This window comes from Nocardia sp. NPDC050710 (assembly GCF_040654375.1).
Classification (GTDB): domain Bacteria; phylum Actinomycetota; class Actinomycetes; order Mycobacteriales; family Mycobacteriaceae; genus Nocardia.
Genome location: NZ_JBFAHV010000006.1, coordinates 269,200 through 311,435, shown reverse-complemented (window position 1 = coordinate 311,435; position 42,236 = coordinate 269,200). Strand labels below are relative to the sequence as shown.

Sequence of the window (42,236 nt, the reverse complement as noted above, 5' to 3'; positions counted from 1 at the left end):
CACATCCGTCGAAGATGATTTCGATCAGGGGCTGCGCATGCTGCTCGACGGGATCGCCGCGCGCGGTGTCAGGCGGCGCCGTCGTTAGCTCACGGAGTGACCGGGACCGCTCCACTCACAGGGTACGGCTCCCTGCCGTCCCCGTCGTCGACCAAATCGTATTCATCGACATCGAGCTCAGTTCGAGTCGCCAACAGGAAGTCCAGCACAGGTAGCGATAAGTGCCATCCCAGCGGCCGAGGCCAGTCCTGCGCCCGATCCCATGCAGTGCCTTCGGGCACGGCCTCGACGCCATTGGGATCACCGAAATGGCGCACGACCTGCATCACCGAGCTGACATCGTCGGCGGACAACGAGACCAGCTCGGCACGAATCGGTTCCAGCCGATCCACCAGATGCCGAATCTGGTCGTCGACGCTCTCGTCGCTACGGCAAACAATCTTCCACGCATGGAACCGCGGAAGTACACGTTCCGGCGACCGGCTGCCCATGACAAGCACCTCGTCCGGCTGCATCCCCAGCCGGGCGGTCATCTCCGCAGCCGACAGCGAGGTACTCCTCACCGAGAAGTAGCAGTACTGGCTGATTTTCACGCCGTAGATCCCACCACACACGCGACCAGCCCAACGAGCCAATTACCCGCCCACAGGTTGGTGAAAGCCCTGCTCGGTAGTTCGTGCCCCTGCGGCCGATGCGTCATCGTGGGAAGATCGTTCACACGATGACGTATCTGAAGGCCGAAGTGGTTCGATGGGCCGATGACTCTTTCCCCGGGTTCGTCGAGATCGAGTTCCGACAAGCCGACGACAGCACCGTCCGTCTGGTCGAAAAGGCCCCGGTACTCGACTGCGAGGACCGGCTGACGTATGACGCTGCCTACCCCGTCACGCTGGAGCTCGGCTGCGACATCGCGCACATCGACACCGACCGGCGGGTGGCCGCGATCGAACTCCATTGGGATATGGGCGTATTCGACGTACCGATCGACCTGCTCGGCGACCTACCGGACGCCTGACGATCAAGCGTATGGCAGGCCTCCGCTGGCTGGGTTAGCCGCCGCGGTCAGCGGCAGGAGAGTCCACATCGTCCTGCCACTTCGGCGGTAGCGGTTGTCTCGGCACGCACCGGACCGCCGAACAACGCGCCGGTCGATGCCAAGCGAACGCTCGGCAAGCCGATGCGGGTGTGGTTCACGTGTGCGGCGGTTCGATGAATTCGACTGGACCGAACTCGAATTCAGCCTGTTCGTACGCTCCGCCGAGCTCTTCGTGGTAGCTGTCGGTGATCGCGTTCCACTCGGCATCACAGTAGAACAGGTATACGCCAGGGTCAGCGTCGTACCGCGCGATCGCCAGTCCCGCGAAGTCATCGACGATGCGCCGGCCGACGTAGTGCCGCGTCTTCCCGGTCGGTTCGATACGGAGAATGTTCGCAGCCGCCAGGACGTGTGCGCCATCGATGAACTGCGGAGTATCTGCCATGGGGACATTGTCCAGCAGCATGGATGCCCGCAGCCTCGACCCTGACACCAGGCAGAAGCATGGAATCGGCTGCGAGGACCTGTTCGACCGGCCGGATTGGCCGGTTCTCACAGCGCGGTATGTGGCTAGGACCGGGTGTTTTCGGTCGGCGCGGCAAAGTGTTGATGGCGCGGCGACGGGGAGGCCTAATGGAGCCCGCATTCGCGCACGGACTCCCAGGGCGGGCTCATCCCCGCTCGCGCGGGGAGCACCTCGTTAACGGGGTCGCCGTCAAGAACTACCGGGGCTCATCCCCGCTCGCGCGGGGAGCACCTGGTCCCAGCCGCCCATGATGCTGATGTCAGGGGCTCATCCCCGCTCGCGCGGGGAGCACTAATTGACCTGGACGTTTACTGAGCGAGTACCCGATCTTCATTCACTTTCAACCAATCTCCCGCTCATCGATCGATCCCACGTCGCCCTTGACCGCCTGGCACTTTGACATCGGGTGGCACCCCGACCGACAAGGTCCAGGCTCATTCCCGTGCGAGTGCTGAAACCACGATTGGGCTTGCCTCCCTCCGCGCACCGCGAGTTCGCCCGTAAGCAAGGAAGACGAACCGGCGGCGCTTCTCCCACATCACAGCCCATCCGCGCTGGACGCAAGTAGCCATTGCCATCGCGCGTGTAGTCATTTCCTCATGAGGACACCACCCTCGCCATCATGCCAGCACCATGCTGCCTCAAGTCGACCAAATCCCGGAGAGCGGCCCGACACCTTTGCGGGGCGACGACCGTGCAACGACGTTGAGGCATGCATGGGCCCATCCCCGCCCGCGCGGGGAACCAAACATGCAGGCAGTCCCGGCTAATGCCACAGCAGGAATTGAAAGAGTAGGCCACAAGAGAGAGCCCGCAATCCGCAGACGCGCAAACATGTTGCAGCACAATCGATCTAAAGGAACTGGACGTCCTGTTCGGACTCCGTCGTGGCGGCAAGCTCGTAAACGTAGGTCGGCAGGCCCGCCCACCACGTCATGTGCAACACGGCTCGGAGATGGACCCGCACCCAGCTTGCCCCGACGAGGTCAATCGGCTGCGCCCGGTTGTGACCGTCTGCTCTGGTGTGCGCGCCGGTATCGGCTGGCTTTGCTCCAACCCGGTCGCGCTCCACCGGTTTTGGCGTCGCTGGTGTGCGGTCGGAGCATGAGGTGGATTCCGTCGATGTCGATCGGTTCCCAGTCATGGCGATGGGTTTGGAACGCGAGGCGTTGTTCGCCGCGGGTGGTGTGGATCATGATGGCGCGGCCGTCTTTGCAGAGCTCGATTACCCTCTGCCAGGCGAGGTCTCGCACGCGGGCGCTGACGACCCCGACGAACACGCCGGGGCTGATTTCGAGGAACCAACGGGTGAGGTGCCCGCGGAGCCCAGCCGGGCAGGCGGTGAGAACGAGCACTACCACGGCGGGTCCTCGTCGGTGTAGGAGATGCCGGCCGCGAGGTTGCCTTTGCGGTCCCACAGTTCCACGACGTCGCCGTCCCATTCCTCGGCATCGCCGTGGCTGTCGGGCAGGAGCAGGGTGTAGATGTCGGAGCAGCAGCGTGCCAACAGGTTTCCGGCGTGCACCGCGTCGCGGACAGCGCGACGGGTGACTCCCCCGATGTCGTCACCGCCTTCGGCTTCGACGGTGGCTGCGGCGTCGAACGCGGCCGGGATCGCATACTCGGCCTTGTACAAGTCAGCCAGATCGAAGACGAATGACCGCTCGTGACCTGTGTGGACGAATCCCAGTCCCGGTGAGCAGCCCAGAGCAACGATGACCGCGTGTGCGACTCCGTACAGGCAGGTGGTCGCTGCCGAGAGGGCTTGGTTGACCAGATCGGAGGCGGCGAAGTCGTTCGGGTTGTAGTCGCGGCGTTGCCACTCGATTCCGGTGCGCTCGGCGTGCTCGCGGTAGACGCGGCGGACGCGGGCGCCCTCACGTCCACGCAGCTGCTGCATGGTCAGTCCGGTGACGTCCTCACCGGGAAACCTCATCTCATACATCTGCCGGGCGACCCGCAGCCGGGTGGTCTGGTTCGACACGGCTGCTGCTTGCGCTTCGAGCAGGCGTGAGCTCCGCGCCAGGGACCGGCCGTGCGCGTAGTAGCGCACTCCGCGCTCCCCCACCCAGACGACGGTGGATCCGCTTTCGGCGAGCAGCATCATCGCCTGGTGGGTGACGCGGGTGCCGGGGCCGAGCAGCAGGGCGCCGATGGCGGCGGCCGGGATGTGGACGACTCCGCGTTCGTCGGTCGAGGTGATCGCGTTGGCATCGCGGTGCACTGTGGCGCGTTCGATGTAGATGAACGACAGGCGATCCCGTGCCCGGACGAGTTCACCGATCCGCGGCGGCCGCGCGCCGGGGATGTCTTTCACGTCGGCGCCAGGGTGAGCAGCCCGCAGCCGTATCCTTTTGCGCGGCCGATCCCACCGACGAGAGCGCCACGCAGCCGCTGCGGGTCGGTGACCCGCAGGGTGCCTTCGAACGTGGCTGTCGACAACGACACCGTGTGGGAGTGGCGTTGGAAGCTGACCGATCTGCGGTCGGTGATGATGACGTCGGGTTCTTTGCTGTCACCGCTGACGCACTGTCCGAGCTCGAATCCGTGATCGGCGGCTTTGCGCTGCAACCATTGCAGTTGGCCGTTGGAGTCGAGGCCGGTGGTACGGCCGCGTTCGGTCGGGTCGTTGCGTGCACGATCCATGGCGCGGCGCACCGGATTGGCGGTGAGCCGGAAGTGCCACTGCTGTCCGGTGGCGAGGCCGTCGAGCAGGTCCCGGTAGTCGCGGGTTGCCCACGTAGTGGTGGTCGGCCAGCCGGCTTGCTCGACGACGTGGGTGAAGTCCGGCCGCGTCGGTGAGACGACGTAGAGGTGAATGGTGTTCTCGGCGCGATCGATTCGCCACAGGACTCGACCGTTCCCGGTCGAATCGGCGTCGTCGATGTGGTCGGTGGGAGGGAAGGAAGTCATCACCGCGGCGTGGGTGATCTGGGCTGAGGTGACGAACAGGCGGGTGCCTTTGCGCGCGGGATTGAGCGGAATTCGCGACAGGTACATCAGGCGCCTCCCAGCGGGGCGAACGGGTCGTGGCGTTTGGTGCCGTCGGGGTTGGTGATCTCGACCGCGCCGGTGACCACGCAACGCCACCCGTATTCGCGGCGTTCGGGATCGAAGGCCACGGGCACGTCGCGGACGCGTTCTTGCAGGGCTTCGTCGGGGTCTCCGGGCAGCAGGTCGCGGTAGATCGGCAGGTGCACCCTGGCGGGTTGCCGTTTGCGATACCAGGATGAGGCCTGCCACGGGGTGCCGGACAACGCGTCGGGCAAGGTCTGGTCGGTGATGTCGCCGATGGCCAGTGGTTCGGTGACCGGGCAGGATCGGCGGCCGAGGTAGAGCGGGAAGGTGGGGGCCCGCAACGCGTCCCGGATCCCTTCCAGGAGCTGACGGTCGCCGTGGATCGCGGCCACGAATACCGCGTCGGCGAGGTAGTAGCGGTAGGACAGAGGGTAGCTTTCGCGGCCGTCGAGGCTGAGCGCGACCTGGAAGTCGCGCACGAGTGTGCCCTGCTGGTCGATGCGGACCCCGAATCCGAGTCGAATCAGTTCGTCTTCGATCGGGTCGCTGCGGCGTCGGCCCTTGGCGGCGCAAATCAGGCCCAGCACCCCGCTTTTGGACGGGTACTGCTGGGTTTCGCGGCGGGTGAACCTGCTCGCCACACCCCAGGACTGCAGGGGCGCAGCGAGTTTGAGCAGCAGAACGCTCACGATGCCACGCCGAGTGCGTCACGCACCTGAGCAGCGACCCGGTCGACCACGGAACTCAACGATGCAGGAGCGGCCAGTTCGGAGAGGACCTCGAGTCCGTTAGCGGCGACGACGACATAGTTGGTTGCTTCGCTGGTGCCGTATGCGGATTCGAGGGCGCGGTAGCGTTCCAGCAGCTGCTTGGCCGCGCCTGCTGATCTGGCGGTGCCCAAGGCGTCGACCGGTGACTCGAACGCGGTAACCAGGTTCACCGGCTGATCGGTGCGCACACTGATCACGACCGCGTCGGGCAGGGTGCGGTTGGCGAAGGTGTTCTGTTTACCGGTGGGCATGCTTCGCACGAACGCGGTCAGGAAGTTCGCGACCGCGACCGCGGTCGCTTCGGCGTCGCCGAGATTCTTTGCGAGCAGTCCGACATTGACGGTGGCGTACCGGTACAGGGTGGAGGAGTTGAACTCGACCACGCCGATCATCCCGGCGCCGGCGTTGTCTTCGGGTGCGCGATCGTCGACAGCGGTGAAGTAGTCGAACTCGTTGTTGACCGAGTGCACACTCAATGCGTGGGCGACCTGGGCGGCGGCGTCGACGTTGAGGTCCGCGGAGTCGGCCACCATGCGACCGAACAGGGCGAAGTCGATGCTGTCGGCGCCGTTGGCGGCAGCTTTGGCCTTCGCCTTGTCCGACACCCCGGTCGTGGCGGTCTCGATCGCCAACTGCGCGAGCCGATCGATCTGCGCCGCACTCAAAAACAGCAGATACTTGGACTGTTCGAGCAGATCGACGGGGTCGGCAGCGCCCTCTTCCTTGCCCTTCTTCTTCGCGGTCGGTTTCTCGAGTTTGATGCCAGCGTCCGCGATCACCTTTGCTGCAGCGGCGGCCGGGTCCTCCACGGCCGTGCCGATGCGTTCGGCGACCAGCTCCACAACCCTTTTGGTGCGCACGCCCAGGGTCGCCGGATCGACCAGTTCACCAAACATCTTGCGGGTGGCGCGTTTCCAGGCCTGGCTCGACACCCTCGCGCGACGCACGCCACCGTAGACCGCGGTCTTGGGGCTGCCGGTGTCGTCGCGGTTGATGTTGGACGGGGGGACGGTCTGCAGGATGTGGACGTCGACGAACATGCGGGTCACTGGTTGTCTCCGGTTTCAGGGGTAGCGGAATCGGTGGTCGATGCGGGATTGCGGTGGTAGTCGCGACCCCACGAGAGCAGAACCTGATCGGCGTATCGACCCGTGTCGAGCTTGTGCAGATCGACCGCGAGGCGGGCATAGTCGAGCGGGATTTCAAATGCACGCAGCTGACCGATCAACCCACGCAGGTGTGTCAATCGTGCGTCGTGGTCCTGGGCGGTGCCGATGACATGGAATCGGGACCGCACCGCGTCTTCGGCACCGGCGGAGGCGCCGAGTCGCCGCACCGCACGTCCCAGGCTGCTGCGGTCACGTCGATGCATCGGCTGGGTACGCGACTGCTGGTGCAGAGCATGCAGTGTCAGGGCGTCATGGATAGCGCGCTCCCATGCCGTCGACGCCCCGGCGCGCTCGTCGACACTCGACGAAGACGGGTCGCGCAGCACATCAGGCATGTCTCCGAGCGTGAGCGCCCACAGCTCGGGCAGCCGACCGGGAGGGGTGCCGATGCCGCGGCGGAGTTTCGCCATGGCTGCCAGTGCGTCGCTCTCCCGGCGGCCGTAGGCAGCTTGGCGTGCCGAAATACTGCGGTGCACATAGTCTTCGAGGGCGTCGACCTTGTCGGTGTAGGTCGGTTGTGTCGAGGTCATGCGGGGTCTCCGTCGTCATGGGTGTGATCGAAGGCGTTTGGCACGGCCTTGCGAAGCTGGGCCCGGTAGATCTGCGAGGCACGTCCGGAGTCGAGCCACCCGGTATCGGTCTGTCGTCCGACCCAGGCGGGCTTGCCAGCCGCGTTCAGGGCGTCGGCAGCGAGTTGGTCGATGATCGGGCGCACGATCCGATGCCAGGCGCGGGTCTCGTCGTCGAAAGTATCGTTGCGTGGATCCAGGCCGGCCAGCCACCGCCGGAACGGTGCTTCCAGCGCGAAGTAGCCTTCTTCGCGGGTCCGAGCCCGCGGCCCGTCCGGGTCGCCCCCGGCTGCGCGTGCCAGATTCGCTGCCAAGCCGCTCAACGCCGAGACTGCTTCGTCGGCGGTGTCGACTGCTCGAACAGCGCACGAGCGCAGTGTGCGGTTGGACAGCAATCCGACACGGAAACCGATGGTGTCGTCGACGACCTCTCCGACGACGGATTGCTGGTTGATGTAGTGCATGCCCACCGCGTGCAAGCGAATCGGATGGGTGGGTTCCAGGACGTCGTCGACCACCAGTCGCTGTGCCCAGTGCACGACACCGGCGGTGATGTCGTAGCCCGCAGTTGGCTCGGGTTTGGCGAGGTCGCCGAGCATCGAGCTCATTCCTCGCCACAGTGACCGTTCCGGATCGTGGGTGCGGGGGTAGTGCCGTGTCTTGCCGCCGGCCTTTTTGGTTTGGATGTCGCTGTAGCGCCAGCTGCTCATCGGTTCGAGCAGGTGCTGGTTGAACGGTTCGATAGGGTCGCCGTTGCACAGCACGACACCGGTGACCTGGTTGTCGTTGGCTACCAACCGGATTCGGCGGCTCTGCCAGGTGGCCAGGTCCGCAGGTCCCGTCGGCAACGGGTCGGCCCGCACGCCGGGGCCGACGGGTTCGCGTTCCCACACCGGGACATCGTCGGGGCGGTAGCGCTGGCCGTTGATGTCGAGCAGTACGAGGTTCAACAGCAGTGTTTCGCGCAGGGTCGCGCCCTCGAGGAATACACCCCCCAACGCTCCGGCGAAGCCGACGCCGATGGGGTAGCCCTTGTTGTTCTTCACCCGCGCGTCACCGACCGCGCCGGTCTTGATGCCGGACGGGTCGAACCCGTGCGCGTGGACCAGCCATCGGGCGGCCTCGGCGAAGTCGATCTGCTGCAGGTGGCGGCCGGCGCGGGTGGTGAAGTATTTGACTCCGTTGGGCACGTCAGCGATGAGCTTGTCCAGCGGCCCGACCCCATCCCCGGCAGCTTTCAACTCTGCGACCTGGAAGAACGGTGCCTGTGGGTCGAGCAGCTCGAAACGTGCCCGGTGTGTGTCGAGATAGGTGTCGATCTCTTCGACCGGCAGGTCCTCGCGCTCCCACAGCGAGGACCACACATCCACGGCCGACCCGGTCCGGGCGGCAATGCTGCGCCGCAGGATCGCCAGCAACACACGCAGGATCGCGAACGATTGGGTGGGTACCTCTCCCACGATGCCGGACAGGTCCGGTGCGCGATGGATGACCTCACGCATGGAGAGCAGTTCGACTGTCGAGGACCGGTCGACGACCTGGATCCAGGGGTCCTCGACAAGGTTCAGTCCTGCTGTTGCCGTCGTCATCGCTGGGTGTCCGTTTCCTTAATCGGTGCCACGTCCAGTCCCCGAGTGGGGTCATAGGTCAGGAGGTGTCCGGCCAACTCGGTGCCGAGGTCCTCGTCCAGTTCCAGAACGAGTTCGCCTGTGAGCCAATGTGATTGCTGCCAGCCCGGATAGAACGTGTCCTCGAGTGTCCGCAGTACTGTGTTCATCCGGTCGTACCGGGTCAGAAAAGCGGGCAGCCGGATGGTGCACTGCGCCAGCGTTTTCGCCAGCCGCGGCTCGGGGCAGTCATCGGTGGGAACGACCCGGCCGCCCACGTCCGGGATGCTCGGCAGCACGCGGACCTCGTCACCGACGCGTTGGACGACGATCGCTTCGATGCTGTCCTCGGCATCGCGAACTTGTGCTTGACCACCGACACCGTCGGCATCGTCTCGAACCCCGGCCACCAGCCAGTCACGGATGGTCGGATTCTCGGTGTGCGGTGAGCCGAGCAGATAGTCACCGGCGCGTTTACGCTGATCGGCCACATGTAGCGCCCACGCGGCCTCGGCTTCTGCGAACACCTCCTCCCAGCCGGCGGGAACAGCGAAACGCTCGGCGTAGGCATCGGCCACCAGGCCAGGAATGTCCGCCGGAACAGTGATCCCCGACGACCGCCTGCCGGTCAGTACCGCAGCCGCACGCAGTAAACGCGCCCGGCCGTAGACCTTTTCACACCCTTTGTCCAGCTTCGGAGGGACGGGCGCCCAGTCCGCGCCGCGGACCCAGCAACGTGGATGGCTCACTCGTGCAGGGCGGCCCGAACGCAGGTGGCGGTGCAGCCGGCCGATCCGCTGCAGAATCAGGTCCACCGGTGCCAGGTCGGTCACCAGCAAATCGACATCGATGTCGAGGGATTGCTCGATCACCTGGGTACCGATGACAACCAACCGCTGGGGCCGATCACCGCTACCCGGAGGACCGAGCAACCTGCGCAACCGGTTCTCATACCGTGCACGATCCACCGACACGAATCGCGAATGCAGCAGCAACACCTCAGCGGCGCCGAACCCGCCCTCCGCGGTCATCACGTCGAACAGGTGCTGGGCACGGGCAACCGTATTACACACCACCCCCGCGGTCCCACCGTCGGTGAGAACCTCCGCCAGCCGACCGGTCAACGCCTCGGCATCGTCATCGATGAAATCGACGTCGATACCGTCGATCGAACGGCCCGACGGCGGCACTGCGCATGACAAACCAGCATGAGGCCAAACCGAGACCGCGGGATAACCCACCGAGCCGGCATCGGCCGACTCTGGCACAGCCGGACGGCCACGCCGATACGCGTCCAGCAGGGCTGCACGCTGCGTCGGCGGTAGCGTCGCGGACAACAACAGCACCGGAACCCGGTAGGCGCCCAGCCATTCCAGGACACGACACAGGTAGGTCGACATGTAGCTGTCAGCGGCGTGAACCTCGTCGATCACCACGACCTTGTTCGCCAAACCCAGATGCCGCAGCATCACATGACGGGTCTTGAGTGCACCTCGCAGGACCTGATCGATCGTGCCGACAACGAAATTGGCCAGCGGCCCCTTCTTACCGACGAACCAGCTATGGGCAAGCACAGCGCTGTCATCGCAGTCCGACCCGATATCGACAAAGCTCTGGCGCTTCAGCTGCGCATACTCCTCGTTCAACGCCGCTTTGCCGTGCGCAAGCACCATGCTGCCGGGCCTTCCCGACACCTCGTCAACCCACTGACGCACCCTCGCGAACATCGCATCCGAGGTCGCCATCGTCGGCAGCGCGATGAAGACCCCACCGGCGCCGAACCTTTCGGCAAGAACTTCGGCGGCGAGCAGCGCGGCTTCGGTCTTTCCCTCCCCCATCGGAGCCTCGACGATCAGCAATCCCGGCTCGGGCAACTCACAGGCGATGCGCAGGCATTCCTCCTGCAGGGGCCGCATCGGATCCTCACGCGCGAACCGCGACCGGAACAACTCCTGCCGGGCAGCGGTCGAATCCGTTGCAGCCCCGGCAGGGGACCAGGCCGCGGGCAAACCCAGCAGTTTCCACGCCTTCGCGGCTTCGAGACTCGACGCCCGCTCACTATCCAGCGGAAACAGATCTTGGTTGCTGGCGATCCAATCGGTCACGATCACCGCCGCCGTCAACAGCACCTGCTGCATGGTCGACAACCGGACCGTGGACCAATCAGCTACCCGATCCGCAGCACCGGTCCGTTCGGTCACGAACTCGATCAGCTCGCTGCGAGCATCAGCCCATTCCTGTCCACCCCACAACGAACGCCCGCCAGTATTGGCGGCCTGGATCTGCCCCACCGTCGGTGGGACACCGTGGTGGCTACCGATCACCACCGCATAGGTCGCTGCCACCCGCTTCGACCAACCCAGTCCGACGAGGAACTTCTCCAGAGCAATCTGCCCGGCCAGCCCGTGCGGCAACACCTTCCGATCCACCGGCACACCCGCTGCCGGCAGACCGTGGTCATGCATCACATCGAACAACTCCGGGACCTGACAGGCGAAACACGGGGTCAGCTTGCCTACGTCGTGCAAGCCCGCGAGCCAGCAGAACAACACCCGCGCATCCACCAGTCCCCCAGGCAGACCATCAGCCAGCAACGACCGAACATGCTGCGGCAACCAGTGATCCCACACCAAACCCGCCACCGCCGCCGAATCAGCCGAATGCCGAAACAGCGACAGACTGCCACCGGCACGATCGCTCTTAGCCCACGCAGACAGCACCGCCGATGAGACCATCGCTCCCCCTTCCGCGAACCCGCCCGACCAACGCGAGAGCCGACCATACCCAAACCCACCGACAACTACTCTCCCCCAGGGGAATTCGTCGGAAATCCGCTACTCGCGCAGCCTGCAACCCCGCGTGCCTACCTATCGGCGCACTGAGCGCCCCAGCAGGCCCCAGACCATAACCGGCCGGCACTCGATCAGCACACCACGCGGGTTGCGTCCTGCAGAGTGGTGTACCAGCGCCGCCTGCGCGGGGAGCACGCTGTACTGCCCCGGACGGTCTAACGCCGGAGGACTCATTCCCGCATGCGCGGGGAGCACGTCGAGCTCCCGTTCAACGACAAGGACATCGCGGGCTCATCCCCGCATGCGCGGGGAGCACTCGGCATCAAGGCTCGGTTCGCGGTCGATGGTGGGCTCATCCCCGCATGCGCGGGGAGCACTCATTCGCTGCCCTTCAGCGACACGCTTGGGCGGGCTCATCCCCGCATGCGCGGGGAGCACCATCGGCATATCTACCTTCGTATGTAGATGACGGGCTCATCCCCGCATGCGCGGGGAGCACGTGCGCGAGGATGTGTGCGCCCGCTGGATTCTGGGCTCATCCCCGCATGCGCGGGGAGCACATCGCCCGCAAGACCACGGTCGGCGCGACCCTGGGCTCATCCCCGCATGCGCGGGGAGCACACTTCCTGACCTGCACCTCTTCGGCGAGATCAGTCGATTTTCATTCACTTTCGGTCGACAATCCGACACGGCGAAGTGATGCGTTGGGTCGCCGTCCAGGACATCACCATGCACTAATGGAGCGACACCACCCTCTCCTGGGTGGAGAGGGCCTCTGGTGGCACGATCGCCCGCATTCGCCGGACACACCAGCGAAACCGGTGGCACAACAGCGACCTACGTGAAGTCCCACCTCCTCGAGGCCCGCCTTCCTTACTGTCGAACACCACCCGCTGCTCTGAGCATCGGGGCTCTGATCTGCTTGCGTGAAGCAGGATCGGCTCGGTAAAGCATTGTGCAACAGCATCTCCCCTCCGCCCGCCGATTCTGAGGAAGACGGTCCGATAAGGACTGAGGGCTCATCCCCGCTTGCGCGGGGGAGCAGCGTAATTCGCCAGCGCAGCGCACTTTTGCGACGGGGACCCGCCTGGACGCCGGAGCTCAGCTAGCTGGTCGGAAGGTGCCATGTCTAGAGCCTCCTGACCAGTCGGCCGCGCAGACGAGCGCGTCTGCGCGGCCGTGGCCTCGTCGAGCCGAGCTGCTACCGCATGGCGTGCTCGCGTCGCGCGGTGTCGGCGTGCCGGGACAGCGGGATATCGAAATGCACCGTTTGGAATCCCTCGCCGGGAGTGCGTGCGTCGTGCACCAGTCGGGCGCAGCTGCACCAGAATTCGAGAGCCCCGGGTGTGCGTGCGTCGGTGTGCAGGTACAGGTCGTCGAATTCCGGTGTGGCGTCGACGTATTCGACCGCCATCGCCACCAGTCGGCGGGCCAGGCCGCGCCGCTGGTGCTCGGGCCGGACGTAGACCCGGAACAGCTGGGCGGTGTGTGGGTCGGGATAGCGCTCGGTCAGCCAGCGCGGGTGTGGTGGGTGGCGCGGTCCCTGGGCGCGAACCGCCGTGGTGGCCACGATGTGTCCGGCGTGTTCGGCTACCCAGAGCCGGTTGAGCGGGTGACGCAGGTAGGCCGACTCGGGATCGATCACGTCGTCGTGGTATTCGGGCAGGTAGCCGATGCCGAAGATGTGGTAGAAGGTGTCGAGCATGACGCTGCGGGCGCCGGCCACGTCGGCGGGCCCGGCCACGCGCACCACGTAGTCCGTGCTCACCGCTGACCGCCCAGGGCGCGGTCGAGAATCTCGAGACCTTCCACGGCGACCGGTCCCGGCCCCGTGTAACCGAAGGGCACCGCGATGATGCGGTTGTCCCGGATCGCGCGCAGTCCGGCGAATTCCGGGCGCGCCTTCAGAGCCGCGGTGGCCGACTCGGGGGTCTGAGTGCCCTGGGTGAGCAGGATGATCACTTCGGGATCGCGTTGGATCAGCGTCTCTGTGTTGGCGTCGAACTGGCGCTTGGCCACATCACCGAAGATGTTGTCCAAGCCGAGCATTCGCATCTGGGTGGCCACCGTGCTGGTGCTGCCGTAGGCGCTGACCTTGGCCCCGTCGCGGGAGATGATGAGGGCGGCAGCGGGTTTCGCCGACGTTCCGGCCGGTTGGTGCTTGGCGGCGACGGCGGCCACTCGGCCACGCAGCTCGGCGGTGGACGCGGTGGCGGCGTCGGCGGTGCCGAACAGCTTGCCGTAGAGCTCGATGTCGGCGAACACGTCGTCGAAAGTGCCCGCGGCGTCGCGGCAGTAGCCGCGGGTGACCAGCAGTGGGATGTTCACCTTCGCCAGGTCGTCGGGGGTGACGGCCGCGCCCTCGTAGCTCACCACCAGGTCAGGCGCCCGGTTGATGATCTCCTCGCGCGCGAGTTCGCCGGTGGGGGCGACGATTTCGATGTTCTTCAGCGCGTCGGCGTACTGCCCGGGGAGGGGGGCGGTCTCGAAGGTGCGGGTGACGATGCGGTCCGCGGCGCCCGCGGCGGCGATAAGCGGGGCGGCGACCGAGCCGACGGTGACGACCCGGCGCGGTGGCGCGGTGAAGGTGACGTCGCGGCCGCAGCTCGAGATGGTCAGCGGGAAGCCGTCGGCGGCCGGGGTGGTAGCGGGCGCGGGGCCCCCGCAGCCGGTGAGGGCGGCGGCGGCGAGCAGGGCGACCGGAAGCGCGGCGCGGCGGTGGCGCAGGAGAAGGGTGGGCACGGGTGTTCCTTTCGAAGGGGAAATCAGGTGGGGGACTGCCGGAATCGCCGGATGAGCACAAGTAGCAGCGGGGCGCCGACCACGGCGGTGACGATGCCCAAGGGCAGCTCGCGCGGCGCGAACGCGGTGCGGGCCACCACATCGGCGGTCACCAGGAACAGCGCGCCGAGCAGCGCCGAGACCGGTAGGAGCTGCCGGTGCGCGGAGCCGACGCACAGCCGCGCCACATGCGGCACGATCAGGCCGACGAACCCGATCGCCCCGGCGACCGCGACCACGGCCCCGACGGCGAGGGCAACGATGCCGAGCACGAGCATCCGGAACCGGACCGGCGACATGCCAAGTGCGCGTGCGGTGTCGTCGCCGGCGGCAAGCACATCGAGGCGGGGTGCCAGCAGCACCAGCGTGGCGACGGTGGCGAGGGTGGCGATGGTCGTCGTCGCCACGCTCGGCCAGGCCGCCGAGCCGAGCGAGCCGAGCAGCCAGAACAGCACCGTGCGTGCACCCTCCTGGTTGTCGGAGGCGAAGATCAGGAAGCTGGTGGCGGCGGAGAACAGGTATCCGATGGTGACGCCGCCGAGCAGCAACCGCAGCGAGGTCATCGCGCCGTTGATGCGCGCGACCGCGAACAGCAGTGCCGTGGCTCCCAGCGCACCGGCGAACGCGCTCGCGGCCAGGGCGCCGGCCGCGACGGAGACCCCGAACAGCAGCGACACCGCGGCACCCGTGGAGGCGCCGGAGGTGACGCCGAGGATATGCGGGTCGGCCAGCACATTGCGCACCAGCGTCTGCAGCACCGCGCCGCTGACGGCCAGCGCGGCGCCGACCAGTGCGCCGAGCAGGACTCGTGGCATACGGACCAACCACACGATGGCGTCCTGCGCCGTTGTCCACTCCGCGGTCGCCGGGAACCCGACAGTGTGGTGCCCGACAATGCGCGCGACCGTCACAGGAGGAACCGACACCGGTCCCAGGCCGGTGGCCAGGACCAGCACGAGCAGCAGCAGGCCGGTGAGACCACCGACCCAGAGCAGGGTGTGCGCGCGGTGTCGGTCGTGGCCGAGATCATCGACGCTCATGCCTGCGCCTCGCTGGCGCTCGGCTCCGGCATGCGCGAGGCGCGCCGGCACATGATTCGCTCACTCCGTTCGCTCATCGCAGCGCCACCTTCTCCTCGGTGCCTGCGCGCGGACCGAACAGCAGCTGCGGCGCACCGAACGCGTCGGCCCGCTGCACGGCGACGCCGTACACGGGTTCGAGGATGTCTGGTGTGAGCACCTCGTCCACCGTGCCCGCCGCGCGGACCCGTCCGTGGTTCAGCAGGACAAGGCGGTCGCAGTAGCGGGCGGCCAGGTTCAGATCGTGCAGGACCACGATCGTTGTCGTGCCGGGCAGGTCACCGACCAGGCCGAGTAGCTCGTGCTGGTAGCCGATATCGAGATGGTTGGTGGGCTCGTCGAGCAGCAGGTGGTCGGCTTGCTGGGCGAGGGCGCGGGCGATCAGCACCCGCTGGCGTTCCCCGCCGGACAGGTGCGCGAACGGCCGCTCGGCCAGATGCCGGGCGCCGACTCGTTCCAGCGCGGCCGCCGCGGTGATCCGGTCCGCCCGCGAAATGCCCTGCACCGCACTGGCCCACGGAGCGCGGCCGAGCAGGACCGATTCCGTGACAGTCATGGGGGTGTCCGCGGAGGATTCCTGAGTGACCACCGCGAGCCGCTCGGCCAGCGCCCGGCCCCGCAGGCCGGCGACGGGGATGTCGTCGACGGTGACCATGCCGGAGGTCGGACGCAGCGCCCGGTAGATCAGCCGCAGCAGCGTGGACTTGCCCGACCCGTTGGGACCGATGAGCCCGACGATGTCACCGGGTTCGGCGACGAGGCCGACGCCGTCGAGTACGACCGCGCCGCCGTAGGCGAATCCGATGTCGCGCACTGTGATCATCGGCCCGCCGCCTCGGCGAATGCCTCGGGGATGCCCTCGGGTGGACCGGGACGCCACGAGCGGTGTACGTCCACCGAAACCGCGAACTGCCTACAGATCCGCTGTGCCGCGACCGTTTTCGCCGCCACCTGGGGGTCGCGCTCGTCGAGCAGGATGCCGGTGGTTGTTCCGCTGTGCGCGACGACCACGCCGAGGGCGCCGATGCGTTCGGCGGCGGCGATGGTGGCTTCCAGGTGCGGACGCTCACGCAGCGGTGCGCTGAGGCGGGCGCTGCGCGTGGACACCGCGCCGATGGTGGCGGCATCACCCCGGGCAACGGCCTCGATGAGTGTGGCGAGCAGCGAGCTGTATTCGCGTGCGACGGCGGGCGGCACGGCAGGCCGGTTCCGGTCGAAGGCGACCGTGTCGACACAGCCGCCCTCGTCACCGGTGACGACGGTCAGCGGCGGCAGTGCGCCGAGGGCGGCCAGCAGGCGGACCTCGCGATGGTAGTAGGCCACCGCCCCCGGATACATGACGCCGTCGGAGGGTTCGATGCCGCGCAAAACGGCCTCGATCTCGGTGGCGGCCAGTGTCCTGCCCTCCGCGTCGGCGACGGCGCGTGCGGTCGCGACCAAGTCGGCGGTGGAGCTGGCCAGGCCCTTGCCCTCGGGCAGGTCGCCGAGCACGGTGAGCACGCCGCCGCGCAGCGCCGCGGATCCGGCGAGCACGGCGGCCGCGACAGCACGCGACTTGGTCTTGTGGGCGGGCACGACGGTCACGTCGTCGCGGCTGGGGTCGGGTTCGAACACGGCCACCGAACCGCGGGTGATCGGCAGGGTGACCAGGAAATCACGCCCGTTCTCGGCGGTGACGCCCTGGAGAAGTTCACCACAACTGCCGAAGGCGGCGCCGACGCCGACGCGGATCGGGACGCTCATCGAGCCTCCCCGCCGCGGGGACGAGCGACCACGTGCAATCGGTCGCCGTCGAGACGGTCGCCGAGTGTTCCGTCACCGGGCCACGCCGGTGTGGTCAGCGGGCCCGGCTGGTCGAACAGGGCCAGCACCTCGAATCCGGCACTGTCGAGCAGGTGACGCAGTTCCTGCGGGAAGAGCAGCCGCCAGGCGGTGTGCTGGGCGACAGGCTCCTCGCAGCCCGGCCAGGTCCACACTCGTTCCCGGCGCAGCAGCTGGGCGGGCAGGTCGACGGTGAGGCGGGTGCGCGAGGTGTAGGTCAGGCCCTCCCATTCGATGTGCCGCTGCGGCTGGTCGTCGAGAAGTTCGCGACGGCCTCGATCGGTCAGCAGAAAGGCGCCGTTGCGCATCTCCAGGACGAGCAGGCCGCCCGGCCGCAGGCAGGCGGCGAAACGGTGCAGTGCGGTGAGCACGTCGGCGGTGTCGTGCAGGTGCAGCAGGGTGCTGCCAAGGCAGGTGAGCACGTCCACCGGGGCCGGGGTGTCGAGGGTGCGCAGGTCGCCGACCACGAATTCGACGGCGGGGCAACGGGTCCGGGCGTAGCGGACCATCTGTTCGGACAGGTCGACGCCGCGCACCCGGTAGCCGAGTTCGGCCAAGCGGGCAGCGTCGCGGCCGGTACCCGAGCCCGCGTCTAGCAGGCTGAGCCGCGGGCCGGTGCCGAAGCGGTCCACCAGGTCGGCGACGAAACGCGCGTTGTCCGCACCCGTGCCGGGGAAGGTGCGCTCGTAGAGGGCGGGGTTGTCGGTGAGCAGGTTCTCGCTGAAGCGGACCGGGCCTGCGGGGGTCATCGGTTGCCTTTCGCGGGGCGCAGCGGCTGCGCCGGGGAAGTCGATACTTCGGGGCCGGGCAGGAGCCGCGCGCGGTGCAGGGTCAGCACCGCGGCGGCCGAGCCGAATCCGAGCGCGGCGCACACCAGGGCGGGCGGCCATCCCAGCGGCCCGCCGCCGTGGTCGACGACCGCGCCGACCAGCGCACCGGCGGCCAATGTGAGCAAGCCTGAAGCCAGATAGAAAGCGCCGTAATAGGTTCCGGTGAGGGTGGGGCCGGAGAAGCGTGGGATGGCCTCGTTCACGAACGGCTGCGCCACCGTCACCCCCAGTGCCAGCACCACCGCGCCGAGCAGGACGGGAGCGATGCGCACGGCGACCTCGGTGACGCCGGTCCCGGCGGGAAGATCTCCTGCCGCCGCCAGAGGTACCGGCAGGAACGCCGCGCCGAGCAAAGCCATTCCGGCGGCCATCATCGGGCCGCGCTCGCCGCGGCGGCCAAGCACCCGGGTCACCGGAACCTGCATGACCACCACCGCGACGGTCTCCACGACGAAGAGGGCGGCGACGGCGGCCGGACCTGCGGCGGCCCCGGCCAGGTCGCGTGCCTGCAGGGTGAACAGCAGGTACAGCTGGCTCTGCAGCGCGAACAATCCGGCCAGCGCCAGCGAGAACGCCCAGAACCGGCGGTCGGTGAACACGGTGGCGAAGTCCGCGCGCAAGGTGGTGCCACTCGGTGGTACGGGCCGGTTCGGCAAGAGCAGCAGCTGCGCCACGGTCAATCCGGCGAACACCGCTGCCGCCGTCAGCGCGGTGATCCGGAAACCCGCTCCCACCAGCACGGTCCCGATCACCGGACCGAGCGCGCATCCGGCGTTGCCGAATACGTTGAACCAGGCGAAGGCTTGCGCCGCGCGGTCCTCGCTGTCACGGGCGATGTAGGCGCGCACGGCCGGGTTGAACAGGGCGCCCGCGAATCCGGTGAGCACCGACCCGGCCAGCACCACCAGCAGCGACCCGCCGATCGCGAACAGCGCGAAACCGACCGCGCGGATGCCCGCGCCCACGATGATCACCCCGCGCGCGCCGAGCCGGTCCGCCGCCGACCCACCGACCAGGAACAAGCCCTGCTGGCTGAGATTGCGCACGCCGAGAACAATGCCGACGACTGTCACCGACAGTGCCAAATCCGTGCGCAGGTAGTCGGCCAGAAACGGCACCAGCATGAAGAACCCGATATTGCCCAGGCACTGATTTGCCAGTAGCAGCCGCACCGACCGCGGGAGACTCCGCAGCTCCGTGAAGGCGCTCACCGGGCCGTTACCACGGTGGTGACGCCCAGACCAGGCCCGGCCGGGGTGCTCAGGACGCCGTCGGCGGCCCCGAGACCGGTCCACGGGTCCTCGGCCAGCAGCAGGTGCCCGTCGAGGTCGACCCAGCGCGCGGCGCCGAGCAGATGCACCGCTGGGGCGATGCCGAGCGAGCTGGCGGCCTGACAGCCGAGCATCACGTCCAGGCCGCGGTCGCGGGCGTGGCCGACCATGGCGAGCGCGGCATCGAGCCCGCCGCATTCGGCGAGTTTGATGTTGATGCCGCCGATCCCGTCCGGCAGCTGGTCCAGGTCGGCGACGGTGCCCGCGTCCTCGTCGGCGATCACCGGCATCGGCGCGGCGGCGGCGACCTCGGCCAGCCACGCCGGCCGACCGGCGGGCACCGGCTGTTCGACGGCGGCGATATCGAGCTCGGCCAGTGTCCGCAGCACCATCACCGCGGTAGCGGCGTCCCAGGCGCCGTTGGGGTCGAGCAGCAGGGTCGCCGACGGGGCGACGGCACGCACCGCGCGGACGCGGGCGATGTCGTCGGCCGGGTCGGGCCCGCCGAGTTTCATCTTCACCACGGAGAACCCGGCGGCGGTCAGTTCGGCGGTGCGGTCACCGGTCTCGGCGACGCTCGTCAGGCCGATCGTGCAGGCGGTCGGTACCCGAACACGATGAGGCAGGTCGAGATATGTGGCAACGGAGACGCCTGCGCGGCGGGCCAGCAGGTCGTGCACCGCGCTGTCGACGGCGCAGACCACCGGCAGCGGGAAGGCGGCGCGCAGGCCGGGCAGGTTCGCGCGAAGTTGTTCGGGCACACCGCAGGCCTCGACCTGGGCGGCCAGTGCGGTGAGCGCGGTGGTGATGCGCGCGGTGTCGAGTCCCAGCCGAGGGCTGGTGACCACTTCGCCCCAGCCTTGGTCTTCCCCGTCGGTCAGACGCACCCACACCGCGTCGCGTCCGGACATGATCGCGCGGGAGATGTGCAGGGGGCGAGCCAGTTCCAAGCGGGTGCTCTGCCAGGTGATCCTCATGCGCCGACCTGCTCGCGACGGGGGTCACGCACCACCGCGCACCGAGCCCAGCCGTGGACCTCCGCAGCATCCGGGGCGGCGAGCTCGTCCGGTTCGGTGGCCGGTATCGCGGTGAGGCCGTGCCGGTGGCACCAGTCGTCGTCGTAGATCGAGCGCAGGTAGCGGTGCGGTCCGTCCGGAAATACCGTGAGGACGCGGGACTCGGGTTCGCGCCGTGCCAGCCAATCCGCGACCAGGGCGGCCGCCCCGGTGCTCCAGCCGCCGGCGACGCCGATCCGTGCGGCCAGCCCGCGGCAGGAGGCCACCGCCTCGGCCGCCCCGACCCAGTGCACCTCGTCGAAGTCGTCGTAGGCCACATTGCGCGGCAGGATGCTGCTGCCGAGGCCGCGCATCAGGCGCGGCCGGTCGGGTTGGCCGAAGATCCGCGACCCGGCCGCGTCCACGCCGACGACCCGCAGATCCGGCCAGCGGGTGCGCAGTACTCGGACAAGTCCCGCGCAGTGCCCGCCCGACCCGATCGCGGCGACCAGGACGTCGACTCGGTCGACTTGGTCGAGTATTTCCTGGCCCATCGCCGTGTAACCGGCCGCGTTGTCGGGGTTGTCGTACTGGTCGGGCCAGTAGGCGTCCGGTGTCGCGGCTACGAGGGCGGCGAGCCGGTCGAGCCGGGCCTGCTGCCATCCACCGTCGGGGTGTGATTCGGTGACGATGTCGAGTCCGACGCCGAAAGCGGTGAACAGGGAGCGCATCTCCGGTTCGAGACCGGCGTCGACCACGAGGGTCACCGGATGGCCGAGCGCTTTGCCCGCCAGAGCGAGGCCCAGCCCCAGTGTGCCGCTGGTGGATTCGATCACCGGCGCACCGGGTGCGAGCTCGCCGCGGGCGCGGGCGGCGGTCAGCATGGAGACCGCGGCGCGTGCTTTCATTCCCGCGACGCTCGCCGCCTCCAGTTTGGCCAGATAGTGGGTGGCGCCGGCGGGGACCGGGATCACGGGAGTACCCCCGACCAAAGCCAGCAGATCCGGTTGGGGTTTCACGCGTCCACCTCGCCGCGGTAGTGGAACAGGGTGCTCGGTCCGCCGTCGAGGGAGAAGAACGGATACGGTTCGGCCGACAGGGCGTATACACCGGCGCCGAGGAACCACGGCAGCACCGCACTGCCGCTCTGGGCGTAGGCGACGAGCGGGAGCGAGCGGTCTCGAGCCTCGGCCGCCAAAGCGTCGAAGGAACCGTTGCCCAGGGTCATCCCGGTCACCAGCATGGCGTCGTAGTCACGGGCGACTCGGTCGAGGTCGCGATGCACCGGTTCGCCCCACTCGGTGGTGCCGCCAGCGAAATCGCAAGGCAGATACGTTATTCCGCGCTCACGCAGCGCGGCGAGCAGCGATCCGACCACGCCGACGACCAGCACGCGGCGGGTGCGCGCAGGCAGCAGCGCCACCACCGCCCGCGCCCGCTGCCGGGATTTCGTCAGACTGTCGCCGGGCTCGATCGCCACCGCACGAGCCATCGCGCCGGCTGCCGCTGGATGCGGGTGCAGGTGCATCAGATAGGCGTCCAGGGCGGCGATGCGCACCGGCAGCAGCGGGTGCCGCAGGAGATCGGCCACGCGGACACCGACACAGTCGTTGAGCAGTTCGTCGTTGTCGGCGGCGGGCTCGACACTGCACGAGCCGACCGCGGCTCCGGTGCGCAGGCCGAGCACGGCATTGTGGTAGCCGCTGCGGCTGCCCCGGTGCCGGGTGTCGTATCGGGTGAGGAAGGCGTTGGAGATCGTGAGGGTCGCCGGGTCGGGGCCGAGACGTCCGTCCGCGGCCCGGGTCAGGAGTTCGGCGACCGATTGCGGGGCGGTGGTCTGCACGGGACTCATCGAGCGACCTCGACCGACAGTTTTTCGATCAACGATTGAGCGAGATCTCCTGCGGCGCCGGAGGATTCGACGGCAACCATGACGTGGCCGAGGTAGTTGTTGTTGTTCGTCGCGGCCTGCACGGTCGCGCCGGGTTCGGCCAGGGTGTGCTCGACGATCCGCGGGTCGTGCGGCCAGTTCTGCGCACCCGACAGCGCGATCAAGGCGCCCGCCTCCTGTGGCACCACGAAAGCGATGGCGGCACTGCCGATTCCGGTGGGCCGCACCGTCAGATCGGGTGTCTGCCCCGCGGCGACCTGTGCGTGGACGGCGGCCAGATCAATGCCGGTGACCCGGCGGACGAGTTCGGTGATGCGGTTGCCCGCCGGGCGCGGGTTCACCTCGATCAAACGTGGACCTTCCGCGGTGAGCATGATCTCGATGTGGGCGACGGTGTCGTCGAGGCCGAGCGCGGAGATCGCGGCGCGGGCCGTGCCGGTGAGGGCTTCGTGTTCAGCCGGGGAGAGCGCGGCGGGGAACATGTGGCCCGCCTCGATGAACGCCGGGGCGCCGGTGAGACGTTTGTCGGTGACGCCGACCACGGTGGTGATGCCGCGGGCGGTCACGGTCTCGACGCTGAATTCCGGTCCGTGAAGGAGCTTTTCGACGAGGACCTGGGGTGAGCGCTCCTGGCCACGGGCATTGCGTGGGAATCCGCCGAGCCTGTCGAGCGCCTCGCGCAGTTGGGCGTCGTCCTCGGCGCGGGTCACGAACATGCCGCCACACAAGTCGACCGGTTTGACCACCACCGGGTAGCCGATGCCCCGCGCCGCCTCGACGGCCTCCTCGGCGCACGTCACCACCGCGAACGCCGGACCAGGAACACCGGCAGCCCCGCACAGTTCCCTGGTGCGGTGCTTCTGGCAGGCCGCGGCGACCGCGTCGCGGCCCGGGCCGGGCAGACCCAAGTCGGCGGCGATCGCCGCCACGGTGGGCAGGTAGTAGTCGCAGGATGACAGCACCCCGTCGAAGCCGAGCACCTCGTGCAGGCGCCGCACGTAGGGCAGCAGCGTGTCCTCGTCATTGGTCTCGGCGGTGAGCACATTGGCCGCGGCGAGCAGCGGATGCGTACCCGGTTTCCCGCGCAGGTAGTGCCCCAGATCGCGGGTCAGGAAGCTGAACGTGTGCCCGCTGTCCCCGATTCCGGCCGGCAGCAGTGTGCTCATCGACCCGACCCAGCTCTCCACCATCAGCAGGTGTCCCAACAGAAGCCTCCAAACGTTGCGCAGATGCTAATGATAACCATTATCCTTAGCTGCACGACAACCCTCGGTTGCGACGCCCTTTGCGGCGTAGCGCGTTTCGTCGTCCGACTTGCGCTAATGATAATCGTTATCAATAGTAAGGTAGCCGACACATCGCTCGGCACCGTCCGACAACGAGGAACATCTCCATGCTGATGAGGACCCTGGCTCTGCCCGCGCTGGCTCTGGCCGCGCTGACCACCGCCACTGCCACCGCGCACGCCACACCGGAATCGCCGGTGTCCTTCACCGCGCACGCCACCGACACCGCCTCGATCGTCGAGATCGATTCCGGTGCACTGACGGTCGAGGATGGGGCGCTGAAGGTGAAGTCGCCGAGCGGGACCGTGATCGCCGCGACGCCGCTGACTTTCAGCATCGACGACTTCCAGTTCCCGATCCGCGCTGACATCGACGGCCGCACCGCCACTCTCACCCCGGAACTGTCCATGGACAAGGCCGTTTACAAGCCGGTCGCACTGCCCTTCGAGGACAAGGCGCCGTGGAAGAACGAATACGATCGGGAGCAGGCAGCCTGGTCCCGGATGACCAGCACCATCAGCATGGGCGCCACCATCGGCACCCTCGTCGGCGGCCTCGCCGGCGGCGCCGCGGGGTGTGTCCTGGGCGGCATCGCCGGCGCCACCGTCGCCTCGGCCACCATCGTCGGCCTCTTCGGCCCGTTCATCCCCGCCGCCGCCATCGGCTGCCTCGGCGGTATCCTCGCCGTCGGCGCCCTCGGCACGCTCGCCGGCCAGATCCTGGTCACCGCCCCGGTCGCCATTGGCGCGGCGATCCAGTACTTCACCACGATCAACTCGGCGTATCCCGCGAAGTGACGATCCTCCGGGTGGCTGGTCACACGACCGGCCACCCGGTCGGCCTTGTGCCGCAGCAACATTCGCGAGCCCGAACCGGGCGAAAACCATCGGTCGCCTCGGCCGCAACGGTTCGGGCCGAATACATCGCACCGGCCGATTGCGTGCTCTTGGTCACCCGGCCGTAATTCGGGAACCATGGCTCATCCGCCACCGACTACCTGTCCGTGATCGAGGGTTGCGGAGGTGTCTGCCGGTGACGGCTACAGGAGCGCAGCTGCGATCGGTACGGGGTGCGGCCATCGTGGTCGCCGCAGGAGCGGTCGTCGTGGCGGTGGGCACGGCGGGGCAGATGCCGTATCTGGCGGCCGGGACGGCATATCCGGGCCTGACGCAAGCCCTGCTGTACGGCGGGCTGCGCACGATCGCGATGGTCGCCGGCGCGGTGGCGCTCGGGGGGCTGGGGTACGTGCTGTGCTGCACGGGGCCCGAGGACACGGGACGAGTGGACGTCGCGGGGTTCGCCGGGTTACGGGTGGTGGAGCGCGCGGCACTGGTGTGGGCGGTGACCGCGGTAGCGCTGATCCCGGTGTCGGCGGCGGATATCGCCGGACTGCCGACCGGCGACGTGCTCAGCGGGGGCGCACTGCCGACCCTGATCGACGCCGGAGAGAAGCCCAAGGCCTGGATCGTGGCCGCGGTGTGCGCGGCGGCGGTGGCGGCGCTGGCGCGGTGGACATTGTCGTGGACCGGTGCGGTCGCGCCGGTGGTGCTCGCCGGGATCGCGGTCCTTGCGCCGGTCGTCGTCGGCAATGCCGGTGAGGGGCCGGGACACGACTACGCGACGGGGGCGGTGGTGCTGTTCCAGCTGGCGATATCGGCGCCGGTGGGTCTGCTGTGGTGTGCGCACTCGCACGCGGGCCGATGGGGTGGGGACCCGTCGGTGGTGCTCGGCCGGGTGCGTGTCCTGACCGGAGTCTGCGGGGTCGTCGCGGTGCTCTCGGGGCTGCTGCTGGTATCGCTGCTCGCACCCCCGGAGACGCTGCCGACGACCGGGTACGGGCGGATTGCGCTGGCGGGGGCCGTATTTCTCGCCGTGGCGGTGGTGGCGGCGTGGCGTGCGCCGGGGAGTATCGCCGCGGGGGCGGCGGCGATCCTGGCGTTGACAATGTTCGGGCTTGCCGGGATGCGGCCGGCGCCGGTGTTCGAGGGCCGGAGCTTCACCGCGCACGAAGCGTTCATCGGGTTCGATGTGACCGTGCCGCCGTCGGCGTGGCAGCTGCTGACGTTTTGGCGGTTCGACATCGTGCTCGGAACCGCCGCCGTGGCGGGGGCGTTGAGCTACGGCGCCGGTGTGATGCGGTTGCGCCGCCGCGGCGACGGGTGGTCGAGGTGGCGGCTGCTGTCGTGGCTGAGCGGCTGCACCGTGTTGCTGGTGGTCACCTCATCAGGTGTCGGGGCCTACGGCTACGCGCTGTTCAGCCTCCACATGATCATCCACATGGTGCTGAATATGGTGGTGCCGGTGCTGCTCGTGCTCGGAGCACCGGTCACGCTACTGCTGCGCGCGCTGCCGCCTGCCGGGCGCGGCGCGCTGCCCGGGCTGCGCGAGGGGGTGCTTGCCGTGCTGCACACCCGGCTGACCGCGGTGCTCGCCCATCCGGGGTTCACCATCCCGGCGTTCGTGGTGTCGTTGTACGGGCTCTACTTCACCCCGGTCTTCGAGAACCTGATCCAGTTCCACTGGGGGCATCTGCTGATGAACGTGCACTTCCTGCTGATCGGCTACCTGTTCTACTGGGCGATCATCGGCATCGACCCGGGCCCGCGGCGGCTGCCGCATCTCGGGCGGCTCGGGATGCTGTTCGCGATCATGCCGTTCCACGCGTTCTTCGGGGTGGCGGTGATGTCGATGACCACGGTCATCGGGGCGCGGTTCTACACCAACCTGCAGTTGCCCTGGGGGATCGATCTGCTCGCCGACCAGCGCTTCGGCGGCGGCATCGCCTGGGTCGCCGGTGAGGTGCCGGTGCTGATCGTGGTGGGCGCGCTGCTGTCGCAGTGGGTCGCGGCCGACCGGCGCACCGCGGTCCGCACCGACCGGAAGGACGACACCTACGGCGATTCCGATCTGGACGCCTACAACGCCATGCTCACCGAACTGTCGCGGACGCGCCGGTGAGGCTCAGCCGCCCGGCCGCACCCGCCGCAACCGCAGGCTGTTGGTAACCACGAAGAACGAGGAGAACGCCATCGCCGCACCCGCGATGAGCGGGTTCAGCCAGCCCAGTGCGGCGACCGGGATGGCGACCACGTTGTAGCCGAACGCCCAGGCCAGGTTGCCGCGGATGGTCCGCAGCGTCGCATGGGCGAGTTCGACCGCGTCCGGGACGGTGGACAAATCGGCCCGGACCAGGATGACATCGGCCGCGGCGATCGCCACATCGGTGCCCGCGCCGATGGCCATGCCGAGGTCAGCGACGGCCAGCGCCGCCCCGTCGTTGATGCCGTCACCGACCATGGCGACGCGGTGCCCATCGGACTGCCACCGCCGGATCCGGGTGACTTTGTCCTCGGGCAGCAGGTCGGCGTGGATGTCGGTGATGCCGATCTCGACGGCCACCGCCCGGGCCGCATGCTCGTTGTCGCCGGTGAGCACGGCCGTGCGCAGGCCGAGCCGGTGCAGCCGCGCGACGGCACCCGCCGCCGATTCCTTGACGGTGTCGGCCACCGCGATCACCGCACACACCTGCCCGTCGACGGCGACGAGCACCGTGGTGCGGCCGCTGCGCGCATGTCCGGCGGCCTGCTCGGTCAGGTCGGTGGGGACGGTGAGGCCCTGATCGGTCATCAGGCGGGTTCGGCCGATCAGCACTTCCCGCTCCCCTACTCGGCCGCGGGCACCTAGTCCGGCCAGCGCCTCGAAATCGGTGACCGGTTCGAGATCGACCACGCCGCGGGCGTGTTCGGTGATCGCGGCGGCTACGGCGTGTTCGGAGGCGGCCTCCACCGAACCGGCCAGGCGGAGGGTCTCGGCGGGATCGGGGGCGTCGACGGCGACGACGCGCATGCGGCCCTCGGTGAGCGTGCCGGTCTTGTCGAAGACGACGAGATCGACGTCGCGGGTCGCCTCGAAGGCCTGATGGCCCTTGACGAAGATGCCCAGTTGCGCACCGCGGCCGGAGGCCACCATGAGGGCGGTGGGAATGGCCAGGCCCAACGCGCACGGGCACGCGATGACCAGCACCGCGATCGCGGCGGACCCGGCGCTGTCGAGGCTGTCCCGCAGCAGCAGGTGCGCGGCGAACGTGGCCGTAGCCAGCGCGAACACCACCGGGACGAAGACCGCCGAGACCCGGTCGGCGACCCGCTGCATCCTTGCCTTGCCCTGCTGGGCCTGCTCGACCAGCCGGATCATGCCGGACAGCGCGGTGTCGGCACCCACGGCCCTCGCCTCGATGACGAGGCGGCCGGTCAGCGCCACGGTGCCGCCGAGCACCTCGGCACCGGCATCTGCCTGGATGGGCAGCGACTCACCGGTCATGGCCGCGGTGTCGATGCCGGAGCTGCCCTCGACCACGACGCCGTCGGCGGCGATCGTCTCGCCCGGACGCACCACGAACCGCTGCCCCGTCCCGAGTTCGGCGGTGGGGACGGTGATCTCACGACCGTCGCGGGTCAGCAGGGTGACCTCGTGGGCGGCCAGTGCCGCCAGCGCGGCCAGGGCGTCACCGGCGGTGCGGCGGGCGCGGGCCTCGAAGTAGCGGCCGGCCAGGACAAAGGCGGTGATACCCGCGGCGGCTTCCAGATAGATCGAGTCGGCGGACCAGATCGCATCCCAAACACCATCCGGGGTGGTGTCGCGGGGCGGAGCGAGATACATCGTCTGCAGTGACCACGCCGTGGCGGTCAGGACTCCGACCGAGACCAGGGTGTCCATGCTGGCCCCGCCGTGGCGGGCGTTGATCAGCGCCCGCCGGTGCAGCGGAGCGGCCGACCACAGCACCACAGGCAGTGCCAGCGCGGTCAGCAGCAGCTGCCAGCCGGGGAATCGGGTACCGGGCAGCACCGCGAACATCATCGACAGGTCGGCCAGCGGGAAGAACGCGATCAGGGCGAGCACCAGCCTGCGGCGGATGTCGGCGACCTCGGCGTCGCCGGAGGCGGACCGGGCGAATGCCGGGCGGTCCGGCGCGGCGGGTTCGGCGGTGTACCCGGCGGCGTTGACCTCCGCGCACAGGGTGTCGGCCGGGACGTCGGCCGCGGCGTCGACGTGGGCGATGCCGGTCGCGTAGTTCACGGTCGCGGTCACCCCGTCGAGCCGGTTCAGCCGACGCTCCACCCGGGTCGAGCAGGCGGCGCACGTCATACCACCGACCGCGAGCCGGATGCGTCGGGTCTCGGGGGCGGTCGCCAGTTCAGCGGGCACGACGGCGGACCTCGGCGCGGGGCAGGACTGCGGGCGGCGGTGGAGGGCAGTACGGCACGTCCACTCAGTCGGACACGCGGCGCCGCTGGTTCCCGGTGGCCGGGGTGATCCCGCCTACACCGGGACCTGATGCGAGAATCACCGGCGTGGAATGCGCGCTCGCCAGGGAAGCGCTGTCGGCACGGCTCGACGGCGAGCAGGAACCGGTCCCGGCGGCCGACCTCGACGCGCACCTCGCTCAGTGCGCCTCCTGCCAGTCGTGGTTCGCGGCGGCGGGTGAGCTGGCCCGACGGACACGGGTGCAGGCGGCGCCGACGATTCCCGACCTGACCACGCAGATCCTCGCCGCGAGCGCCACACCCGAGCGCGGCCGGGCCCGAGGGCTGAACCGGGTGCTGCTGGCCGCGACCGGTGTCGCGCAGCTTGCGGTCGCGGTGGCGCAGGCAGCGGGTATCGACTTCGGTATGACGGCCGCGCACGGTGAACACGCCGCGGCGATGTCGGCACACCTGCTCAACGAGAGCACCGCGTGGACGGCGGCGCTGGGCGTCGGCTTCCTCGTCGCTACGCTCCGGCCCCGGGCCGCCGCCGCGCTGGCACCGGTCGCCGGGGTCTTCGTGGTGGTGCTCGGCTGCTATGTGCTCGCCGACTGGGTCGCCGACCGGGTCACCCCGGCACGGCTGGCCTCTCATTCCCTCGTCGTCCTCGGCGCGGTGTTGCTGTCGTGGATGGCGTGGGACGAACGGGGCGGGGGACGGCAGCGCGGGCCGGTGGCCGGCACCGAAGCCCCCGGGTCCGACGAATCGCCGGGGACTGTCGACCCGGCTGTTTCGGCGCGCGAGTCCGCCGCCTGAGCGGTCCGCGGCGAATTCGCCGCGTCGAGGAATGGCACGCAGGCCGACTGTTGCCGGTGTGAGTCCAAGTCCGGCTTTCGTCCTTCCGGGCGATGGACCGCATCTCCAACGACGGACCTGGCGCACCCGACTGCCGGAATCCGCCGAGCCGAGCGTGTCGGCGAGGCCGTGCCGAGTCCCAGCAGACAGCCCCACCCGGCCGCGGTTCCCGGCGACGGTGCTGTTGGTGCCCGCAGCCGGGCGGATGGCCGGACGATCCCGGCCGGAACGACGGATCGGGCGCGCCTTGCCACCGAGTCCGCTGGGCCTGGCGGGTCAACCCGGGGCGGCGCCGAGTCCGAGCAGGCGGGCGGCTTCGGCGGGAGTGACGCCGGGAACCTGGACCGACCGGTGTGAAGTCCAGTCGCGGGCGAAGCCGGCCAGCTGGATGTCACACCAGCGCAGCACCGCGATGCGCTGTGCGGTGGTGAGACCGGCGTCGGCGGCGACCAGGTCGCGCCACCCGGCGATCGGCTCGGTGGTGAGGCCGCCGCGAGTGGCTGCCGCGAGCACATCGGCGACGGCTACGGGTCCGGGGCCGAACGGATCGAGAACGCGGGGTGTGGCGGTGGGTTCCTCGTCCAGGACACCGACGATGACGGCGGCGAGGTGGTCGGCTCGGGTCATCGGCTCGGCGAGCGTGGTGCGCGGGAGCGACCCCACCGCCACGACCGCGGCGGTGAGATCGTGGAGGAAATCGGCGGCCGCGCCGCGTTCGTCGCCGGGTGTGGGCAGCACCCGGCCCAGACGGACGACCGTGGTGGGGACACCGAATTCGCGGGTCGCGGTGGCGAGCAGATGCTCGGCGACGCTCTTGGTCTGCGCATAGCCGGTGGGCAAGGTGGCCGGGTCCGCCAGGTCACCGCCATGGCCTGCCGCGGTGGCGGTGGAGACCAGTATCATGGCCGCGCCGTGGGTGCGGGCCAGCCGCAACAGCCCGTGCGCCGCAACAACATTCACCTCCCGCAGGCTCGCGTAGGAGCGGACCGCGCTGATCTGCGCGGCGCTGTGCAGGATGTGCCCGATCCCACCGGCCAGTTCCGGGCGGCCTGCGAGGTCGTCGGTGGCGCAGTCGCCGAGCAGTACACGCAGCCGTCCGGTGTCCCAGGCCCGGTCGAATGCGGCCGCGGCCCCGATCGCCGCGCAGCCGACGCGCAACCTGGATCGGGCAGCGGCGAGGGTGTCTGCCCGCACGACCGCGACGATGTCACGGTCGGTGACGCGCAGGGTCTCGGTGAGCAGGTAGGCACCGAGGAAGCCGGTGGCGCCGGTGAGCAGGACACGCCGGGACGGTGACACCGGGACGGGGGCTCCGGCGAGTCCGCTACGCAGGGCGGCGATCTCGTCCGCGAGGTCCGGTCCGGGGCTGGGGCGGGCGGGTGCGAGGGACAGGCGGGCCGCGAGCGATTCGGCGGTGGGTGCGGACAGGATGTCGTCGACCGTCACCGGGCGCCCGGTCGCGGCGGTGAGACGACCGGCAAGGGCGAGGATCTGCATGCTGGTGCCGCCCGCGGCGAAGAAGTCGGCGGCCGGGTCGAGATCGGTCCGGCCCAGGACCTCCGCCAAGATCCGGCGTACGGTCTCCGTGCCGATGTCCCCGGCGCCGATATCCCCGGTGCTGGTGCTCCTGGTCGCGCGGCGGTCGGCCTTGAGGTTGCGGGTGCGCGGCAGGGTGTCGACGGCGGTGATCCGGGCGGGCACCCATGCGGCAGGGAGTTGTCCGGCGAGCTCGGTGCGCAGGTCGTCGAACCAGGCCGCAGGCCGCTCCCCCGTGACGGTGACCAGCGCGGCCAGGGCGTATTCGCCGTGCCGGGTCACCAGCGCGTCACCGACGCCTTGACATCGGCGTAGCAGGTCCTCGATGGTGCCCACCGCGATCCGCGCGCCGCCGATCTTCACGACACCGTCGACGCGGCCGTCGAATTCGAGCACTCCATCGGCGCGCAGCCGCATCCGATCGCCGGTGACGAACGCGCGCACGGTCTCCGTCCCGATGGTGATCTCGCGGAATCCGGCGCTCGCCCCGGCCGGGAGATAGCCGTCGGCCAGCATCGGGCCGTACAGGTGCAAGACACCGGCAGGCACAGTGGCGTCGGCGGGCGCGAGGCCGTCGATCGCCAGGACCGCGCCCGCCCGGGGAAACAGAGTGCCCAGGGAAACGCCCGTCAGATCCTCGCCGGTCAGGTCGATGCTCGCGCACACGACCGCCGCCTCGCTCGGCCCGTAGCTATTGTGCAGGACCGGGCCACCGCCGCGCCGCCACCGGGTGACCGATTCGGCGGAGGCTTCCTCGCCGCCGAGGATTACCTGCCGGACCGAACCTGGCAGTGCCAGCGCGCCCGCGTCGACCGCGCCCACGAGTTCGTGCCAGACGGCGGTGGGCAGATCCAGCACGGTCACCGACTGGTTGTCGGCGACGGCGCACAGCTCCGACGGCGTGCGCGCGCCCTCGGCGAGGACAAGGCACGCGCCCGCCGCCAGGGTCACGAAGATCTCCTCGATGCTCGTGTCGGCATGCAGGGGTCCGTACTGGAGCACCCGGTCGCCGGTGGTCCATCCGTAGCGGATCACCGCGTCGTCGACGAAGGCGGCCAGTGCGCCGCCGCCGACCCGCACCGCCTTCGGGCGGCCCGTTGTCCCCGAGGTGAATACCGCGTACCCGGCGTCGGAGGGTGGCACGGGCCCCGGCGCACGCACCGGCATGGGGACGATCCGATCGGGAACCGGCATCAGGGTCGTACCATCGCCGAGTTCGGCGGCGAGGACCTCGTCACCGGCACCGTGGATCAGGATCGCGGCGCCGAGATCATCGAGCACCGAGCGGATTTCACCCACAGGACGGGACCGATCGAGCACGGCGTGCGCGGCACCGGCCAGATGCGCCGCCAGCACTGTCACGATGTCGGTCGCTCCCCCGGACGGGAGCACAGCCACGAGACCACCGGGACCGGCACCGCCGGCTCGGAGATCCGCGGCGCGCTCGGCCGCGAGGGTGTGGAGTTCACCGCGGGTCAGCATCGGACCGGCTGCTGGTGCCTCCGGGTGTGATCTGCGCTGCCCACCGAGCTCCTGGGACGAACGAGCATATGGGCCACCACCGGTCAGCGCTGGTGCGTCCGGATCGGCGCTGACATGGGCGAACCAGCGTGCGAGAGGGTGCGGCGCGGGGGTGGACTCGGGTCGCTGAATCAGCCGGTAGGTCATGGCGAAGTCGCCGATGCGGCGGTCCGGTTCGGCGGCGGCGGTTTCCACCGCGCGGGTCAGGCCGTCGGCGTGCCCGGCGAGTTCGTCCCGGGTGTAACTGCGCGGGTTGGCGTCGATGGCGAGTTCGGCGGTGCCGTTGCGCAGGTACAGGTTGACCGACAGGTCTTCGACCGGGCCCGCGCCCCGGTTGTCGGCGCGCACCTCGATTCCGGGCAGGCCGAGGTCGTAGTCGAACGGCATGATGTTGACGACCGGGCCGAGCAGGGTGCGGCCGCCGCCGAGCAGGCCGAGGTCGGCGCGCAGGCGCTCGTGCCGGTAGCGGGCGTGCTTGCGGGAGCGGCGCAATGTCGCCCCGATTCGGGCGGCCAGCTCGGCGACGGTCTCCGCCGGGTCGACTCGCACGGGCAGCGCCACCGCGTTGAGGACCATCGCGGGAACCGAGGCGGCGACCGACCCGAGCCGGTTCATCATCGGCACCCCCAGCACCACCTCGGCTTCGCCGGTGCGGCGAGCCAGATAGATCGCGACGGCGGCCAGCACCGATTCCGCGGCGCCGTAGCGGACACCCGCCGGGGGCGCCCAGCGGGTAAGGCCGCGGCGGGCACGCAGTGTCCGGGCCGAGGGGGTGGCCGGGGTGCCGGTGAGAGTGGGCGCGCTGCGCGGCGACAGGGTCCGGTGCCAGTAGGCGGCGGCCTCGGCGTGTGCGCCCGACTCGGGGTAGGCGAGGTCCTCGGCGACCACGTCGGCCAGCCCGCTGTGCGCCGGTGGTGGTGTGGTTGCCTCGGTCAGCCCCCGGTAGTGCTCGGCTACCCGGCGGGCGCACTGGGCGAATCCGTATCCGTCGAGGGAGATATGGTGCGCGCGGTGGTACCAGACCACCCGGTCCGGGGCCAGCGCGAGTATCCGGTGGGCCGTGGTGACGCCCGCGTACGGGTCGCAGGGGGCATCCTGATCGGCGCGCATGATCGCCTCGGCGGCCTCGGCCGGATCGGGCTCGGCGGTCAAGTCGGTCACGATCACCGGCACCAGATCCGCTGGACAGATCCGCTGGACGAGTTCTGTTCCGTTGTCGTGCAACCGGATTCGCTGGGCTTCGGTGTCGGTGATCATCGCGCGCACCGCATCGGCCCACCGCTGGGCATCGATCGCGCCGGTCAGGGTGACCGACTCGGCGAGGATGAACAGACCGTCGCGGGGCCACAGTTTCTGAGCGACGGCGATGCCGTGCTGGGCGGCGGTCAGGGGTAGGTCGGTGGGCATCTCAGGGCACGAGCCTTTCGAACCACACCCCGAGGACCGGCCGTTCGGCCAAGTCCGCGAACCCGATCCGGGCGCCGGCCGCGCGCCAGCGGTCGAGCAGGGTGTTCAGGCGCAGCGAATCCAGGCCCAGGTCGGTCAGATCGACGTCCTCGTCCAGCTCGTCGGGGTCGACGAACAGCACCTCGACGAGGTCGCGCACGATCCGGTCTCGGGTCAGGGGCACGGCACAGTCTCCTTGTCAGCGGCTCCGGCGCGCACGGGCGCACCGGCGACAGCGGCCGCCGCCCAGGTGACGGCGGCGCCGAGAACATAGGCGGCGCCGCAGACCGCCTGCCACAGGGGCCGGGCATAGATGTAGTTCGACTGCTGGACGAACAGCAGCAACTCCACGACGGGCGCGGCCAGCCCGAACAGCCACACTCCCGACAGCAGCCGAGCCCAGCGTTCGTCCCGGACCGGGCCGCGCCGCAGCCACACCAGCATCGGGATCAGCCACACCCACTGGTGGGTCCACCCCAGCGGGAACAGCGCGGCCGCCAACACGGTCGGAACCCACAGCAGTACGGCACGGTCGTCGCGGCGATGGATCAGCGCCGCCACCGCGAGCACGGTCAGCAGCGCGGCCGCCGCCCACCACGGCCACTGCCAGCCGATATCGGAGCCGGTGAACCGGCTCATCGCCGCACGCAGGGACTGGTTGGCCACGGTAGCCACCCCGCCGACCCGTTCGACGGCGGCGAGCACCGATCCGTCCAGCAGGTAGGTGCGGGACGCGTGCGGGTAGGCGATCCAGCCCAGCAGGATCGGCACCACGGCACCGGTCGCCGCCCAGGCGGGGGCGCGGCGGCGTCCGGTGAGCAGCAGCCCCGGCAGAGCCGCCGCGGGCACGATCTTCGCCGCAGCCGCCAGGCCGATCGCGGAGCCAACGGCAGGCCGCGCCGACCACACCCCGACCAGCACCGCTAACAGCAACAACAGGGCCAACTGGCCTTCGTAGAGGCAGTGGCGCACCGGCGCTATCCACAGCAGACCCGCGCTCCACCATGCCGCCGAGCGCAATAGCGCCGGATCGCGCAGCGTTCGCAAGCCGGTGACCAAGCTCAGCGACAACAACACACTGCCCACCAGCGCGACCATGCCGAGCACCGTCCACCCGACCGCGAGCAACGGGAACGGCACCCGGCTCAACGGCGCGAATGCCACCGCCACCCACGGGGGATACAGGAACGGCAGTTCCACCGATCCGTCACCGGTGCGGCTCATCGCGTCATACAGGGCGCCCTCGGCGAGCCAGCCCGGCGCGGACACGAAAACGCGCAGGTCACCCAGGTAGTACTCGGCCGCAGTGATCCTCAGGAACACCGCCATGGCCGCCGTCGACGTCGCAAGAACCGCCCACGGCGCCACGCTCCGCAGGCGGCCCGGCTCAGTTGACGAGACGGTCACGGTCGGTCCAGAACCGCTGACGCAACTCGCGGCGCAGGATCTTGCCGCTCGGGTTTCGGGGGATGGCGTCGACGAACTCGTAGCGGGACGGCACCTTGAATCCGGCCAGCCGCCCGGTCAGGAACCGGGCCAGGTCACGCGTGCCGAGTTCGGTGCCGGGGCGGGCCACCACGAAGGCATGCACCCGCTCGCCCCAACGCTCGTCGGGCGCCCCGACCACGGCACTGTCGTGGACATCGGGGTGGGCGTTGATCGCCTTCTCCACCTCGGCCGGGTACACGTTCTCCCCCGCGACGATGATCAGGTCCTTGACCCGGTCGCGGATTACCAGGAAGCCGTCGGGGTCGAGGTATCCGGCGTCACCGGTGCGCACCCAGCCGTCGGCGTCGAGGGTGGCGTCGGTGGCGTCGGGATCACCGGCGTACTCGAGCATGCGGGCCGGGCTGTGCAGGAACACCTCGCCGGACGCACCCGCGGGCAGCTCGGCGCCGTGCTCGTCGCGGATCTGCACCTGCACCCCGGGGTAGGGGCGACCGGCCGCGTGCAGGCGCTGCTGCCCGGGCCGATGTTCGGCGGGCGGCAGGCAGATCGCGGTGTTGCCGGTCTCGGTGAGGCCGTAGATCTGGGCGAAATCGCAGCCGAAGGTCGCCACCGAGCGGGACAGCAGGTCCGGCCCGATGGGTGACCCGCCGTAGACGATCTTGCGCAGTGAAGCGAAGTCGGCGGACCGTACCCCGGGCTCGGACAGCATCAGCAAGAGCATGGCGGGTACGAAACAGCTGGTCGTCACGCGGTGACTACGAATCGCGGCCACCGCGTCCGGCGCCGTGAACACCGGCAGCACGACATTGGTGACCCCGGCTCCCAGGCCCTGGGCGGCCCACCACAGGCCGCCGATGTGGAACGCGGGCAGCGCCACGAGACTGATGTCGTCGTCGTACCAGTCGATCCAGTCCAGTCCGGCGGCATCCAGCAGGCCGCGCACGGCGAAGAAGGTGCGATGTGCCAGGACCACGCCTTTGGGCCGACCGGTGGTGCCGCTGGTGTACATCTGCACGACCGGGGTGTCGGCGGTGGCGCCGCCATCGGGCATTCGCGCGGCGCCGCGGTCACGCCAGTCGCCGAACCCGTCGACCGGGACGACGAGCCGGTTCCCGAAGTCGCGGCCGGGGTCGTCGGTGATCACGATCCGGGCGCCGCTGTGCTCGACGATGTAGTCCACTTCGTCTGCCGCCAGCCGCCAGTTGACCGGTACGAGCACCGCGCCGATCCGGGCGCAGCCGTAGAGCAGTTCGTAGACGGCGGTGGTGTCCTTCGCGAGGTGCAGCACCCGGTCACCGGGACCGGCGCCCGCCGCACGCAGCGCCGCCGCGACGGCGGCCGAGCGGTCGAGCAGCTGCGCGTAGGTCACCGTGTCCGCGCGGTCGATCAGCGCCGCCCGGTCCGGAGTGCGCGCGGCGTGACCGGCCAGCGCCGCGACGAGGGTGGGAGAGCCGGTCACTGCGCCCGGCCCGCCTCGGGAAAGCCAGGGGGGTCGAGCAGCACGACCTCGATGTCGCCGGACGCGCAGCCTGCTGCGGCGTCGGTGAACTCGATGTGCGACTGCACCGCGAACAGCGGACGGGTCCGGTTGCGGAACTCCACCCGGCCGATGGTGAGCTCCGCGGTGTACGCCCGCGAGCCGATGGGCCTGCGGTAGCGGCTGTCGAATCGAGTGATCAGGATCGCCGGGAGCTGGCGCTCCCAGTAGTCGTCGAGGGTCCAGTTCGCCAGTTCCGGGATCAACCGGTCCCGGATCGCCGCGGCGAGGGTGTAGTAGAAGATCTGATTGAACGAAATGTTGAACTCGACGGCGTTGAAGTGGCCGGTGTCGTCGATGTAGCAGGGCTCGGCGATACCGAACTCCCCGACGCCGACGACCGTGTCACCGCGCCGAGTGGCCCGCGCCTGCTTCAGATAGACAGTGCCCTTGCGGACATAGGGCCGCATCGTCCGGGCGAGCAGGGCGATGTCGTCGGCGGTGGCGTCGAGGATCGCGGAGTCCTCGATCGAATGTCCGGTGGTCATGCTGCGTCCTCCTTGGTCAGGGGGTGCTCGTCGAGCACGGTGACACGGAACGATTCGGTCGCCTCGTTGCCGGGGTTGTGCAGCGCTCGGTGGATGAGCGTGCGGTTGTCCCAGAGCACGAGATCGCCGGGCTCGTAGGACTGGACGAAGATGTTGTCGTGGGCGAACTCCGCGTCGAGCTGGCCGGACGCGGCGAGCAGGTCGGTCAGCAGCGTGGCCGGCAGCGCGTCGCCCGCCGCGTCCTCGAGGGCGTAGGTGAACGCCTCACAGATGTAGAGCACCTTCTCGCCGGTGACCGGATGGACCAGGACGGTTGGCCACCGCTGCGGCGGCGTCTTGCGCTCGACCTCCGCGATGACCTCCCCGAGCGGCCGGAACACGTCGGTCGGCCGGATCTTGACGTAGCGGCGGGAGCTGTGCCGGGCGAAGGTGCCCTCGATCGACGTGCGCAGCCGCGGGTCGAGGCGCTGGTATGCCTGGGCCATGTCGATGAAGTAGGTGCCGCGGCCGACGCTGGGCAGCCGCTGCGGGTAGAAGCAGGTGACGGCGAAGGGTTCGGGCATGAACTGGTAGTCCGAGTGCCAGAACGCGCCGGTCTTGGGGACACCGACCCGGCCGGTTTCGCGATCGAGATTCGAAGAGACGAAGACGAATTCGCTGTCGGGGTGGTGGTACATCGGCTCGTAATAGGCGACCGGCTTGCCGAACTGCGCACCCAGCGCCACGAAGGCGGGCACATCGAGTGCCTGCTGCTTCAGGACGACGATCTTGTCGTGGTAGATGTGCCGCCGGAGCGCGGCGAGATCGTCGGAACTCGCTGTGGCGGGGTCGAAGTCGTGGACTTCGACACCCCGGCGGTCCCCGGTTCGGGTGCCGATCTTCATGTCTGAACCTCTGTCACGCGGTGCGGTTCCCGGTTGTGCGCCCCGGGGAACCGCGGAATTCGTTCGAGCGACCTGCCGGGCCCGCTGTGAGCCGTAGCTGTCGACTGAGATAGTCGGGCGCGGTGGCGATCCGGTTCCCGGACCCCGCGCCGGAGAGTGTCGCGCACGTCACTGTGTGGGTGCGGCGACGAGCGCGGTCTCGATCGCGGTCAGGACCGCGGGTTCGGTGATCATCGACAGGTGTCCACCGGGCACGCTGTGGATGTGCTCCGGCGCCACGCCGAGTTCCTGCCACCGCGGTTCCTGCCCGGGTGCGTCGGCGGTGAGCAGCACGGTCACCGGCACACCGGCGGGTACGCGGATTCGGTGCCCGCGTTGGGCGCGCATTCCCAGCGCCCAGAACACCTGTTTCTGCTGGGCCGGGTGGTAGCGCACCAGCCCGGCGCCCAGCGCGCGGGCCAGGTCCGCGGCCAGGCGCACGGGCCGCGGCAGGCGGTCCGGGGTGGTCTCGGCGAAGCCTTCCTGGCCTTCGGTCCAGCGGTGCAGCGCGGCATCGGCGTCGACGACGGTGTCGAGCAGCACGACCCGCTCGACCCGGCACCCATCGGCGTGCAGCAGCCGGGCCGTCTCGAGCGCGACGATGCCACCGAACGAGTGGCCGACCAGCAAATACGGTCCCGATCCACCACTCGCCGTGAGCTGCCGCCGGTAGCGGCGGGCGGCGCCGCGCACGGTCCACGACACGCGGGCGCGGGAGTGCAGGCCGTGCGCCTGGACCCCGTAGACGGCGAGGTCGGCGGTGCCGGGCCCGGTCAAAGCCGCGACCAGCGGCAGGTACCAGGCCGCCGAGGCACCGGCCCCCGCGAAGCAGTACACCGCCGGAGCGCCGGGCCGCAGTTGCTGGCACGAGGTGTCACCGGACCCGAATTCGCGGCGGTGCCGCCGCAGCACGCGGTCGGCCTGTTCGTCCAGGGTCGGGTCGTCGGCGAAATCCGCCACGGTCAAGGGCTGCACGAGCACGGTGCGGGAGGCGACGATCGTCTCCTCCACGGCCAGCGAGCTCCCGCCGAGGGCGGTGAACGTGTCCCGCGGTCCCGGCTCGGCGCCAAGCACCCGCGACCACAACCCGGCTAGTTCGGCACGGACCGCCGTATGGCCCCGCGCGCGCGGACTTCTCCTCATCACCGATCACCTCCACCTTCAACAGTCGGCGGCGCGCGATCACGAGTTCCCGCCCGACGCTTATCGACGGCACGACCGATCCGTGGTAGCCTGCCGCTGCGCCCCGGCCCGTTCGGCCGTTCTGTCGATCCCCGAGCCTTTCCTCCTTCGCGGTACGCACCGCACGGCTCGAGAGCGATTCCTGGTGGGCGACAACCCTTCCGACGACAACACCGGCGCGCCCGGCCCCGACCACCGACTGGTCGCCGACTCCGGCGCGCTGATGCTGGCCGCGGTCCTCAACGGCGGGCTCGGCCTAGTGTTCTGGGCGGTGGCCGCGCGGTTGCTCCCGGTCGAGGTTGTCGGGCGGTCATCGACCGCGATCATGGCCGCCACGACGATCGGCGCCCTGTCGAACCTGAGCATGGGACCGTTCTTCGAGCGGTTGCTGTCCACCGCGGGCGCCGCCGGGCGCACCCTGATCCTGCGCACCCACCTGGTGGTGGCCGTGCTGGCGGCGGTGCTGGCGGGTGGGTATCTGGTGGCGGCACCCCGCGACTTGTTCACCGACCCGCGCACAGCGGTGATGTTCGTGGTGACCGCGGTGGTCGTCGGGGCGTTCGCGCTGCAGGATTCGATCCTGATCGGCCTGCTGCGGAGCCGGTGGACGGCGCTGAAGAACATCGCGCACGCGGTCGGCAAGCTGATCCTGCTGATCGTGCTCGCGCTGTCGGTCACGCATGCCAGCTCCGTGCTGCTGGCCTGGACCGTCCCCGCGGCCCTCGCCGTCGCCGTGGTGGGTGGTCTGATCGTCACCGGCGGTGGTGGACTGGACCGGTTGTTCGCCGGGGCCGTGCAGCTGCCGCCGACGGCCGCGCTGGTCAGGGAGGGCGCCTCGCTCTACGGCATCGTGCTGGTGAATTCGCTACTGCCGGTGACTGTTCCGCTGCTGGTGGTGCACGCGCTCGGCGTCGCCGACGCGGCCTACTTCGGTGTCGCGTGGACGCTCGTGGCCGGGGTGACGCTGGTGCTGTCGGTGATCAGCGGGCCGTTCGTCGCGCGTGCCGCGGCCGCCGATCCGGCGGAGCTGCCCGCCCTGATCCGCAGGCAGACCCGGCTGCTCGTCGGCGTGGCGGTGGCCGCGGCCGTGGCACTCGGGGTGGTCGCGCCGATCGCGCTGGAGCTGCTCGGCGCCGGATACGCCGACAACGCCCGGCCGCTGCTACTGGCGATGGCGGTGACGCAGGTGCTGTCGGTACCCGGCTACCTGTTCGGTGGGCTGGTCCGGATCAGCCGCAGGCTCGGTTACGCGCTGTGCGTGCAGATCGGCATGGCGCTCGGGGTGATCGGCCTGACCTGGGTGCTGCTGCACCGGCTCGGCCTGGCCGGGGTCGGCGTGGCCTATCTGGTGATGGAGTTCGCCATGATCGCCGCGGTGGCGGTGCCATTGCGGCGGATGCTGGCCGGGATCGGCCGATGCCCGGCGCCAGGGACCCAGGTGCCGGCCCGGTGACCGCGTGTCCCGAGGTGACGGTCCTCATCCCGGCCTACAACGCCGAGCCCTATCTCGCCGAGGCGATCGATTCGGTACTGGCACAAGACTTCCGCGATCTCGAATTGCTGGTGATCGATGACGGTTCCACCGACCGCACGGCTCGTATCGCCACGGGATACACCGATCCGCGCGTCGAAGTGGTGCGCCTGCCCCACGCCGGGGTGGTGGCGGCGGCCAATCACGGTCTCGACCGCGCCCGCGGCCGCTTCGTCGCCCGCTTGGACGCCGATGACGTCATGCGGCCGGGCCGGCTCGCCGCTCAGGTGGCGTTCCTGCACCGCAGGCCGCGGGTGGTCGCCGTGGGCACCGACTACCGTCTGATCGGTGCCGCGCGCGGCCGGGTGCGGATGCCGCGCAGCGACCGCGCCTGCCGCCAGCGATTGTTGCTGAGCAGCTGTTTCGCGCATTCGAGCGTGCTGTTGCGGGCCGAGGCGCTCACCGCGCACGGCGTGCGATACCGGTCCGCGACCGGTGGCCTCGGCGAGGACTACGCCCTGTGGTGCGAGCTCGCCGCGCACGGCGCGTTCGCGAATCTGCCGATCCACGGCCTGGACTACCGCGTCCACAACACCCAGGCCACTCAGGTGCGCTGGGCCGAACTGGTCGACTCCTACTGCGCCATCGCCGCCGACTACGCCCGCAGTGTCAGCCGTGCCCCACTCGACCGCGCCGAACTCGTCGCACTGCTGGCCCCGTCCGACCCGCCGGTCCCCGCGTTCGTGGCCAGAGCTGCCTGGCACGCCCTGCGCCGCGCCCCCGGCCGCGAGACCGCGCGCTTCGTCACCTCGGCCGCGCTCCGCCGCTGGAAGGAGGCCGCCGATGCCCGGCTCCGGCGCTGACCTACCCGGCCTTTCCGGCGACCGGCCCGACCAAGGCAGCGGCGTCCCCGTCCCGTTCAGCGACACCGCGCCTGTCACCGAGGACACGGCTCCCGGCGGCCTCGAACTGTGCGCCGCCGACGGCGCGTGCGGCTGCGCGGACCAGTTCCCTGCGGTCGATGTCGTCATCCCCGTGTTCGACGCCGTGGACCACATCGCCGACTGTGTGGCGTCCCTGGCGTGCCTGACGCCCCGGCCCCGGCGGGTGATCGTGGTCGACGATTGTTCGACCGACGACAGCG

36 protein-coding genes (1 of these 36 running past the window's edge) are annotated in these 42,236 nt (G+C 69.6%); 7 read left to right on the top strand and 29 right to left on the bottom strand.

What is annotated here, in order from left to right; genetic code table 11:
* Nucleotides 1-89: 89 nt before the first annotated feature.
* A complete protein-coding gene (locus AB0H61_RS15045; RefSeq protein ID WP_357303910.1) occupies nucleotides 90-635 on the bottom strand; it encodes a DUF4279 domain-containing protein in 546 nt (181 codons plus the stop codon).
* A gap of 86 nt (nucleotides 636-721) precedes the next feature.
* Here AB0H61_RS15045 and AB0H61_RS15040 point away from each other — a divergent pair, with 86 nt between their 5' ends.
* A complete protein-coding gene (locus AB0H61_RS15040) occupies nucleotides 722-1,015 on the top strand; it encodes a hypothetical protein (protein ID WP_357303908.1) in 294 nt (97 codons plus the stop codon).
* A 175-nt stretch (nucleotides 1,016-1,190) separates the two neighbouring features.
* Here the strand turns inward: AB0H61_RS15040 and AB0H61_RS15035 are convergent, their stop codons facing one another.
* The 20 genes from AB0H61_RS15035 to AB0H61_RS14940 all read right to left on the bottom strand — a co-directional run bounded on the left by AB0H61_RS15035 (nucleotide 1,191) and on the right by AB0H61_RS14940 (nucleotide 23,360).
* Complete coding sequence (locus AB0H61_RS15035; protein ID WP_357303905.1) at nucleotides 1,191-1,481, bottom strand: hypothetical protein; 291 nt, start codon at nucleotides 1,479-1,481, stop codon at nucleotides 1,191-1,193.
* A gap of 1,067 nt (nucleotides 1,482-2,548) precedes the next feature.
* Nucleotides 2,549-2,923, bottom strand: coding sequence for a type I-E CRISPR-associated endoribonuclease Cas2e (gene cas2e, locus AB0H61_RS15030; protein ID WP_357303902.1), 375 nt, complete (start codon nucleotides 2,921-2,923; stop codon nucleotides 2,549-2,551).
* Nucleotides 2,917-3,879 (bottom strand): type I-E CRISPR-associated endonuclease Cas1e, encoded by a 963-nt coding sequence (gene cas1e / locus AB0H61_RS15025; protein ID WP_357303900.1) that lies wholly within the window; start codon nucleotides 3,877-3,879, stop codon nucleotides 2,917-2,919. The genes cas2e and cas1e overlap by 7 nt, the downstream gene beginning before the upstream one ends.
* Nucleotides 3,876-4,562, bottom strand: a complete 687-nt coding sequence (gene cas6e / locus AB0H61_RS15020; RefSeq protein WP_357303897.1) for a type I-E CRISPR-associated protein Cas6/Cse3/CasE — start codon at nucleotides 4,560-4,562, stop codon at nucleotides 3,876-3,878. Before cas6e ends, cas1e begins: the two co-directional genes overlap by 4 nt.
* Nucleotides 4,562-5,269, bottom strand: coding sequence for a type I-E CRISPR-associated protein Cas5/CasD (cas5e, locus tag AB0H61_RS15015; protein ID WP_357303894.1), 708 nt, complete (start codon nucleotides 5,267-5,269; stop codon nucleotides 4,562-4,564). Before cas5e ends, cas6e begins: the two co-directional genes overlap by 1 nt.
* Nucleotides 5,266-6,390 carry a type I-E CRISPR-associated protein Cas7/Cse4/CasC gene (cas7e, locus tag AB0H61_RS15010; RefSeq protein WP_357303949.1) on the bottom strand — a complete coding sequence of 375 codons (1,125 nt, stop codon included), beginning with the start codon at nucleotides 6,388-6,390 and terminating at the stop codon, nucleotides 5,266-5,268. Before cas7e ends, cas5e begins: the two co-directional genes overlap by 4 nt.
* A 5-nt stretch (nucleotides 6,391-6,395) precedes the next feature.
* Entirely contained in the window at nucleotides 6,396-7,049 is a 654-nt protein-coding gene (casB, locus tag AB0H61_RS15005; RefSeq protein WP_357303891.1) for a type I-E CRISPR-associated protein Cse2/CasB, read from the bottom strand.
* On the bottom strand, nucleotides 7,046-8,677 hold the full coding sequence (gene casA / locus AB0H61_RS15000; RefSeq protein ID WP_357303889.1) for a type I-E CRISPR-associated protein Cse1/CasA: 1,632 nt from the start codon (nucleotides 8,675-8,677) through the stop codon (nucleotides 7,046-7,048). Before casA ends, casB begins: the two co-directional genes overlap by 4 nt.
* Nucleotides 8,674-11,430, bottom strand: a complete 2,757-nt coding sequence (gene cas3 / locus AB0H61_RS14995; protein WP_357303886.1) for a CRISPR-associated helicase Cas3' — start codon at nucleotides 11,428-11,430, stop codon at nucleotides 8,674-8,676. Before cas3 ends, casA begins: the two co-directional genes overlap by 4 nt.
* Before the next feature lie 1,258 nt (nucleotides 11,431-12,688).
* A complete protein-coding gene (locus tag AB0H61_RS14990) occupies nucleotides 12,689-13,255 on the bottom strand; it encodes a GNAT family N-acetyltransferase (RefSeq protein WP_357303883.1) in 567 nt (188 codons plus the stop codon).
* On the bottom strand, nucleotides 13,252-14,229 hold the full coding sequence (locus tag AB0H61_RS14985; protein WP_357303880.1) for an ABC transporter substrate-binding protein: 978 nt from the start codon (nucleotides 14,227-14,229) through the stop codon (nucleotides 13,252-13,254). The genes AB0H61_RS14990 and AB0H61_RS14985 overlap by 4 nt, the downstream gene beginning before the upstream one ends.
* A gap of 23 nt (nucleotides 14,230-14,252) precedes the next feature.
* Complete coding sequence (locus AB0H61_RS14980; protein ID WP_357303877.1) at nucleotides 14,253-15,308, bottom strand: iron ABC transporter permease; 1,056 nt, start codon at nucleotides 15,306-15,308, stop codon at nucleotides 14,253-14,255.
* Nucleotides 15,309-15,381: 73 nt separating this feature from the next.
* Nucleotides 15,382-16,170, bottom strand: coding sequence for an ABC transporter ATP-binding protein (locus tag AB0H61_RS14975; protein ID WP_357303874.1), 789 nt, complete (start codon nucleotides 16,168-16,170; stop codon nucleotides 15,382-15,384).
* On the bottom strand, nucleotides 16,167-17,090 hold the full coding sequence (locus AB0H61_RS14970) for a hypothetical protein (protein WP_357303871.1): 924 nt from the start codon (nucleotides 17,088-17,090) through the stop codon (nucleotides 16,167-16,169). The genes AB0H61_RS14975 and AB0H61_RS14970 overlap by 4 nt, the downstream gene beginning before the upstream one ends.
* Nucleotides 17,087-17,917, bottom strand: coding sequence for a class I SAM-dependent methyltransferase (locus AB0H61_RS14965; RefSeq protein WP_357303869.1), 831 nt, complete (start codon nucleotides 17,915-17,917; stop codon nucleotides 17,087-17,089). The genes AB0H61_RS14970 and AB0H61_RS14965 overlap by 4 nt, the downstream gene beginning before the upstream one ends.
* A complete protein-coding gene (locus AB0H61_RS14960) occupies nucleotides 17,914-19,209 on the bottom strand; it encodes an MFS transporter (protein ID WP_357303865.1) in 1,296 nt (431 codons plus the stop codon). The genes AB0H61_RS14965 and AB0H61_RS14960 overlap by 4 nt, the downstream gene beginning before the upstream one ends.
* Entirely contained in the window at nucleotides 19,206-20,246 is a 1,041-nt protein-coding gene (locus AB0H61_RS14955; protein WP_357303862.1) for an enolase C-terminal domain-like protein, read from the bottom strand. Before AB0H61_RS14955 ends, AB0H61_RS14960 begins: the two co-directional genes overlap by 4 nt.
* Nucleotides 20,243-21,283, bottom strand: a complete 1,041-nt coding sequence (locus AB0H61_RS14950; protein WP_357303860.1) for a PLP-dependent cysteine synthase family protein — start codon at nucleotides 21,281-21,283, stop codon at nucleotides 20,243-20,245. Before AB0H61_RS14950 ends, AB0H61_RS14955 begins: the two co-directional genes overlap by 4 nt.
* Nucleotides 21,280-22,116: a hypothetical protein gene (locus AB0H61_RS14945; protein WP_357303857.1), complete on the bottom strand. Its 837-nt coding sequence runs from the start codon at nucleotides 22,114-22,116 to the stop codon at nucleotides 21,280-21,282. Before AB0H61_RS14945 ends, AB0H61_RS14950 begins: the two co-directional genes overlap by 4 nt.
* Nucleotides 22,113-23,360 carry an ATP-grasp domain-containing protein gene (locus AB0H61_RS14940; RefSeq protein WP_357303855.1) on the bottom strand — a complete coding sequence of 416 codons (1,248 nt, stop codon included), beginning with the start codon at nucleotides 23,358-23,360 and terminating at the stop codon, nucleotides 22,113-22,115. Before AB0H61_RS14940 ends, AB0H61_RS14945 begins: the two co-directional genes overlap by 4 nt.
* A 188-nt stretch (nucleotides 23,361-23,548) precedes the next feature.
* Between AB0H61_RS14940 and AB0H61_RS14935 the strand changes: the two genes are divergently transcribed.
* Together AB0H61_RS14935 and AB0H61_RS14930 are read left to right on the top strand one after the other, a co-directional pair.
* Nucleotides 23,549-24,238: a hypothetical protein gene (locus tag AB0H61_RS14935; RefSeq protein WP_357303852.1), complete on the top strand. Its 690-nt coding sequence runs from the start codon at nucleotides 23,549-23,551 to the stop codon at nucleotides 24,236-24,238.
* A gap of 235 nt (nucleotides 24,239-24,473) precedes the next feature.
* Nucleotides 24,474-26,399: a cytochrome c oxidase assembly protein gene (locus AB0H61_RS14930; RefSeq protein WP_357303849.1), complete on the top strand. Its 1,926-nt coding sequence runs from the start codon at nucleotides 24,474-24,476 to the stop codon at nucleotides 26,397-26,399.
* 3 nt (nucleotides 26,400-26,402) lie between these two features.
* On the opposite strand, the gene AB0H61_RS14925 is transcribed toward AB0H61_RS14930, so the two are convergent.
* Nucleotides 26,403-28,646, bottom strand: coding sequence for a heavy metal translocating P-type ATPase (locus AB0H61_RS14925; RefSeq protein WP_357303846.1), 2,244 nt, complete (start codon nucleotides 28,644-28,646; stop codon nucleotides 26,403-26,405).
* A gap of 146 nt (nucleotides 28,647-28,792) precedes the next feature.
* On the opposite strand from AB0H61_RS14925, the gene AB0H61_RS14920 reads away from it, so the two are divergent.
* Nucleotides 28,793-29,500 (top strand): zf-HC2 domain-containing protein, encoded by a 708-nt coding sequence (locus AB0H61_RS14920; RefSeq protein ID WP_357303844.1) that lies wholly within the window; start codon nucleotides 28,793-28,795, stop codon nucleotides 29,498-29,500.
* Between the two features lie 315 nt (nucleotides 29,501-29,815).
* Here AB0H61_RS14920 and AB0H61_RS14915 read toward each other — a convergent pair whose 3' ends face one another.
* The 7 genes from AB0H61_RS14915 to AB0H61_RS14885 all read right to left on the bottom strand — a co-directional run bounded on the left by AB0H61_RS14915 (nucleotide 29,816) and on the right by AB0H61_RS14885 (nucleotide 39,582).
* Entirely contained in the window at nucleotides 29,816-34,003 is a 4,188-nt protein-coding gene (locus AB0H61_RS14915) for an AMP-binding protein (RefSeq protein ID WP_357303841.1), read from the bottom strand.
* A gap of 1 nt (nucleotide 34,004) precedes the next feature.
* Complete coding sequence (locus AB0H61_RS14910; protein ID WP_357303838.1) at nucleotides 34,005-34,226, bottom strand: phosphopantetheine-binding protein; 222 nt, start codon at nucleotides 34,224-34,226, stop codon at nucleotides 34,005-34,007.
* A complete protein-coding gene (locus AB0H61_RS14905; RefSeq protein ID WP_357303836.1) occupies nucleotides 34,217-35,371 on the bottom strand; it encodes a glycosyltransferase 87 family protein in 1,155 nt (384 codons plus the stop codon). The genes AB0H61_RS14910 and AB0H61_RS14905 overlap by 10 nt, the downstream gene beginning before the upstream one ends.
* 58 nt (nucleotides 35,372-35,429) lie before the next feature.
* Complete coding sequence (locus tag AB0H61_RS14900) at nucleotides 35,430-36,950, bottom strand: AMP-binding protein (RefSeq protein ID WP_357303833.1); 1,521 nt, start codon at nucleotides 36,948-36,950, stop codon at nucleotides 35,430-35,432.
* The gene (locus AB0H61_RS14895; protein ID WP_357303830.1) at nucleotides 36,947-37,516 is read right to left on the bottom strand and encodes an FcoT family thioesterase; all 570 of its coding nucleotides are present in this window, start codon (nucleotides 37,514-37,516) and stop codon (nucleotides 36,947-36,949) included. The genes AB0H61_RS14900 and AB0H61_RS14895 overlap by 4 nt, the downstream gene beginning before the upstream one ends.
* A complete protein-coding gene (locus tag AB0H61_RS14890) occupies nucleotides 37,513-38,400 on the bottom strand; it encodes a TauD/TfdA family dioxygenase (protein WP_357303827.1) in 888 nt (295 codons plus the stop codon). The genes AB0H61_RS14895 and AB0H61_RS14890 overlap by 4 nt, the downstream gene beginning before the upstream one ends.
* 168 nt (nucleotides 38,401-38,568) lie before the next feature.
* A complete protein-coding gene (locus AB0H61_RS14885; protein WP_357303825.1) occupies nucleotides 38,569-39,582 on the bottom strand; it encodes an alpha/beta fold hydrolase in 1,014 nt (337 codons plus the stop codon).
* A 184-nt stretch (nucleotides 39,583-39,766) separates the two neighbouring features.
* Here AB0H61_RS14885 and AB0H61_RS14880 point away from each other — a divergent pair, with 184 nt between their 5' ends.
* The 3 genes in view from AB0H61_RS14880 to AB0H61_RS14870 are tightly spaced (each overlapping or abutting the next) and all read left to right on the top strand, a layout consistent with a single transcriptional unit that may run on beyond the window.
* Nucleotides 39,767-41,074, top strand: a complete 1,308-nt coding sequence (locus AB0H61_RS14880) for a hypothetical protein (protein ID WP_357303822.1) — start codon at nucleotides 39,767-39,769, stop codon at nucleotides 41,072-41,074.
* The gene (locus AB0H61_RS14875) at nucleotides 41,071-41,955 is read left to right on the top strand and encodes a glycosyltransferase family A protein (RefSeq protein WP_357303819.1); all 885 of its coding nucleotides are present in this window, start codon (nucleotides 41,071-41,073) and stop codon (nucleotides 41,953-41,955) included. The genes AB0H61_RS14880 and AB0H61_RS14875 overlap by 4 nt, the downstream gene beginning before the upstream one ends.
* Nucleotides 41,936-42,236, top strand: partial view of a glycosyltransferase family 2 protein gene (locus AB0H61_RS14870; protein WP_357303816.1) — the beginning only. Its footprint extends 824 nt past the window's final position; only the first 301 of its 1,125 coding nucleotides appear in the window; it begins with the start codon at nucleotides 41,936-41,938; its stop codon lies beyond the right edge, outside the window. Before AB0H61_RS14875 ends, AB0H61_RS14870 begins: the two co-directional genes overlap by 20 nt.

Coding starts and splice junctions, on each gene's coding strand:
- AB0H61_RS14935 (WP_357303852.1), top strand. CDS start 23,549: ATGCTGATGAGGACCCTGGCTCTGCCCGCGCTGGCTCTGGCCGCGCTG.
- AB0H61_RS15040 (WP_357303908.1), top strand. CDS start 722: ATGACGTATCTGAAGGCCGAAGTGGTTCGATGGGCCGATGACTCTTTC.
- cas7e (WP_357303949.1), bottom strand. CDS start 6,390: ATGTTCGTCGACGTCCACATCCTGCAGACCGTCCCCCCGTCCAACATC.
- cas6e (WP_357303897.1), bottom strand. CDS start 4,562: ATGTACCTGTCGCGAATTCCGCTCAATCCCGCGCGCAAAGGCACCCGC.
- AB0H61_RS14915 (WP_357303841.1), bottom strand. CDS start 34,003: ATGCCCACCGACCTACCCCTGACCGCCGCCCAGCACGGCATCGCCGTC.
- AB0H61_RS14895 (WP_357303830.1), bottom strand. CDS start 37,516: ATGACCACCGGACATTCGATCGAGGACTCCGCGATCCTCGACGCCACC.
- AB0H61_RS14980 (WP_357303877.1), bottom strand. CDS start 15,308: ATGAGCGTCGATGATCTCGGCCACGACCGACACCGCGCGCACACCCTG.
- AB0H61_RS14885 (WP_357303825.1), bottom strand. CDS start 39,582: ATGAGGAGAAGTCCGCGCGCGCGGGGCCATACGGCGGTCCGTGCCGAA.
- casB (WP_357303891.1), bottom strand. CDS start 7,049: ATGACCTCGACACAACCGACCTACACCGACAAGGTCGACGCCCTCGAA.
- casA (WP_357303889.1), bottom strand. CDS start 8,677: ATGACGACGGCAACAGCAGGACTGAACCTTGTCGAGGACCCCTGGATC.
- AB0H61_RS14890 (WP_357303827.1), bottom strand. CDS start 38,400: ATGAAGATCGGCACCCGAACCGGGGACCGCCGGGGTGTCGAAGTCCAC.
- AB0H61_RS14945 (WP_357303857.1), bottom strand. CDS start 22,116: ATGAGTCCCGTGCAGACCACCGCCCCGCAATCGGTCGCCGAACTCCTG.
- cas3 (WP_357303886.1), bottom strand. CDS start 11,430: ATGGTCTCATCGGCGGTGCTGTCTGCGTGGGCTAAGAGCGATCGTGCC.
- AB0H61_RS14955 (WP_357303862.1), bottom strand. CDS start 20,246: ATGAGGATCACCTGGCAGAGCACCCGCTTGGAACTGGCTCGCCCCCTG.
- AB0H61_RS14965 (WP_357303869.1), bottom strand. CDS start 17,917: ATGACCCCCGCAGGCCCGGTCCGCTTCAGCGAGAACCTGCTCACCGAC.
- AB0H61_RS14905 (WP_357303836.1), bottom strand. CDS start 35,371: ATGGCGGTGTTCCTGAGGATCACTGCGGCCGAGTACTACCTGGGTGAC.
- AB0H61_RS14975 (WP_357303874.1), bottom strand. CDS start 16,170: ATGATCACAGTGCGCGACATCGGATTCGCCTACGGCGGCGCGGTCGTA.
- AB0H61_RS15035 (WP_357303905.1), bottom strand. CDS start 1,481: ATGGCAGATACTCCGCAGTTCATCGATGGCGCACACGTCCTGGCGGCT.
- AB0H61_RS14970 (WP_357303871.1), bottom strand. CDS start 17,090: ATGAGCGTCCCGATCCGCGTCGGCGTCGGCGCCGCCTTCGGCAGTTGT.